This window comes from Paenibacillus allorhizosphaerae (genome assembly GCF_042659105.1).
GTDB lineage: Bacteria > Bacillota > Bacilli > Paenibacillales > NBRC-103111 > Paenibacillus_G > Paenibacillus_G allorhizosphaerae.
The window spans coordinates 230,686-288,356 of record NZ_JBHSRV010000001.1 but is presented as its reverse complement, the minus strand read 5'-3'; the positions used below and the strand labels follow the sequence as shown (position 1 = coordinate 288,356).

The following is a 57,671-nucleotide window of genomic DNA, read 5'->3' as shown; positions in this document are numbered from 1 at the left end:
GATTAGGCTGGGGCATTAGCGGATCGAAGCAGGATTATACCGGAACGCTTCGTTCGGCAGCAACTTTCTCGCATACCGGCAGGGGAAATACGCTTTTCATGGTTGACCCAGAGAATGAACTGATTACGCTAAACTTTCAGGTGACGATGAAAAGAGTGAACAATCGGCCGTATCATTATTTTGAGTACTTTAACAACGCAGCATTGGCCAGCATACTGGATTAACGGGCCATGCGGACGTATTCTCGATGAACATGGATGAAAACTATTAAAACATTATTTTGAACTGAAAAGTCCAGAAGCCTGGGAATGGAACACGTCACCGCGAAATAGGTTAAACTTTAAAATTTACATAACATATATTATGTAAACAAAATAGTGGATTGAAACTGATTTTCAAAAAAATGTTCATGGGTGAACTCCATGTCGCACAGCATTTGAAGATGCCAACCTGTTGATATTTTTTGCGCAATAATTATGCGCTTTTCGATAAATACGAGCTTCCGCAGATTTGATAGTCTGGACTTGTTCGGTACAAGGATAGCCAAATGGAGTGGAGGAACTTGCGATGAAGGTGCAAATCGGAAGCCGGGAATATGATACGGGGAGTGCCGGTCTAGCGGAGCTTAGAAGCTCCAACGATATGATCAACGATACGGAAGCGTTAAGGGCGCGTTTAGAACAGGACGGTTATTTGCTGCTTCGCGGATTTCACGACCGCGAGCAGGTGCTGGAGGCAAGAATGGAATTTGTTCGCAATCTTCATTCCATGGGGAGACTCGATTCCGGCGCGCCGCTCGAAGAAGGCAGAATCGGTCCGGATAACAAAGGCGGGATTTGGGGCTCCGGAGCGGAACAATTGAAGGAACGATTTCCGACGTTTGTGCAGCTGGTCAGCGGTCCTTCCGTTATGGCTTTTTTTGATCGGCTGCTGGACGGTCCATCGATGACCTATGATTATAAATGGCCGCGTGCGGTAGGACGGGGAGGGAACACGGGAGCTCACTACGATATTGTGTATATGGGCCGTGGAACCCCGAATGTATACACGATGTGGACACCACTCGGCGATACGCCGATCGAGATGGGAACCCTCACGTTATTGCTCGGATCGCAGCACTTCGACAAAATCAAAGAAACATACGGAAGGCTGGATGTAGACCGTGATAATGTAGCCAAAGGTTGGTTCTCCGAAGATCCGGTCGAAATCGTCGAAAAATACGGCGGTCAGTGGGCGACGACGTCGTTTGAAGCGGGAGACGCAATTATATTCGGCATGTTTATGATGCATGCGTCTACGAATAACATGACGGATCGGTACCGGCTCAGCGCGGATACGCGTTATCAGCTGGCATCGGAGCCCGTAGACGAACGATGGATCGGGGCCAAACCGAAAGGACACTACGCATGGCAGAAAACACCGACGAAGTCTATGGAGGATGCCCGTAAAGAATGGGGCGTGTAAATTTTGGGGGGCCTAGTTGCACGGAGCTTCTTACACGCAAAAGGATCACAGCGTGCATTGCAGGTCTTGGCTGGAAGCAGCAGTTATCGTACGGATTGTCGGCGATGGCTGCTTTTTCGTCGTTGTATTGCCCCAACATCCAGCGGCTTCACATTTAGGAAAGAGAATAAATCCAAATTGTTGTGATAGCGCTTACCTGTTAAAATTATATATAAGGTATACATGGTAATGCGAAACGGGAAGCGAGGTGGTTTTGTGGGAAACACAAAGCATAGCGGTCGAATCCGTCTGCCAAGAAAACCGGACCCGAAGCTGTGGGTGAGCATGATGCCTTTTGGTTTCAGTAAACTGAAACCGCGGCATCTTCGCGAAACGCTGAAGGTGGCTTGGGAAAATCGGGATGCGCTCCCATATGCGTATCGTATTTTGACGCAGGGTGTGTGTGACGGATGCGCCCTGGGTGTAGCTGGTTTGCAAGATCAGACGTTGGAAGGGCCTCATTTGTGCACAACCCGGTTGAACTTGTTGAAGCTCAATACGATGCCCGCCATGTCCGAAGCCGTGTTCGAAACGGATATTACGCGGTTGCGGCAAATGAACGGGACGGAATTAAGGAACTTAGGCCGTATTCCGTACCCGCTAATCCGCGAAAAGGGAGATCCCAGGTTCAGACGCTTGACGTGGGATGAAGCGCTCGACCGCATTTCCACGAAAATTAAAAACATCGACCCGAAGCAGCTTGCTTTCTATATGACTGCCCGGGGCATTACGAACGAATCGTATTATGTAGGAGCTAAAGTCGCCCGATTTCTTGGCACCAACCATATCGATAATGCTTCGAGGATTTGTCACGCCCCATCCAAAACCGCACTGAAGCGGTCGGTAGGCATTGCCGCATCCAGCTGCAGCTACAAGGACTGGATCGGAACCGATGTGCTCGTGTTCTGGGGCAGCGTAGCGGCGGCCAATCAGCCGGTATCGACCAAATACATGTATGCCGCCAAGCGTCAAGGTACCAAAATTATCGTGATCAATCCGTATTACGAACCGGCTATGGATGAATATTGGATTCCATCCATTCCGGAATCCGCTTTGTTCGGAACTAGGCTGGCCGATGCGTTTTATCCGGTGCAAATCGGCGGCGACATCGCATTCATGCATGGCGTCATGAAGATTTGGTTTGAAATGGAGGAACAGGAGCCGGGTTCAGCGATTGATCGTCATTTTGTCAATGAGCATACGCAAGGGATGGAGGAACTGAAGGCTCATGTGATGAACCAGGAATGGAGTTTGCTCGAGCAATCGTCGGGACTTTCCAAGCAAAACATGCGTGAATTCGCTCACACGTTGGCGAAGGCGAAATCCGGCGTGTTCGTATGGAGCATGGGACTGACGCAGCATCGTTTCGGCACCGACAACATATCGCAGGTGGCGAATCTGGCGCTGCTCCGCGGTTTTTTGGGGAGAGCGCATTGCGGACTGATGCCAATACGCGGACACAGCGGTGTGCAGGCCGCCGGGGAGATGGGGGCGGACCCGTACAGTTTGCCCGGAGGCGATTTCAATGCAGAGCATGCCCGGCGGCTCGAGCGGCTATGGGGCTTTTCGATCCCGGAATGGCAAGGCGATCCCGTAGGGCAATCGCTTCAGAACGCCTTGCTGCCTGAAGGACATGAGCGGAAACTAAGGCTCTTCTATATGTCCGGCGGCAATTTTCTGGAGACGATGCCCGATCCCGTTTATTCCAAGCAATGCTTGGAAAGTGTGGAATTAAGGGTACATCAGGACATTATATTCAACACCTCGACGCTTGCCGATGCCAGTGAAGCTGTCATTGTACTGCCGGCAATGACCCGGTATGAGCAGCCGGGAGGAGGAACTTCCACTTCGACGGAGCGAATGGTATATTTTTCGCCGGAGATCGAAGGTCCGAGAATCGATCAGGCCCGTCCGGAGTGGGCCATTTATATCGATTTGGCGGCAAGGGTCAAGCCGGAGAGCAAAGAACTTGTTTGGTTCGAGGATGCGCAAGTCATACGTCAAGAAATTGCGGCGGCAGCGCCGAATTATGACGGCATCCAGCATTTGGAAAAGGCCGGGGATGTGTTTCAATGGGGCGGAGCTTGGTTGTGCGAAGGCGGGATTTGCCCCACTTCCGACGGACGAGGCCGCTTGATTCCGGTCGAAGTTCCCGATCTAAACAGGCCGGAAGGGCACTTCCATGTGACGACCCGCCGTGGAAAGCAGTTTAATTCGATGATTTACGGGGAAAAAGATTCTTTCAACGGTGCGGGACGCCGTGACGTGCTGATGAATGCGGAAGACGGGAGGACGCTTGGGCTCTCGGAAGGCGATTCCGTCGTAGTACGCAACGACCATGGCGAGTTTCATGGGACAACGAAATTCGGGCGCATGCAGGCAGGCAACATCGCGCTATTTTGGCCGGAAGGCAATTGCTTGATGCCCAAAGGCGTTTATGAGCCATACTCGAACATCCCGGAATATAACACAACTGCGGTGGTGGAGAAGTCGCGGGACGATCAAAATCATCTAGGAACCTTAAAGCTATGAAACGATCTGTCACGGGTATATGGGATATCGTCAAATACGATGGAGATACCTTTTTCCGGCAGGAAGATGAGATCGTCACGGAAGCCCCTTTGACGATCGAAATCGACGGGGAGGAGTTTGCAACGATCGTCTGCTCGCCTGACGACTTGACGGATATGGTAGTCGGGTTTCTTGCGGCGGAAGGTTTTATTCGTTCTATGGAAGATGTTAATGACATTAATATTATGGAAGATCAAGGCTTTGCCTACATAGAGTTAAAGCGTACATCGTCCATTTTTAAAAACAGTTATGGAAAAAGGTTTATCGGCTCTTGCTGCGGTAAAAGCAGACCGTTTTATTTTTACAATGATTTGAGAACGGCGCAAGCTTCAAAAAGCGACACTGCTCTTACTGCAGAACAGTGTCTGTACCTTATAAGACAGCTACAGGAGCAATCCGCCGAGTTTCAGCGTACGGGGGGATTGCATAATGCCGGTTTATGCAGCACGCAAGAGCTGCTGTTCACGCGTTCGGATATCGGAAGACATAACGCATTGGACAAAATTTATGGTCATTGCATTCGGAACGGCGTTTCTACGGCGGATAAGGTGATCGCCTTCAGCGGGCGGATTTCTTCGGAGGTGATCCTGAAAGTCGCCAAAATAGGGGCAGGCATTCTTCTTTCCAAATCCGCGCCGACGGACTTGGCTTTACAGCTCGCGACGGAATTGAACATCACGGCTATCGGTTTTGCGAGGAACGGTAAGCTTAACGTGTATACGCATCCGCAGCGGATCTTCGGTATTGATCGGACAGACGATGCAGAAGAAAGTTAGGTTCGCAGGCGTGGAACCGAAAGCGGTGTGAACGGAAGGAGGCGAGGCCGGAATCGGTTAGCTTCCGGTTGAAAAAAGAGCAGCGAAGCATCTTGGTCATCGACCCTTGCGGCTTGATCGATTAGTCATAAAACAAGCCCGGCGACCGATGCGGTCTTGGCCGGGCTGAATGTTGATCAAAGCAATTACTCCAATAAATAAGGCAGTTTGAACGTCCACAATTCCGTGCCGTTTTCCGTTGAGTTGCTGCCTATGCCGAAATCGTTGTCGTTGACGATGACGATCGTATCGCCGTTTACGAGCGATAACCCTTCCACCTTCTCGTACGGATACTCGAAAGCGACCAGATCCAGAACGGTGCGCTTGGACGGAGGCATGATGCCGTTTGCTTTCAATTCATCGATACTCATTTGCTCCAGCGTCTTCCGGGCAGCCATTTGATCATCGTACTTGCCGAGTATATTGGTCGCGTTCGACAAATCAATGGAGAAGATGCGTTTCAGTTGGGCGTCGCTTCCTGCGTTTTTGTCACGCTCGTCGATGAGCAGCACATTCTCGTTTACGGCGACCAAGTCGGAGATCACAATATCGGCTTGCTTCAGCCCTTTGAATTGCTTCGCGTCTTCCGCAATATAAGCGAACTCGGCTACCGGCGCCAAAGCGGCCAAATCGAACTTGATGATGCGCAATTGCCGCGATTGGTCGGTATCCTTGTTCGGATTACGCAGCGGGCTTTGCATCGCCATGAACATGTATTTACCGTCCGGTGTAATGCCTACAGCCTCGGCGCCGCGGTTTTGCCGCAGCTTATTGTATACGGCGGGCAGCATTTCACGGGCGGGCACTAAGGGGGTGTCTACCTGAGCCGCCCAGCCCTTCGGTACGATGCGCTCGATCAGCGTACCGTCACGCTTCACGTGAACAATGGACGGACCGTATTCGTCGGAGATCCAGAACGAATCGTCGTTCGGGTTATACGCGATCCCTTCCACATCAAGACCGTAGGGATCATACGCTAGTTCTTTTTCCCCCTTTGCGTCATAAGGCGCTTCGTCCCGGCCTTTACTATTCGGCAGACCGGTAATGTTGGCATTGCCGGTAGCAGGGTTAATTCCGTTTACTTTCAAAGGAAACTGATCGATTATTTTTATTTTACCTTCCGCAAGCTCGATTTTATAAATGGTCGGATTGTAATTAACGAGTGGAAACGTACGGATGGTCGTTCCGTTCACGTCGAGCTCCCCGTTAGGGCCGCGGTCAGCCGTCGAATAAAAGACATTGTCCGGATCGCCAGGCAAGTGAATGAGTGAGGAACCGACGCCCATCTTAATCCCTTCCGCCAAGTCCGGAGCGTCGAGTTTATACTTGCCTGTAAGCTTCGGGATGTCGGTCAACGCTGCGCTGCTTCGGAATTCGTCCCAATTCACATATTTGCCGGTTGCTTCGCCCAATGCGCGAATGGGCAAATACAGACTGCCGTCAATATTGACGGCAGGAGAGGAGGGGGAGACGGCTTGTCCGTTATTCGTGTACTTGATCGTTTCCGCCGTATTGCCTGTCACCACTGCTGCATTTACGCTTGCAGTCGCGGCCGTAAGCGTGAGTGCCGCCAAAGCGGCGATCAGCCATGTTTTCTTCATTTGCCGTATTTCCCCTTTCGATGGTATTCTTGTCACAGACTGATCATATCAGCATATTGTTAACGTCGTTTTAATGCACTTTAAATGTTTTGTAAATCGATTGCAGGGATGGAGGATATCCTTTGACGAACACATTGCTGCGCACCGCTGTCATCTTGCTGATGCTGCTGACAGCCATCGCTTGCAGCAAAGGACAGACGAATCCTCCGAACAGCGGCGCCGCCTCTACCGCCGAGAACCCTCAGCGTGTGCAGGCTGCTTACCGGCCGGATTTGTTTCCGGAACAGGCGGTCATTCCTTTCGCTGAAAGTGTAGAGCAACCGCTCGAGCCGGGCACGCCTTCCGGCGATGCGAAGCTTGTTCGCAGCTTTACCCTCCCGAACTGTGAGGCGGAGATTGTGGTGTATTCAGGCGATGGCGATACCCCGTTCACGAACCTCACCGGGTATCTTAAAGGTGCGAAATCGGAATGGAAGCGTTTGGGGCGGTTGTCCGCCAGCAACGGGGATGAGGAGGATTGGATCACTCCTTTACATTTCATTAACGGAGAAATGTCCGGTGCCGTTATAAACATCCCATTCGGCAACATCGGTGCAAAGAAGGGGTTAGTGGTTTACCACCACGATACGGACTCGTGGAACATCATCGATTTTCAGGGGCACAACGCCATTTCGACAGATCTTGACGACGACGGGTTCCCCGAGTGGGTCGGCAATCAGAAGGACTGGGTGCCGCCGGCACTCGAGATCCACCGTTGGGTTCCGGAACAAGGTCGCTTCGAATCCGCAGTCCTTCAATGGGAATCGAGCCTATTCCCCGACACCGTCAACGAAACACCTTCTTACTCATCCCTTTTTATGGAGGATGGAATACGCTTCATTGAAATCGGCAACGATGATGCATATGCCTTTTTTATATTCGATCAAGGGCTCCTGAAACAGTACAAGCCATCCGATACTCGAAGCCGCGTCTTGGAAATGCAATGGGCTCGACGGCATTGATTTTGAATGGATACGCTTGATGCGCTACAAGAGATACAGGATGTGTTCTCAAGCGCGTGCGATTGAGAAGCTGCTCATCGCACGGCGGATGACATATTTAATGGAATTAATTATTAATAATATTTAATATTTGCAATCATGTTGTCATCGCAGTATTATGTCCGTCTATCTGCACTGCCGACATCATGGCGATTCGTTCAGCAAGCCTAAATACAACGGTTATCCATTGCGAGTTATTTAGGAGGGTTCCCATGTACAGCATCCTGATTGTTGACGATGAGAAGATTGAACGCGAAGGCGTAAAATTTTTGATCGCGCAGTACGGGCTTCCCTTGCGGGTAACGGAGGCGGAGAACGGCGCGAAGGCTCTGGAGTACGTGCAAGAGAACGCAATCGATATTTTGTTGACCGATATCAAAATGCCTTTCATGGACGGCATGCAGCTGGCTGCGGAAGCAAGGAAGCTGGACGATGACCTGCAAATCATTTTCTTCAGCGCTTTCAGCGAGTTCGAATACGCCAAGCAAGCGATGCACCTGAAAGCGGCCAATTATTTGCTCAAGCCGATCGAAGTCGATGAATTCTCCAAAGTGATGAACGAAGTGATCGGCTGGTGCGAGAAGAATAGGAAAGAGAAGGAATGGAATCGGGTCGTTCTGGAAGGATATTCTGCCGGAATGAAGCACGCGAAGGAAAAGCGGCTGCTGGATCTGATTCACGGATCGCCTCCCGGTCAGAGCTTGCCGGTCGACAGCGGCACTAACGAGGGGTGGAGCGCAGGTCATTATTCCCGAATGCTGCTCCTGGATTGCAAAAGGAAATTTTTTGATCGATGCGCATTGGAACTTACAACTGTGAGCCAAGCCGTGCCGGATCAACCGTTCGACTACATGAATTTGAACGAATATCAGAGTTTGCTATTTTTTAAAATAAAACCCGGTCGGGACGGCACTAAAGAGGAACTGAAACAGCTCGGAGCCCGTCTTCAGAACCGCTTGAAACAGCAATATGGGGAAGATTTTCACCTCATCTTCAGCAATGTTTTAACATCCGAGGGGAGCTTTCATACCGAATTCAATGAGATGGAAAAAAAAGCGGAGTATAAATTTTTCATGGATACTCCATTCATTATGTTTACAGAAGACACGGGGAGCGGCACTCACGAGGAAACGGATACGATCGAGCAGCGGATGGAACGGGTAGCCGGGCAGATTGAGAATAAGCAATATACATACGCCAGAGAAGGGATCGGGCGTCTATTCGAAGCTTTGGAGGGAAGCACTTCGTTTTCCACCGTATATGTCAAATATTTGTGCACGCAGCTGGTAAAGCAGATGGTAGACCATTTTGGCGCGTACGGACGGAAGACCATCCAGCAGGCGGCGATGGACATTTATCAATGCAGGAATCTTCGTGAGTTGAAGGACGTTTTGTTTGTTTTTTTGGAGGAAGGGGTCCAAATCCATAACGGCGCTTACGGTAAACCGGGCAGGAGGGACATGAAGCAGATCCTCGATATGATCCATCAAGAATACGGTAGGGACATCAGTCTTGAGGAAATCGCCGACCGGGTGTTTCTTTCTCCAAGCTATTTGAGCTATTTGTTCAAAAAAGAAACCGGAGTCAGCCTCATCAAATATTTGACGCAATACCGCCTCGAGAAAGCAAAACAATACTTGCGCGACACGAATATGAAAATCGTCGATGTAGGCTCTCTGGTGGGGTACGGTAACCTTTCGTATTTCGGTGCACTGTTCAAAAACTACGTCGGTGTGACGCCGGCCCAATACAGGGAGGAGCTCGAATGATCAACCGGCTCCTCAGTCTTTTTATCAATCTGCGTTTTAAGCAGAAGCTGATTTTGTCGTACATCGTTATCACGATCATCCCGATTATCGTCCTCGGCGGCTATTCTTACGAGCAGTCCAAGCGGTTCATCCAGAAGCAGGTAATGTCGGGGATGAAAGATACGGTGAACACGATGGCCGACAGCATGAACGACAAAATCGGGAAATACAACAATATGACCGATCTCATCGTATTTAATTCTTCCATACAGCGAATTTTCACTAACCTTTACTCGGATTTGGCCAACTTATCGTATGATTTGCGGGATCATTTGGAGCCTTTGTTTCAAACCATATTGTATTTGAATAAAGAGATCACCAACCTGACCGTTTACACGCAAACGATGCCGGAATACGGATCGATGATTCAATCCTACGAAAGGGTCAAAGATACCTCGTGGTATAAAGCTTCGCATGACAGCTTGATTCCGGTGTGGGCTTACGATCAAGGGGAATTGTTTTTGACTCGGAGATTCTCCGATTACTATGTAAACCATAATTTCGTACTGCTGACCATGAAGTTCAATTATGTCGGCTTGTTCGGTCATTTGGATTCGGATATGCCGGAATACGGGATCGTCGTAGCGGACGAACAGGGCGATATATTGTTTAGCCAAAAAACAAGCCATGCTGATGAACCGGAGCTTCGGGCTATCGATGCGCAGGTCGCCAAAGAAGGAGTCGCGAAATGGAACGGGGCTGAATCGTTCGTCGTGAAACGCGAAGTTCCACAGTCGGGATGGACGATCTATTACTATGCGCCGGTGCCGTACGTCTCTCCCGGGGCCGGAACGATTGTCGGCGCAACGGTGGTCATCGTCTTGCTGTGTATCGCCGTTCTTATGCTTTTGATATGGCTGTTTTCGCGCACGTTTCTGAAGCAGATTGTAGCGCTCAACCGGAATATGCGGCTCGTCGCGCAAGGTAATTTTACGATCGATATCCGCAGCAGCTCCAGAGACGAAATCGGCGAGTTGACCAACCGGTTCGGCATCATGGTGAAGCAAATTAACGAGTTGATCCAGGAGGCATACCATAATAAGCTGCTCCAGAAAGAAGCGGAGCTGAGCATATTGCAATCGCAGATTAACCCACACTTTTTGTATAATACGCTCTCGGTTATTAACTGGAAGGCGCTGCATCTCGGCGCTGCGGATATAAGCCATGTCGTAACGACGTTATCCCGGTTTTACCGCACCGCCCTGAATAAAGGGGAGCGGATGACCCCGATCCGAAGCGAGCTTGAAAATACGAAATGTTATGTGGAAATTCAGCTGGTCATGCACGACCGTAATTTTGATGTGGACTATGCGATCGACGAACGGCTGTACGATTATTGGACGTTGAATTTTATTTTGCAGCCGATTGTGGAGAACGCGATACTGCATGGAATCGATCATAAAGCGGAGGGGAGGGGGAGTTTGACGATCAAAGGACTTCTTATGGAGAAGCACGTTGAATTTGCAGTAGAGGATAATGGCCCCGGCATCGGCGAGGAAATAAGCAGCCGGCTGCTTACCGCCGCCTCCAATGGGTACGGGCTTAAAAACGTCAATGACCGAATCAAGCTTGCGTTCGGCGACGCATACGGCATTGATATCGACAGTGAGGAAGGCCGAGGAACGATTATTACACTCCGGCTGCCTGTCGAGAAGCGCAATTCGTAGAGCGAACATGCCCCCGATCGCCCGAATCCGCACATATCGTAAAATCGCGAGATGTTTCCAAAAAATCTGATAATTTAATTTAGCCCCGAATCCAATATGATGAAGTAAATAATGAAAGCGCAAACATTGAAGAAATGATGCCGACAACGGGGAGGCGGTATTTTGAAAAACGCAGCGGTGCTAAGCAGGCAAATGAGCGTGTCGGCCAGATCGAGTCTGATGAAGCGTTTGAGATCGCATAAAGTGCTGCTGTTGATGATGGTGCCGGGCATCGCCTATTTCATTATATTTCACTACATCCCGATGGCCGGCGTCGTCATCGCTTTTAAAGACTTCCGAATATTGCAGGGCATTGCCGCCAGCCCGTGGGTCGGCATGAAGCATTTCGACAAAGCGTTCTCCGATCCGTACTTTTACACCGTGCTCAAAAATTCCATCATCATCAGCATGCTTAAGCTGCTCTTCGGATTTCCCGCACCGGTGCTGTTCGCGCTCCTCATGAATGAAATACGCCATATGATCTTTAAAAAAGTGGCGCAAACCGTCTCCTATCTTCCTCACTTCATCTCATGGGTCGTCCTGTCCGGTATATTCATCAGTCTTTTTTCCCTGGAAGGCGCCGTGAACGGTTTTATGAGAATGTTTCATCTTACTCCCGTTATGTATATGGCGGAGCAGAGCTACTTTCGGTGGATTCTGGTCATCACGGACATTTACCAAAGTTTCGGATGGGATTCGATCATTTATTTTGCCGCCATTGCCGGCATCTCCCAGGAATTATACGATTCCGCGCTCATCGACGGGGCCGGCCGGTTCAAACGCATCCTGTACATTACGTTCCCCATGCTTCTGCCGACGATCTGCATCCTGCTCATTTTGCGGATGGCCTATATATTGGACGCCGGTTTTAACCAAATTTTCAATATGTATAATCCGACCGTGTACGAAGTATCGGATATTATCGACACTTACGTATACCGCAAAGGTCTCATCGAAGCGAATTACAGCTATTCTACGGCTGTGGGCCTCTTCAAATCCGTCATAGCTTTAATTTTGATCGTGACCGTCAATAAGGCGGTGAAAGCGATGGGGGGGAAGGATCACTCGTTATGGTGAGAACTGCCTATTTCCGAAGAACGCCGCTGGGGGAAATGCTGGTCGACGCCGTTCTTTATTTGATCGTACTGCTCATCATGTTCATCACCTTGTTTCCGTTCTGGAACCAGGTTGTGATCTCGTTAAGCTCAGGAAGTGCACTTTATTCAACGGAGGTGTTGCTGTTTCCGAAACAATGGACATTCGGCAGTTATTTGGTCGCGCTGAAGTACAAATCGTTATGGTGGGGGTTTTACAATTCGGTCGTTCGCGCAGCCGTCGGCGTGGTGCTAAGCCTGGTTTTTACGTCCATGTTCGCCTATGCGCTGTCCAAGAAGGAGCTGCCTTTCAACAGCTTGTTTACCGCGATGATTCTGTTCACCATGCTGTTCAGCGGCGGGCTCATTCCGCACTACTTGCTGATCAAAAACTTGGGGCTGTACAACTCGGTTTGGGCGCTCATATTGCCGTCGCTTATCAGCGCGTTCAATGTGCTGATCATGCGGAACTTTTTCAGGTCGATTCCGGAAGGCCTCGAAGAATCCGCGAAGGTGGACGGCGCGGGATACTTTCTCATCTACTGGAAAATCGTTATCCCGTTATCGAAACCGGTGCTCGCGACGGTCGCTTTATGGGTGGCCGTCACCCACTGGAACGCGTGGTTCGACAGCCTGATTTACATCTCCGATCCGCATAAGCAGGTGCTTCAGGTTGTGCTGCGCAAAATCATCGTCGACAACAACATGGATGAATTCAATGCGATGCTGAACCAGGTGGATCAGCGAAACATGTTTTCGGGCAGGCAGCTGCAGGCGACGGTCATTATGTTATCCATGATTCCGATGCTGGTCGTTTATCCTTTTGTGCAAAAATATTTTGTCAAAGGCATCATGTTAGGCTCCGTGAAAGGATAGTTTCCATTGAAGGAGGCTTTCTTATGAAAAAAAGAGTCGTAACGGCATTCACGAGCGCTGCGCTGCTTGCGGGCCTGATTGCCGGCTGCACCGCACCCGGTGACGGCGGCAAAGGTTCGTCTCCCGGCGGAACCGCGCCGAGCCCGGACGAAGGCTCGCTTGCCAAGAAGCTGAGAATGGTCAATTACAGCTCGAACTTCGACAAAATGAACGTTAACGGGTTCGCATACAACCTGATCAAGCAAAAATTCAATGTAGACATCGAGCTACTGCCGATTCCAAACGATGTTAACGCAAGAAAAGACGCGATTTTTCTCAAAATCGCTTCAGGCGAAATTCCGAATACATGGAGCGATTTGCGCTTTCCCGATTATAACAAGCTGGTCAGAGAAGGCGCGGTTGCGGAAATACCCGAAGAACTGCTGCAAAAATATGCGCCGAAGTATATGGCATGGCTAAAGAAGCACCTGGGCGACGATCCGTTCAAGTATACCCGGCGCGACGGCAAAAACTACTCTATGCCGATTATTTGGACGCTGGGACCGACGCAGCGCGTTCTCGGAATACGTCAGGATTGGCTGGACAAAGTCGGCATCACGAAGAAACCGGAAACGCTCGATGAGCTGGAGAACGCGCTGCGCAAATTCCGCAACGACGATCCGGACGGCAACGGCAAGAAGGATACGTATGGGCTAACGGGCAGAAGCGACTCCCTGGAGCAAATCTTCACTTCCGTATTTGGAGCTTTCGGCGTCTATCCGGGCGCATTCTATGAGGAAAACGGCAAAATCGTCAGGGGTGACGTTCAGCCGGGAGCGAAACAGGCGCTTACCGTCTTGAATAAGTGGTACACCGAGGATCTGCTCGACCCCGAGTTTGTGCTCAACAAGTCAACGAACGTCGAAGATAAAGTCGTTTCCGGGAAAGTGGGCATGGTGCAGGATTCGTGGTGGAGGTTTTTGCCGAGGGAAGCTTTCTTCTCGGGACTGCTCCATGACAAAACGAAAGAGAACAATCCGAATGCCAAATGGACTTTACTTGCAGGTCCGAAAGGACCGGACGGAAAACAGGGCATGACGCAGGGCAATCCGATTATAAGCTCGGGCGTACAGTTCGGCAAGCCGCTGGAGAAAAACCGCGAGCTGATGATCCGGTATATCCAGATTGCCGAGGAAAGGTCGTTTAACCCGCAATTTTATGAATCGCTTGTCTACGGAGAAAAGGGAAAAACATATCGTGTAACGGAAAGCGGCGATTTCGAATATATTCCGCCTTACGATAAAGAAGAGGAACGAATTAAATTCGGCATCGGCGAAGCATACGGCACCTCCTTCAACGATTACGACATGCAGGCGCCTTACGCGACGAAGAGCAATTTGAGACAGATGCGCAAAGATGCGGAAGCCGTCGCCAAGGGGAAATACGACATTCTCGCTGCGGTCGATATGCCGGAGTACTTCGAGGTGAAGGACAGACTGGATCAGATGACGCTCAAAAACTACGTCGATTTCATTATCGGCAAGCGTCCGGTCGGCCAGTTCGACCAGTTTGTGGATGAATGGAAAAAAGCAGGCGGCGCAAAAACGATGGAAGTGGCGCAGCGGGAATATGACAAGACGATGAAAAAATAAATAAAGGAAAGGCAGGTAACGACATGGGCGAAAGAACGAATACCGATTGGTTCAAGGAAGCCGGGTGGGGCGTATTCTGCCACTACTTGCCTACTCCCCCGAGCACGAACGAAGGCAGGCATCTGACGGCAGAGGAATGGAACCGTCGTGTCGACAGCTTCGATGTGGGACGACTCGCGTCACAATTGGAGAGCGTGGGAGCCCCATACTTCTTCATCACGATCGGCCAAAATACGGGACATTACTGCGCGCCGAACGCAACGTACGACTCGATCGTCGGTATCGATCCGAGCAAATGCTCCAGACGGGATCTGATCGGCGAGCTGTCCGACGCTTTGGCCGGCCGGGGCATCAGGCTGCTTGTTTATCTTCCGAGCGGCGCGCCGGCTGCGGACCGTACCGCCATGGAGAGACTGGGCTGGGAGTGGGGTTTCGAAGGCGGATGGGGAAAGCCCCGGAGCCCGGAAGCAAAGCAGCTCGTTGTCGTCACTACCGAGAAAGGCACCCGGAATGCCGTGCCTCAGAGCAAGCTTGAGCGCGTAAGGACGGGCAAAAGGCTGGCGGAATTCCAGAATAACTGGGAAGCCGTCATCACGGAATGGTCCTTGCGATGGGGGAACAAGGTGAGCGGCTGGTGGATCGACGGCTGTTATTTTGCCGACGAGATGTACCGCCACCCGGATGCGCCGAACTTCCAAAGCTTCACGGCTGCGCTGAAAGCCGGCAATCCCGACAGCATTGTAGCCTTCAATCCCGGTGTCCTTACGCCGGTCATCTCCCATACGGAGCATGAAGATTACACGGCTGGAGAAATCTCGAAGGTGCTGCCGGTTCCATTCGGCCAAGACCAGGGACGTTATGTGGACGGCGCGCAGTACCACGTCTTAAGCTATCTCGGATTGTCGTGGGGGGAAGGAAATCCCCGGTTTGGAAACGAGCTTGTGATCGGTTATACGAAGCTGGTCCGGCAGCGTGAAGGCGTCATAACGTGGGATGTACCGATTACATACGACGGATGTATACCGGAATCGTTCATCCAACAGCTGCAGGCATTGAATCAAGGTTTGTCGGTGTCTGGCAGTTAATAGAGTTTTCTCGACGCATGCAGTATTCTAAGATCCGCCGGAAAGGAAGGGTGGCATGGAAACGAGGAGAAGTGTCGACTGGTTTAAAGAAGCGAAATGGGGGGTGTTTTGCCACTACTTGCCCAAACCCCCGAAGGATGCCGCGGCAGGAAGCACGTTGTCTGCCGGGCAGTGGAACGAACGGGTGGATCGCTTCGATGTGGAAGGGCTCGCTTCCCAGCTGGACAGCGTTGGGGCCAAGTACTTTTATCTCACTCTCGGCCAAAATACAGGCCACTACTGCGCTCCTAACGAAACGTATGATTCCATCGTCGGCATAGAGCCAAGCAAATGCTCCAAAAGGGATTTGGTCAACGATTTGGCGGACGCATTAGCCGTTAAGGGCATCAGGCTGCTTGTCTATTTGCCGAGCGGTGCGCCGGACCGGGACCCGATTGCGATGGAAAAGCTGGAGTGGGAGAACGGCTACATTCCCGGTACGGGAAACCGTCACAATCGGCAGCGTACGGGCAAAAGGCTTGCGGAATTTCAGCGGAGATGGGAGGCCGTCATTGCCGAATGGTCGTTGCGCTGGGGAAACAAGGTGAACGGGTGGTGGATCGACGGCTGCTACTTCGCCGACGAGATGTACCGGTTCCCGGACGCACCGAATTTCGAAAGCTTCGCGGCAGCCATGAGAGCCGGCAATCCGGACAGCATCGTCGCTTTCAATCCGGGGGTCATCGTGCCGGTCATCTCGCACCGCACGGAGCATGAAGATTATATCGGAGGGGAAGTCATCCGGTCATTCCCCGTCGGGCAGCAGGAGCGGTGGCTCGAGGGCAGGCAGTATCACATATTAAGCTTCCTCGGATCCGATTGGGGGCAGGGCGAACCGAGCCTTCCGGACGAGTTCGTCATCGGCTACACGAAACATGTCAACGACAGCGAGGGTGTCGTCACCTGGGATGTGCCCATATCGCATGACGGGCTGATCGAGCAGCCGTTTATGGAGCAATTAAAGGCTTTACATGCAGGGCTGTCGTCGGCAGCCGTACGATAACAACGAATGGAGGGTTTCAAATGAATAGCAAAGAAAAATATTTGTTCGACATTCAAGGTTATCTTCTCGTGGAGAACGTCTTAAGCAAGGAAGAACTCGCTGCAATGAACCGGGCGATCGACGAAAAACAGGCGGCCGGCGAGCCGATCCGGAACTTCCTGATGTGGGAGGAACCCGGATTCCGGAGTTTGATAAATCATCCGAATACCAAACCGTATCTGAAGGCCATGTTCGGACGACACTACCGGCTCGATCACGAGTACGCGATTATCCATAATAAGGGCGACAAGCCGCTGCAGCTTCATGGCGGGAACAACCCGTTCGATCCCGGACAATTTTATTATGTTCAGAATGACCGCGTATACAGCGGGCTGACGGTGTATTCGTTCGCTCTATCGGATATCGGGCCGGAAGACGGTGGTTTCTGCTGCGTACCCGGAAGCCATAAAGCGAGCTTTAAGCTGCCGGAGGAATACAGGCATTATGATGAAATCGGACCGACGATTCATGTGCCGCAGAAGGCAGGGGATCTGCTGATCTTCACGGAGGCGCTGACGCACGGCACCTTCCCGTGGCAGGGGCAACAGCAAAGACGATCGTTCCTGTATAAGTACGCTCCGCTCATGATCGCATGGAGGAAATATGACCGTACGCCGGAATTGCTTGAGATGCTCACGCAGGAGCAAAAGGAAATTCTGGATCCTACGTATCATCCTTATTTGCGCGATCAGTACGTTTACGTAGAATAGATTTTTAATAAAGCAGGCATCTCCCTGAATGGGCTGGGCGATTTGGGGAGGTGTTTGCGATTTGAATACGAATGAGGAAGCGACCGATGACGACGAAGAAACACACCAAGTTGTCCCTCTGGGTGCTTGCCTGGCCCATCATGATTGAGATGCTGCTGCAATTCATGATCGGAACCGCCGATACGCTTATGGTGAGCCGAATTTCCGACCATGCCGTAGCGGTTGTTGGGATCAGCAATCAATTTTTCATGTCGGCTATCATTTTGTTTATGATGATCACGAGCGGTGCAGGGGTACTCATTGCACAGAAAATAGGGGCCGGACAGGAACAAGACGCCAGGACCGTAGCGGTCATGACGCTGCAGATCACTTTCGGGCTCGGCATTATCGTGAGCGCGTTTCTTTATTTCGGTGCGCACCTGGTTTCGGCATGGCTGCAAATCCCGATGGAGCTTCAACCCTTGGCCGTTACTTATATATCGGTTGTCGGAAGCGGCACGATGTTTACGAGCCTGATGCTAGCTTTAAGCACGATCATCCGCAATACCGGCAATACCAAAAGCCCTATGTATATTTCAATCGGAATGAATATCGTCCATGTCTTTTTTAATTACTTGTTTATTTTCGGTGCGCTCGGATTTCCGCAATGGGGACTGTATGGGGTTGCGCTGTCTACAGTCATGAGCCGCGGACTTGCCGTGATCGTCTTGCTGTATGTACTGCGCAGCGCCTTCTCGGAGCCCATCAAGCGGCGCGATTACAATTTGTTCCGGTGGCCGCTGCTCAAGGAAGTGCTGCGCATCGGCTGGCCGATGTCGATTAACGGAGCTTCGTGGACGTTCTCGCAAATTACGATATTCGCGCTCATCGCCTCGATTGGTGCAACGGAATTAGCTGCCAGAACTTATTTGAATACATTGGAATCGTTTTGTTTTTTGCTGGGGATGTCATTATCGATGGCCGGACAAATTCAAATCGCCCAGCTTTACGGTGCTGCACGGCTATCCGAGACATATGAAACGGCTTGGCGGGTGCTGAGAACGGGGCTCGCCGTCGTCATGGTCAACACCGTATTGCTGGTCGCTTTCGGAAGGGTGATTTTGCAATGGTTCACATCGGACAACGACATCCTCGTATTAGGGGTTTCCGTCTTACTCATGAACTTGATCCTGCAGCCCGCCAAAATGGTGTGCAACACGTTCATCAGCTCGCTTAGCGCGATCGGCGATACCCGTTTTATCGCGGTGGTCGGCGTTTCGTCCATGTGGGCCGTTTCGGTCGGACTGACGTACGTATTCGGCATCTCGCTGCATTGGGGGCTGCTTGGTATTTACGCGGCCATGACGCTGGACGAATATGTCCGGGGAGCGCTTTATATTATGCGTTGGCGGCAAAAGAGGGCGATGTGGGGATTCGGACCATGGAACGGGCAGAACAATGCGACAACAAGCGTACGCTCGGAGATCGAAACGTAAGGAAAGGGGTATGCGGCGATGTCTAAGAAAATACAAGTGACGGTTTGGAACGAGTTTTGGCACGAGCAGCACCAGGATAACATTAAGGCAGTGTATCCGGAAGGCATTCACCAGGTCATCGCGAACCATTTGCAAAAGCAGCCGGACATGGAGGTTCGGACAGCGACGCTGTATGATCCGGAGCACGGACTACCGGACGAGGTCATCGAACGGACGGACGTGCTGATTTGGTGGTCGCACTTGAAGCATGGCGAGGTGCCCGACGATCTGGTCGACAAGATGTATAGGCGCGTGATCGCCGGAATGGGGACGATTTTTCTGCACTCCTCCGCTGGCTCGAAATTGTTCAAAAGACTCATGGGTACGGCCGGCGGCCACAAATGGCGGGAAGCGCATGAGAAGGAACGGCTGTGGGTACTTAAGACGGGGCATCCCATTGTCGACGGCGTTCCTGAGTATTTCGAGCTGCCAGAGGAGGAAATGTACGGCGAATATTGGGATATTCCGGAGCCCGACGAGCTTATTCTAGCAAGCTGGTTTGAAGGCGGCGAAATTTTCCGTAGCGGGATTACGTATACGCGGGGCAGGGGGAGGCTGTTCTATTTCCGGCCCGGCCACGAGGAATACCCTTCGTACTATAACGGCAACGTGCTCAAAATTATCGAGAACGCGACGCGCTGGACAGCGCCTCTGGCGTCTCCGCCGGATGTGACGAGCGGAAATGTACGTTCGATCGAGCCGATTGACGGATTTGTCCGCGACGGCCGCGGCAACCGGGTCGAGTAAATGGGTTATGACATGAAATCCGTAAGGAGAACCGGGCTTTATGCCGACTGAACGTAACCCGAACCCGACGGTTTATCCGATTCTGCTCGTCATTAGCATCGCTCATTTGATCAACGATTCCTTGCAAGCCGTTATCCCGGCTTCTTACCCGATCCTGCGGGATTCGCTGCATTTGTCCTACACGCAGCTCGGCTTGATCACGTTCATTCTTTATTTCTCTTCCTCCGTGATGCAGCCCTTTGTCGGCGCATTCGCGGATACGCGGCCGACGCCGTACATTTTGCCATCCGGCATGCTGCTTTCCTTGTTCGGCATGCTGGGGCTCGCTTATGCACCAGGTTATGTTGCGGTACTCTGTTCCGTTATACTCGTAGGCACGGCTTCGGCTATGTTTCATCCGGAAGGTGCAAGGATCGCTTACCTCGCCGCCGGTTCGAAGAGAGGCTTCGCGCAATCGCTATTTCAAGTCGGCGGCAATGCGGGCAGCGCGATGGCTCCGCTGATGACGGCGCTTATCTTTTATCCGTTCGGGCAAAAGGGAGCGGTTTGGTTCACCTTGGTCGCTGCGGCCGGGGCGGCACTCCAAATGTGGGTAGCCCGCTGGTATAAGGACCGCTTGCTGCTTTCTTCGAGAGGAACGAAAAGCAAGTCCGACGCCGAGGGAGTGAATGTTCAGCAGCAGCGAGTTGTCGGAGCGATCGTTGTCATCATCTTGATCGCGTTTGCCAGATCGCTCTTCGGGTCCAGTGTAGGGACGTATTTCGTCTTTTATTTGATGGAGCAATTCCGGATGTCCGTCCCGGAGGCGCAGATGTATATTTTCCTCTACGCGGGAGCGGGCATTGTGGGGACGTTTCTTGGCGGTCCGCTGTCGGACCGCATCGGGCGGAAAGCCGTTATGCTGTTATCCGTGCTGGGAGCTGCGCCGTTCGGCATTCTGCTTCCATACGCCGGCGAGCTGTGGCTGTATCCGCTGCTTATGATGCTAGGACTTATTAATCATAGCAGCTTCTCGGTTACGGTAGTATACGTTCAAGAGCTGGTGCCTGGAAAGATTGGCATGGTATCCGGTCTCATTACCGGTCTTGCCTTCGGAATGGGTGCCATCGGCACGGTTGTTGTCGGCGCGATGATCGATTTGACGAGTCTTTCCGCCGTCATCGTCGCTTGTACATTTATGCCGCTGTTCGGCGTCATCGGCTTCCTGCTCCCATCCGATCGCAAATTTCGCAACCGGCCGGAAGGAATGGAGAGTAAGGCGTAGATAGCGGGCAAGTACCGAATGCTTTGTACGCCGAAATTCACAACTTATTTTCATGTGACAAGTCCGTTCAAGGAGGAATGCAAATGGAACGAATGAGAGTGATTCAGGTTGGCGTGGGCGGATTCGGGACCTATTGGCTCAAGCACATCCAGGCCGTCCAATCGATAGAGCTCGTTGCCATCGCAGAGGTACAGCAAGAAAAGCTCGCGGAAGGGGTGAGGCTGCTCGCGGACCGGAGCGTACCGGCTTTCACGTCGCATGAAGAAGCATTCCGTGCGGTCAAAGCCGATCTCGCACTTCTGATTACGCCGCCGCCGACCCGCCACCGGTTAACCCGGGACGCCCTGGAGGCCGGTATGCACGTAATCGTGGAAAAGCCGATGGCGTCGAATTTCCGGGAAGCCCTTGCGCTGCTTGACATTGCAAGGAAATATGACAAGGTCGTATCCGTCAACCAAAACTACCGCTGGACGCCGGAAATGAAAGCAATTCGAACGGCTTTGGCATTGGGGCTGATCGGCAAGCCCGAGGTCGTGGAATGGCAGTTTGCGCGGGACGGCTCCCGGAACCGAGGCCCGCAGGCCGAATGGAGAAGAAATCGTGAAGAGCCGCTGCTGACGGAGCTGAGCATCCACCACTTCGATTTGATGCGGTATTTGCTGAATGCGGAGCCGGTGTACCTGTTTGCAAGCAGCTTCTCACCGACCTGGAACGATCGGGGCGGGAACAGCTCGGCATCCGTGATCCTCAAGTTCGCAGGCGGGATTCACGTCAATTATTTTGCCAGCAGCGCCAATAAAGGCAAGGACTCGACCTGGACGGGCAACTTCCGGATTGTAGGGAACGCAGGAGCGCTGGAGTTTGCGGACGGCATGGCGTACCACGTAACGGAAGCAGAGGAGCGCCGTCCTCTGGAACTGCAGGAGCTGGAATACCACAACGTAGCGTACACGGTGAACGATTTCGTGGAAGCGGTGCGTGCAGGCCGCAGACCGGCCACTTCAATCGAAGACAATCTCATCAGCTTCTCCATGGTGGGCGCGGCGGTGGAATCATCGAAAACGGGCAAGGTTGTGCGGCTGGATACGGGGTTTTACCAAGCATATTAAGCGGAGGAAGCGATAGACGGCGAGCTGCGGCCATCCGCGGGATCCGCCGTGTGCCCGAAGCCGAAATGAATACGGCTCCCGATTCAGACCGGTCAACGCATGACGCGGCAGACGCGCTTCAATGTACTAAGCCTTGTAGCCGAGAAAGGGGTACATGTATAATGGCGGGAAAAATTCGGATTACGATATGGAACGAGTTTTACCATGAGCAGCGTCTGGCTGTTGTCAAAGAAATTTACCCGGAAGGAATTCACAGAGCGCTGGCGGACTATCTGGAAAATGCGCCTGACCTTGAGATCGCTACCGCCACGCTGTACGATCCGCATCAAGGGCTGCCGGACGACGTGATAGAGAAGACGGACGTTCTCATCTGGTGGTCGCACCTCAAACACGAAGAGGTGTCCGACGCTATCGTCGACAAGTTGCACCGCCGTATCATCGAAGGGGCGATGGGGGCGATTTTTCTCCATTCGGCTTCGGGCTCCAAGCTGTTCAAACGACTGATGGGCACGACCGGCGGCGGCAAGTGGAGGGAAGCGCATGAGAAGGAACGGCTCTGGGTGCTTAAGCCTGGCCATCCGATCGTGGACGGCATAGGCGAGTACATTGAGCTGCCTCACGAAGAAATGTACGGCGAGCCCTCGAACATTCCGGAGCCGGACGAACTGATCTTTATGAGCTGGTTCGAAGGCGGCGAAGTGATGCGGAGCGGCAATGCTTATACGAGAGGGAAAGGCAAAGTGTTCTATTTCCGGCCCGGCCACGAGGAATATCCGACGTATTATAACAAGGATGTGCTGAAGGTGATTGAGAATGCGGCGCGATGGGTCGCTCCGCTGAACGCTCCGCCTTCGATTACGACGGGCAACGTGCCGTCGCTAGAGAAGATTAAAGGATTCCACCGCGACGGCCACGGGAATCGGATCGAATCGGTTTGACCGGCATAACACGAAAAAACGGCTCCTTTTGCAGTTGCGGGGAGCCGTTTTTTGATATACACAGGACGAACGAACTTGCAATGATTCATCGCCGTTTATGAATACCCGACGCTTTTAGGATAAGCTTCGGTTGACCGCAGCCTGCAAATAACGGTGCAGCAGAGCGAAGTCCAGCTCATTGCTGCGCACCGATTTGCGGAATTTGGCCGGCGTAATGTTCATCAAGTCGGCGAACACTTTGCTGAAATAATGCACCGTCTCGAAGCCGACTTCGGACGATATGTCCTCGATGTTAATGTCGGTATACACAAGAAGATAGGCGGCTCGCTTTATGCGTTCATTGCGAACCCAGGAAGGAAAAGTCAGCCCGAGCTGCTCTGAGAGCAGGCGGGAGAGCTGTCTCTCCGACAAGTGAATCTCCTGAGCCAGCTCCTTGAGCGTCAATTTGTTCGACAGATGGTTCATGATATAGTCTTTGGCTTCTTTCAGCGCTCCCGAGTACACGGGCTCAGTTGCGTGCTCCGCAGTGAAGGATTCGCTATACCGGGAAAACATCGAGAGCGACGTCAGCAGCAGCGAATGGGCAAGCTTCTCCGCAGCCATAGGATAATCGATCGCCTCTCCCGAACAATAGGCAATGAGCGCTTTCCAAGTGAGCACTGCCGCGGATTGTTCCGCATCGGCGATAAACATATGATGAAACCGTTTTAATCTTTCGAACGTTTGTACGACTTGTGGGTCAGCAGCTTCCTGGATAAGGTCAAAGGCGACAAACAGCAGAAGCATACCGTCCTCGCTCTCGATATGGTGGGAGCTGTTAGGCTTGGAGCAATAAAGCGTGCCTTGGCGAAGCGGATACGTTATGCCGTTATGAACATAAGTTCCTACCCCTTCAGCCACATAACATATCTCAAAAAAAGAATGCGCATGAGGCATGTTGCCGCGATGCCGCGGCTTGCCTCCCCAATAATGAATGAAGAAGGAGGCCGGAGGCCCCTGAAGGCTCGTTACATGCTCATTTAGGTACAAGCTGCTTTTTTGGCATGCCGCTATAGTGGGGACCACGTACTTTCCTCCTTTGATCTTCTGAATTAGATCGGGATGGTTTCAAGACGAGGCTGATTGAGGGAAGCGGCAGCTCCTTGTTAGAGTATCGGTGCTGCCATTTTCTCTTAACGGCCCCATTATAGCATGAAAATTGCAAAAATAAGGCGTGAATTTGAAAAGACAGCCCAGGCTGCACACTCTATACTGAAAAAGAAGCAGAAGAAATCAACATATGCGGCGGTTTTCTCTATACGCCTGCGCGGTGCAGCGTCACACAATACGCAGTCCCCAAAAAGCCGATCACTTGCCGCTGCAATACGCACTCGATCAACAGCCTGCGCAGAACAACGGTCAAACGGATCATTTGGAAAACGCTTACCAACGTCATGCTGAAGGACTTATTATGAAAACGAATGCGAAAGGCGGTCAAACGGATGACTACGATAACCGGCGCAAGAACTGCGCCTGCCGGCATACTGGGGTTTCCGGTAGCGCCGATGGATCGAAACGGCCAGCTGGATGTGCAGGCTTTTGAACGAAATGTAGGGTTTCTTATTGATGAAGGATTGTCGGCCATCTTCGTCGCTTGCGGTTCCGGCGAATTTCATGCGCTGTCGCATCAAGATTATCGGCTCATGGTCGAAACGGCGATGTCGGTAGCCCAGGACAAGGTTCCCGTCTATACCGGCGTTGGAGGCAACATTACCCATGCGCTGGAACTTGCCAAGCTATCGGAGGTACTGGGTGCGGACGGCTATTTGATCCTCCCGCCTTATCTGATCGAAGCGGAGCAGGAAGGGCTGTACCGGTATTTGAACGCCATAGTCTCAAGTACGGATTTGAATGCCATTGTGTATCAGCGGGATAATTGCGTTCTAACGCTAAATACGCTGCAGCGGCTGCTCGTGCATCCTCAGCTTGTCGGATTGAAGGATGGACTAGGGAATATGGACTTGAATATCGAACTGACGCAAACGATCGGCAGCAGGCTCCGCTGGCTGAACGGCATGCCAATGGCCGAAGTGACGATGCCGGCTTATGTCCAGTTAGGTTTCAGCGCGTATTCATCGGCCATTTCCAATTATATTCCACACATCTCGCGGTTGTTTTATGACGCGCTGCTCGGCGGCGATCAAGCGCTGCTAAGCGAGCTGTACCGGCATGTCATTTTACCGATCAATGCGATCCGCCGCCAACGAAAAGGCTATGCCGTAGCGTTGATCAAGGCAGGCATGCAAATCGTCGGCCAGCCGGTTGGCACGGATGTGCGTCCGCCGATCGTTCCGGTGGAAGAGGAGCATTACCGGAAGCTCGAGCAGATTATTAAGGTTGCGTTCGACCGGTTTCCCAAGCCGGGCGTTTCAACGAAGGAGGAGAACGTTCCATCATGACGGCAATGAACGGTAGTTCGACATATTTGAATTATATCGGGGGAACCTGGGTTCCGTCTCGCACAGGGGAAAGGGAAGCAAGCATCAATCCGGCGAATAAGCAGGAAGTCGTAGGTTATGTGCAGCAATCGGCGCTGCCGGATTTGGATGACGCCGTGCAGGCAGCTGCCGAAGCCCAAAAAGGATGGAAGCGTCTGGCTGGAAGCGCGAGAGGCGACTACCTGTACAAAGCTGCGGCCATCCTGGAGCGAAGGCTGGATGAGGTCGCGACGGCGATGACGAAAGAAATGGGTAAAACGCTCCAGGAAGCCAAAGGCGAGACGGCTCGCGGCGTTGCGATCCTGCGCTACTATGCCGGGGAAGGGATGCGCTCCGTTGGTGAAGTGATCCCTTCGACGGACAGCGAGGCGCTTATGTTCACGACCCGAGTCCCTCTAGGCGTCGTCGGCGTCATTACGCCGTGGAATTTCCCGGTGGCGATTCCGCTATGGAAGATCGCGCCGGCGCTTGTGTACGGCAACTCTGTCGTGATCAAGCCGGCATCGGAGACGGGCGTCACCTGCGCCAAGCTGATGGAATGCTTCGAAGAAGCGGGATTGCCTCCGGGCGTTATTAATATGGTCTTTGGTTCGGGCAGCGTCATAGGCCGCGGGATTGCGGAGCATCCCGGCATTCATGCCTTGTCGTTCACCGGCTCCAACGCGGTCGGCAAAACGATCGGTCAGGCGGCGCTTGCGCGCGGCGCCAAATATCAGCTGGAGATGGGCGGCAAAAACCCCGTCGTCGTCGCACCAGATGCCGATCTGGATTTGGCGGTGGAGGCGACCGTCAGCGGGGGGCTGCGTTCGACAGGGCAAAAATGCACGGCAACCAGCCGCGTCATCATTCATCAAGACATCTATGAACCGTTCAAGGAACGGCTGCTGCAGCGGATCGCGCAAATCAAGATCGGCAACGGTATGCAGGACGGCGTATGGATGGGCCCTTGCGCAAGCGAACGGCAGTTCAACACGGTGCAGGCCTATATCCGCAAGGGAGTCGAGGAAGGCGCCCGACTTCTGTACGGAGGCAGCATCCCCGAGGGAATCGGTTACACGGAAGGATATTTTATCGAGCCGACGGTGTTCGAGAATGTGACCTCGGACATGACCATTGCCCGGGAGGAAATTTTCGGTCCCGTGCTTGTATTGATGAAGGCCGAATCCGTAGAAGAAGCGCTGCGTTTGGCTAATGACACGGAATTCGGACTGAGCGCCTCTATTTTCACCTCGAATATCGGGGCGATGCTCGGTTTCATACAAGGGATGGACGCAGGGCTTGTGCGCATCAATGCGGAGAGTGCCGGGGTGGAGCTTCAGGCACCGTTCGGCGGCATGAAACAATCCAGCTCCCATTCCCGTGAGCAGGGACGCGCAGCGATCGAGTTTTTTACCGCTATCAAAACCGTGTTCGTCAAATCGTAACGGGGAGGACTTGGTTATGACGTTTGAATCATCGAGTTCAAAAGGTTATGCTTCGCCGGTCGTTACCGAAATGCTGGTCATTCCGGTGGCCGGGCGGGACAGCATGCTGCTTAATCTGAGCGGGGCCCACGGCCCGTTTTTTACCCGCAACGTAGTGATTCTCAAGGATAACGCCGGTCATACGGGCGTGGGCGAGGTGCCCGGTGGAGAACGCATTCGCCAAACGCTGGAGGACGCCAAGCCGCTCGTGATCGGGCACTCCATCGGGAGCTACAACAATTTGCTCCGAGAGGTAAAACGGCAGTTTGCCGACCGCGATGCCGGGGGGAGAGGGCTGCAAACGTACGATTTGCGCATCGCCATTCACGCCGTAACGGCGCTCGAAGCTGCGCTGCTGGATTTGCTCGGCCAGTTTCTCGGCGTCCCGGTGGCCGCATTGCTCGGGGACGGACAGCAGCGGGAAGCGGTGGAGATGCTGGGCTATTTGTTCTACATCGGGGATCGCCGCAAGACCGATTTGCCTTATCCGAGCGAGCCTGACGCCAAGGACGATTGGTTTCGGCTGCGCCATGAGGAAGCGCTTACGGGCGAAGCGGTGGTTCGGCTCGCGGAGGCGGCCCATGACCGTTACGGCTTCAACGATTTCAAGCTCAAGGGAGGCGTTCTACGCGGCGAGGAAGAGATGGATGCCGTATCGCTTCTGGCCCAGCGGTTCCCGCAGGCTCGGATTACGCTGGACCCGAACGGCGCGTGGTCGCTGGATGAAGCGATCCGGCTGTGCCGTGGCAAGCGGGACGTTCTCGCCTACGCCGAAGATCCTTGCGGAGCGGAGAAGGGCTACAGCGGGCGCGAGGTGCTCGCCGAGTTCCGGCGCGCGACCGGGCTGCCGACCGCGACGAACATGATCGCTTGCGACTGGCGCGAGATGGGGCATGCCGTACAGCTGCGCTCCGTCGATATACCGCTGGCCGACCCGCACTTCTGGACGATGCAGGGCTCGGTTCGCGTCGCGCAAATGTGCAGCGATTGGGGGCTGACCTGGGGCTCGCATTCGAACAACCACTTCGACATCTCCCTTGCGATGTTTACGCATGTGGCCGCGGCCGCGCCGGGAGAGATCACGGCGATCGATACGCATTGGATATGGCAGGACGGCCAGCATTTGACGAAAGAGCCGCTGCAAATCGCCGGCGGACGGGTGCAGGTCCCGGATAAGCCGGGGCTTGGCATAGAGCCGGATATGGGGCAACTTGAACAGGCCCACAAGCTGTACGGGCAAATGGGGCTCGGGGCGCGTGACGATGCCGTAGCGATGCAGTACATGATCCCCGGCTGGACCTTCGACCCGAAGCGTCCCTGCCTCGTGCGCTGAGCCGCTCCATGCAGCGGACGATCCGGCTGCATTCATTGCGCAGCCCGTAGAGCTGGACTCGAACAATAAACAAATTGCCGGAGCCCCTACCTTGAGGCTTCGGCAGTTGTTATTTGAACGATGCTGCTTGGCGGAGGCTCATTCATCCGACGGCAGATTGAGCCGATACGCATTCGGGGACATGCCGTAATGTTTCTTGAACGACTTGGAGAAGGAGAACAAGTCCGGATAACCGACCGAAAGCGCAATTTCCGTAAGCTTATAGTCGGTTCGCTCCAGCATGTATTTCGCTTTATCCAGCTTCAGCTTTTGCAAGTACTTGATAGGGGGAACGCCATACGCTTCCTGAAATTTTTTGCTGAAATAACCCCTGTCTACACCGACGAACGAGGCTACTTTCTCGATGCCGATGCCTTCGGTATAGTGCATTTCCAAATAATCCAACCCTTTTTGCAGCCATGAGCTTGTCGGCTCGTGAACCGCTCCGGCCCGCCGATCGAATGCAGGCGTCAGCGAGTCAAATAGGCTGTAAAGAAAGCCGAGTCGGGCAAGATCGCTCTGCGTACGCTCCGTGTCGTTCACGAGGTCGAAGAAGGCGTCGAGCAAATCGGTAACCTCGGGCCGAAGTACGGCTGTACGATAAGGCGAAGCGGAGGTAAGGCCGATGCGTTCCAGTACGTGCGCGGCTCTTTTGCCGTCAAACGCAATCCACGCCATATGCAGCGGATTCACTTTGGAGGTGTAGTACTCGTGCGCGATGTTCGGAAACAAGCAGAAGGCGTCGCCCTGACGCAGCGGATAAGACTGGTTTGCCTGCACAAATTCGCCTTCGCCCTGCAAAATAAAATGCAAGCTGTAGTAAGCCGTAACTTTCGGGCCGGCGTGATAACTCGGCTTGGCCATATTCCGACCCAGTCGTACGGGCCAGATCGGGCCTGACTTTTCGATAGAAGTAGGGGTAAAAAAATGACGCTCCGTATATTCCAGCGGTTCCTCCTGCATTTTGTGCGTCAAACCTCCTTTTTTCTCAGTGTAAGAAAAAAGATACCCAATGGCAAGAAGGCTTTACAGAATGGACAGTACACAAAATGACAAATAAACGAACACACATAATGACATTGACGATGCCGCGGATAGGCTGATATGATCCTAGTAACAGTTGGTATAGTGAACTATTCCCATTATTTATGTCGGAATATGGTTTCATAATGCGACTGAGGGAAGTCATTGAAGCGGGGGTTGGCACTTTCAAGGGGTGAGAAAGTGAATGAAGTTTTTATTTTCGCTCGGATTGTCGACCGGCAAGGAAGCGGAAACCGTACTACCCTTGATCAAGGCAGCGGGTTTTGACGGCGTAGAGCCCACGCTGCTGCCTGAAGGGTTTCCGTCGGTAGAGCGCTGTCTCGCGGACGCGGAGCAACTGAAACGGATCGCGGACAGGTACCAGCTCCGGATTCCGAGCATGCGAGGCGGACCGTTATTTTGGTCGTGCTTTAGCTCTTCCGATCCGGAGCTGCAGAAACAAGCTGTCGCATTGCTCGAAATCGCCGCTCAAACGCTGGTTCATATGGGTGGGAGCGTGCTGCTCGTCGTACCGGGGAGATATGAGTCCCACCGTAAGTACGATGAAGTATATGCACACGCAGTGGCGATGGCCAGGCGTGCAGCGGATATTGCGCAGCGATACCGGATCACGATCGGACTTGAAAATGTGCATAATCAATTTCTGCTCGGTGCTTCCGAATGGCGACAATTTATGGAAGAGGTCGGCCGGCCTGAAATTCGATGCTATTATGACATCGGCAATACGGTATACTCCGGACTGGGTAATCCTGCCGACTGGATTCGGGAGCTGGGAAGCGAATGGATTTGCCGCATTCATGTCAAAGACGTGAACGGCGAAGGGGAGATCGTCCCCCTGCTTGCCGGGAATATCGATTGGCCGGCAACGACGGGCTGCCTCGCTCGTATCGGCTATGACGATTGGGTCGGGGTGGAGCTCCCGCTTCCGAATGAGGATCCGCTTTCTTTTCTGCAATCGGCTGTAACGTCTTTGCATGAAATATGGCCTCCTTCGTCTAACAATTAAATCACGCTCATGAGTCGACCAAACGAATTGGAGACGTAGGACCGAAGATGCCTATGTCTTTTTGCTTTTTGTAACCAACCGAACTTCAGGAGGTTATCCGATGAGTCATTCCACGGCACGGCGCGTGATGCATCTGGGCGTTTTTCTCGACGTCTCCGGTCATTATGCGAGCGCATGGCGCCATCCCTCTACGCAAGCCGACCGTTTTTTCGATCTCGGCTATTACAAGCAATTGGCAGGCAAAGCGGAGCAGGGGAAGCTGGATATGGTGTTTTTGTCGGATCGTTACGGCATACCGGACCGGTACGGCAACCGATTCGACACGACCGTTCGCTCGATCTCGTCCGCGCGGCTGGACCCCGTTACTTTAATTACGGCGATCGCCGCCATTACGGAGAGAATCGGCGTCGCGGCGACTTCCTCCACCAGCTTCACCGAACCGTTCCTTACGGCAAGGCAATTCGCATCCATCGACCATCTGAGCGGAGGACGCGTCGGTTGGAATGTAGTTACTTCTACGAGCGACAACGAAGCCCGCAATTTCAGCAAGGAGGGCATTTTGGAGCATCAGGCCCGTTACGAACGCGCCCGAGAATTTTTGGAGGCGGCGAACGGACTATGGGATAGCTGGGAAGACGGAGCGCTCCGGTTCGATAAAGCAGGCGGTGTGTTTGCCGATGCGGGTAAAATTCACTATTTGCATTACCAGGGGGAGCATTTTCAGGTACGCGGACCGCTCGACGTGCCGCGTTCGCCGCAAGGACGTCCCGTCATTATTCAAGCCGGCTCCTCGGAAGCCGGGAGAGACTTTGCCGCCCGGTTTGCGGAAGTGATCTTCACGGCGCAGCCGACGATCGATGCGGCACAATCGTTTTATGCCGATATGAAACGGCGGGCAGCCGTCACGGGTCGTTCGCCGGAACATTTGAAGATCATGCCGGGCGTCATGCCGATCGTCGCCGAATCGGAAGTTGAAGCCCGCCGGATCGAAGCATCGCTGTCGGACCTTGTGGATCCGCTGGCAGGCCTGGCGCTGTTGTCGGATCAAATTAACTACGATCTATCGGTTCATCCGCTCGACGAGCCGCTGCCCGAACTGCAGGAAGTGTCGGGCATGCAAAGCCGCCTGCAACTGGTGGCCAAGATGCTGCAGTCGGAGCGCTTGACGCTGCGCGAGCTCGGACGTTTTTACGCCGGCAGCCGGATGCACCGGAAAGTTGTCGGTTCGCCGGAACAGGTCGCCGATTTCATGGAGGAATGGTTCACCGGAGGGGCTTGCGACGGATTCAATCTGATGTTTCCGTTCGTACCCGACAGTATGGAGCAATTTATCGATTTGGTCGTGCCCGAGCTGCAGCGAAGAGGTTTGTTTCGAACCGAATATACGGGACGGACGCTCCGCGATCATCTCGGCTTGCCGCGTCCTTGACTCCGGTGCGGGGACAGGTGGACGACCCACTATATCGTAATGGAGGAGACGGCTGTGAAAAAAATGACAACGGCATTCAGTGCGTCTTTAGTCATCCTTTCCTTGATATCCGGATGCGGCGGTAATACTCCTGCATCCGGTGTCCCTGGCAAATCGGAAACTTCGGCGCCCACACCCGAATCGAAGCCGGAACCGGTTACGATTCGAGTGCTGCAATACAGCGCGGATATTACGGACAACGATTTTACCAACTTGGTTGCAGGCCCGGTTCACGCGAAATATCCCCATATCACCTTAGAACTCGTACGAATGCCCAAAGGGTTGACGCTGCAAGATTTGGTCACGTCAGGCGACATTCCGGATCTCATTTATACGGGATCTCGGCAGATTGAAAACTTTAAAGCTTTGGCCATTCCGGCCGATATGAACGAGCTGGTTAAAAAGCACAAAATGGACCTCGGCGTCTTTGACGCAAACGTCATGGACATTATTAAGCAGCGCGGCGACAAAGGCGAGTTGTATGCGCTCCCATGGTCGATGAACTTTTCGGCATTGTATTACAACAAAGACATCTTCGACAAATTCGGAGTGCCATATCCGAAAGACGGCATGTCGTGGGAGGAAGTGATCGCGCTCGGAAGAAACGTGGCGCGTACGGACGGACCGGTGACTTACAAGCCGCTGAACGCCGGTTTCTTCAATAATTTCGCTGCGCCGTACCAAGTCAACTACGTCAAGGCTGGAACCGAAACGCCCCAGATTAACAACGATAACGTGAAAAAGGCGTTAGCACTCTACAAGCAGATTACCGATTTGCCGGGCAACAAGGAGTCCGTCAACAACGGCAGGCCTGTGTTTGAGAAAGACCGGACGATGGCAATGCTGCCGGATTTCGGAGAAGTGCTGGGCGAGCTCGCCGATCTGGAGAAGGCCGGCAATCCGATGAACTGGGACGTCGCCTCGTATCCGAACATGCCGGATGCACCCGGGCGCGGCTACGAAACGGTAGGCTTTCTGCTCATGCTTTCTTCGAAAAGCAAGGTTCCGGATGAGGCGTTTCGCGTCATTAGCGCGTTGACATCGGAAGAAATCCAGATGAAGCTGGCACGCGGGGGCAAGGTATCCCCGCTCAAAGATCTGAAATACCGCGAGGCTTTCGGCGATGACGTAGCGGCTTTCAAAGGAAAAAATGTGAAGGGGATCTTCAAAAGCAGCTCCTCACCGAGCCCCACACGGGCCAAGTACGAGGATATCGGCAGGTCTGTCCTGGGCACGTACGTCACCAAAGCGGTCAAAGATGAACTGGATATCAACACCGCCCTTCGGATGGCCGAAGAGGAAGCCGCCAATAAAATCAACACCGAAAAAAATAAATAGACGCCGCCATCCGCGGACAAATGTAAACGGGAGGTTGTTCCATGAAACAATCGTTTAAGATTACGGTTATCGGCACGGGCTCAATGGGAAAACAGCATGTGGAGGGCTGGCAGCTGGCGGGGCACAATGTCGTCTCCGTCGTAGATCTCAATCTCGATGCGGCAAGGGAGGTGGCTTCGAAGTTCGGCGTCGGCACTGTACTTGCAGACTACAAGGAGGCGATTAACGATCCCGATATCGATATCGCATCGATCTGTCTGCCGCTGAAATTCCATGCCCCTGTGACGATCTACGCCGCGCAGCAGGGCAAGCACGTCTTCTGCGAGAAGCCGCTGACGAGTTCGACGGAGCATGCCCGCGCGATGGAGGAAGCGGTACGTGAAGCAGGCGTCCAGTTCGGTGTCGGTTTTCAGCGGACGTACGCCCAGGACACCGCTTTATTCAGACGGCTTGCAAATGACGGCGAACTTGGCCGGCCGTTGTTTTTCAATTCGGAGAACCTCGCCGAGGTGAGGCCGAAAATCGCCATGCACGATGCATTCGGCAATATGGGTCCGGTCATGGACGTATGCTGCCACTCGTTCTTCTTATGGCGGACGGTGTTTGGTTCGAGGGCCAAAACCGCTTACGCGAGCGGACGCGTCTTTGCCAAGGATCGTCCCGAACTGGATTCGCTGCAACAAAGAGCGGTCGATACGGCTTCCATTGTCGTCGAATACGAGTCCGGCGATACCGGCGCGATGACCGTTTCGTGGGGGCTGCCAAAGAAAACAAAAATCCGTACACGCTGCGCTGATCGCATCATCGGACCGAAGGGAGCCGTCGAAGCGATCGGCGGCGGCAAATGGAACGTATATATCGGCGATCAGATCGAATCGCTGGAGCTGCAGCACGGACATCTGCACGAGAAGCAGTTCCGCGCCTTTGCCCAATGTCTGCAGGAAGGCACGCCATACCCTGTCGGTCTTCGGGAGGGGAAAGAAATATTGGCGTTAACGGAGGCGGTTTTCCGGTCGATCGATTCAGGCCGGACTGAACCGGTTATTTACGATGCGGACTAACATGCGCTGCGGAAAGCGAGGGGTTCTTTCATGAAAACGGCACTATTCACCGGCGTCCTGCGGGACGCCGCTTTCGGAGATGTAGTCAGGCTGGCTGCGGAAATCGGATACGACGGTCTGGAAATTAGAGCGCTGTCTCATTTGAAGCCGGACAGTACCGTCGAAGAGGTCAAAGAAATGAGGCGAATTGCCGATCATTACGGCCTTGCGATTCCGGTCATTTATTCCAACATTAGCGGCCAGTATGCGAAGGCTACGGAAGCGGAAGCCATGCAGAAGCTTGAGCTGCTGAAGCGGTATACCGAATGGGCGGCCGAGCTTGGGGCAACCATGGTATGCCACGGTCCCGGCGGACCGGCACCCGGTAAAGCGACCGGGGAGGACTTTGACCGGGCTGCCTACTGGCTGCGGCAGGCGGCGGATATTTTATGGCAGGGCGATATTCGGCTCATCATGGAGATTCACCATAACGGTTTGGTCGAAACGATTGATTCTACGTTAAAGCTGCTGAACGCGATCGACCTGTCTCACGTAGGCGCCATACTAGATCCTGGCAATATGGCGATCGCTGGGGAGGAATACGGTGCGGGCGCCGTAGCAAGGCTCGGTACCCATTTGCTTCATGTCCACGCCAAGGATGTCCGGTTTTACGAGGAGCCGCCTGTGACCCGAAAAGCCGGGACATACGGCGACAAGATCTTTACGGTCGAGCTCATGGGCACCGGGCATGTGGATCATCAGCCTGCATATCGCGCGCTGCTCGCTTCCGGCTATGAAGGCTATGTCAGCTTGGAAGCGCAGGTGGCGGATGTCCGGCCGGAAGACATTGCCCGGCACGAATTCAGGGAATTGGAACTTGCGATGTTGAAAAGTAAATCCGAAATCGACAGCAGCAAGTAAACGGGGGTGAACGAATGAGCGTTAGATACGGCTTGATCGGATATGGAGCGTGGGGAGGCTTTCATGCGAAAGCGATCGAAGCGTCTCCATCCGCTCAGCTCGTCGCGATTGCCGCATCATCGCATTCGACTGCACAGAGGGCGAAGAATGAGCATCAAGCGGACGTATATACGGACTATACGGAGCTGCTGATGCGGGACGATATCGATGTCGTGGACATCGTCGTACCCAATCATCTTCACCATGAGGTAGCGCTTCGGGCTTTGCAAGCGGGAAAGCATATTTTGCTGGAAAAGCCGATGGCTTTGACGGTGGAAGCGTGTGAAGAGCTGAACGAAGAAGCGCTCCGTAAAGGGCTGACGATCCAGATCGGGTTCGAGCTTCATTATTCGCCGCTTTGGGGTACCGTGAAGCGAATGATAGACGAAGGCAAGCTCGGCACGTTAAAGACGGCTTCGATCCATTTGTCCCGCTTTCCGTACCGGAGCGGAGCGGCCGGCTGGCGGAAGGATGCAAATCGCGTGGGCAACTGGATTCTGGAGGAGCCCATCCACTTCTACGATTTGGTCAGATGGTACTTCGGCGGGCAGGAACAACCGGTAAGCGTATATGCGCTCGGCAACTCGCGTGAAGCAGCAGATGAAGCAAACGGTTTGTTCGAAAATATCAGCACAAGCATCTTGTTCTCGAAAGGCGGGTTCGCCACAGTGAATCAGACATTGGCCGCGTACGGACATTACTTGTCCGGTGAATTCGTTGGCACAAACGGCGTGCTCAAAGCGAGGTGGTCCGGCGCTTCCGACCGGATTCGCGACCCGGAATATCGCCTGGACTATTTTGACGGGCAAGCACATCACGAAGTCGAGATCGGCCGAACGCCGGGCGAATTATTTGAGTTGGAGCACCAGCTTGCGCAATTTACGCAGCGAATTGCAGACGGTAATCAACCTGACGTAAGCGGCGAAGACGGACAATGGGCTGTGAAGCTGAGCCTCGCCGCACAAGACTCTATCGTTCGCAGACAGATCGTTGCCTTAAGCGCAACATAGATCATTAGCTATAAACTAATACCCCCAAATCAAAGCCATGGCGGACGGTAGCCATGGCTTTTTTTATTAATACGATAAGTGAGCGGCCATACTTATTTCCGCGTTACGGAACGGATCGTTGCAATGGATGATCCCGCGCTTCTATGATCGCTATTTTTTGACGAGCGCAAACATAAAATGAACTAGATTGGAATAAAGTAGAAAAAATATTTCATATTGGCGTAGGCTCAATGATATTTTATATCAGAACACTCCCAAGGGGGCGGGCAAGGTGGCAAGCATCTTCCGAAATCAGCCGACTACACTGTTTTGGCGTTTGTTTGTCAGCTATTTCGCGCTCATTCTCATTCCGGTCATCGTCGCGAGCTTACTCACGAACCTGTTTGTCGTGCGGTTAATCGAGCGGGATGCGGAGAAAGCGGGCAGCATCGTCATGAAACATTTCTCGGAGGAGACGGACTCCACGTTCAGGAGCCTTGAGACCGATATGGTGAATATGCTGAGCGTCTCGCAGATCAAAAGCTTTCTCAAGACGAGCAGCGATATGCTTGATCCGACCCAGCGGCTCGAGCTCATTCATTCGTTAATGCAGCAGCTCGGCAGCCTGCAATCGCATCCTCTGGTTTACAACGCCTTCCTATATTTTGCTAACGATAATCTTGTGGTATCCAGCAGCACTTATACCGGTAAGGAACAATTTTTCGCCGAGCAATATCCGATTCAGCCTCAAGATTTGCAAATGTTCCTTTCGCATTTTTCCGATAAGAAGACGATGGTTTTCACGGCACCCTACACTGTCGACGAGAGGCCGCCGTTTACGGAAAATATCATCGCATCCCATTCCAATTTAACCGCCTTGATGAGCTATCCGTTCAACAGCAGCTCGCCCGACGTATATTTAGCGGTCAACGTGGACCGGGATCAAATCCGCGAGCAGCTCGGCATGCAGGAACAATGGGTGACGGATACGGTTTTGGCCGATTCGTCCGGCTCGATTCTGATTCGGAACGGTACAAGCGACATAGCCTCGGGCAAGATTGCGTCCATGCTCAGCTCCATCCCCGAGCAAGCTTTGTACAAATATGATGGAAACAAAGTATTATCCTACCAAAAATCACGATTCCACGATTCCTGGTATTACGTCAGCATGATTGATTTGGAAACGCTGCTTAAGCCGGCTCGGTTGATCCGTGTGTGTACCATCGTCTTTGTCGGTTTGTTTGTTTTGATCGGAAGCTTTGTCTCCTATTATTTGAGCGGGAGGCTGTACAACCCGATTCGGGACATTCGAAGCGGCTTGGAATCACATCCGATCGCAGGCGATGCGCCGAATCTGCGAGAAGGCAGCGAGTTCGACGTGATCAAGCGTTTTTCCGGCATGCTCATCTCACGGAACAAGGAGCTTTCACAGATGGTCAGCGGCATGTATCCGATCGTTCATGAGTACTTTATGGTCAAAACGTTGTTCGGCGAATATCGGGACGGCTTGTCCATCGCCTATTACGCCAAGGAGATTGATTTCCCGTACGATTCGAAGGCGGCGGCGACGGTAATTTGCATTGAAATTCAATATTATTCGCAAGTCGCGGCCCCGTTATCGGAAACAACCAAATCTTTCATTGTTGCCGAGCTAAAGGAAAAAATTCGAAGACTGGCGCCGGACTCGATTCGGGTATGCCAAACCCGTTCCGACCGGTTGGCGGCCGTGCTTTTTCACGATCCGGGCATGCAGCCGGACCCAATGCAAATGGCGAAAGCCATCAAACAGCTCCTGCAGCAGCCGCATTACAAAGCTTCCGTCGGCATCGGCGGCACCGTTCCTTCCATCGATCGGCTTCATGCCTCGTATGATCACGCGGTCGCCATGCTCAAGTATAAAAGCCTGGATGCCGGAGCGGAAATTTGCGTCGAAGACGGCGCGTGGCAAGAGCGGGAGCGGGCGTCCGGCGACAGCTTTCTGACCGTTCAGGAAGTCGGTCGTATTTTCAACCGGTTCAAGGCCGGCGAGTACGACGGCCTGCTACAATCCGTGTACGACATGCTGGACGAAGGGATCCGAACAAATGCAACCGCGGGCCAAATGAAAAATGTTTGCCTCGACGTATTGAACGCCTGGATTCGCGCCGCCGAGAGCGAGCGGAACGATTTTAACATTTCGTTCTATTCGGACCTGTTCGCCTCGATCAACCGCTGCGTGACATGGGAAGAACTGAGGCTGGCGTTCACGGATATTCGCGCCGCCTTGTTCCGTACGATCGAGCCGTCCGACCGGCAGCTGCAGTTTGCGGAAATATTGTCGTATATTCACGACCACTACCACGAAGAGCTCTCTATCGAGCATTTCGCCCAGCAAATGAATATGTCGGTCGGCCATTTCAGCCGTACGTTCAAGGAGGAAGTAGGGGAGAAGTATGTAGAGTACATCGCCAAATACCGCATGTGCAGGGCGAAGCAGTTTCTGCTGGAAACGAATATGAAGATCGACGACATCGCCGAGCAAGTCGGATATTGGGGCCGAAATTCATTTATCCGCAATTTCCGAAAGTATGAAGGGACGACGCCTGCCAAGTTCCGAAGCGTTCATCAAAGCTGAGACTTCTTTTTTGCGGAGTCTCGATTTTTTCGCAAACGACCTTGATTCGAAGCGGGAGTAGGCTGCATGCAAAATAGGCGACACGGTAAAAAGATGATGCTTTACCAACCGGCAAAGAACCCCGTATAGTGGGTCGTACAAAATGCTTGCGGAAGGGGTGGAACGATTGACGAGCAGGAGCAGAAGCAGACTTTCCAGCCTTTGGTTCATGATGAAAAAACACAAAGCGTTATATTTGTTAATGCTGCCCGGCATTTTGTATTATGTCATCTTCAAATATGTGCCGATGTATGGAGTCATCATCGCTTTTCAAAACTTCTCGATCGGGAGGGGCATTACGGGCAGCAAATTCGTGGGCCTCAAGCATTTCGTCGAGTTTTTTGTCAATACCCCCGATGCCTGGAAGCTGATCCGCAACACCGTGCTGCTGAATGTGTACGATTTGCTGTTTCGTTTTCCGGCTCCCATTCTACTTGCCCTGCTGTTTCATGAGATTCGCGGCCGAAGGTTCAAGCGCTTCGTGCAAAGCGTCAGCTACATGCCGCACTTCTTGTCTACGGTCGTCATAGCCGGCATAATGGTGACCTTTTTGTCGCAGCAGACCGGAATCGTCAATCACTTGCTCGGCTGGTTCGGAATCGAACCGATCCTGTTTCTCGGACTGCCCGAGTGGTTTCGTACCATTTATATCAGCTCGGAAATATGGCAAACCGTCGGTTGGGGCACCATCCTGTACTTGGCGGCCATTGCCGGTGTGGACCCGACTTTGTATGAGGCGGCAAAAATCGACGGCGCGAACCGGTTTCAACAAACGCGCCACGTCACATTGGTCGGGATGTACCCGGTCATGATCGTGCTGTTCGTGCTGACGCTCGGCCATTTTATGGAGACCGGCTTCCAAAAAATCATTCTCCTCTACAACCCGATGACCTACGAGACCGCAGACGTCCTGAATACGTTTGTCTACCGTCGAGGCATCCTGTCCGCGGACTTCAGCTTTGCCACGGCCGTAGGACTGTTCCAGGCGGCGATCGGCTTCATTCTTGTCGTGTCCGCTAACCGGGTCGTCAAAAAGTTTTCGGACACCAGTTTATGGTAAAGGAGGGCGACGAAACATGAAGATCAGGGAAAGCTTCGGCTCGAAGCTGTTCGATGCGATCAACATGGTGCTAATGATCGTACTGATCATCGTCATGGTGTACCCGCTCGTGTACGTATTCTCCGCATCCGTCAGCGACAACGCGATGGTCATCAGCGGTCAGGTCATCCTGTGGCCGAAGTCGGTGACCTTGGTCGCTTACGAAAGGCTCGTCACCAATCCCGACTTATGGATCAGCTATTGGAATACGATCCGTTATACCGTCATCCATACGTTCTTAACCTTGGTGGTGACGTCGGCCATGGCGTATCCACTGGCGAAGAAATGGCTGCCCGGACGCAGGACAGTTCTGTTAATGGCTGCTTTCACCCTTCTGTTCAGCGGAGGGATTATTCCGACCTTTCTCGTCGTACAAAAATTGGGACTGCTCAATACGATGTGGGCGATCGTCCTGCCGTCGCTCGTCAGCACCTGGTATTTATTCATCATGCGAACTTTCTTCGAGGCGCTGCCGGAAGAGCTGGAGGACGCCGCCACTATCGACGGCTGCGGTTCGCTGCAGGTGCTCATACGGATCGTGCTGCCGCTCTCCATCCCGGTGCTCGTATCGATCGGGTTGTTCACCGCGGTGGGGCAATGGAACGCTTTCTTCGACGCGCTGCTTTATTTGAACGAGCGCGGCATGTACCCGCTGCAGATCATGCTCCGCAACATTATCATTTCAAGCTCCAACGTGCAGGGAGAAGGCAATACGGCTTATATCGAGACGTTGAAATACGCGATGATCATGATCGCGACGCTGCCGATTTTGTGCGTATATCCGTTCGTTCAAAAATATTTCGTGCAAGGCAGCATGATCGGCGGCATTAAGGGTTAGCGTCGGATTCCACTGGAATCTGTCTCTATAGGGAATATTGATCATTTCCACATTCGTATTGAAGGGGGAGGGCATACCTATGAACAGAAGAACGATAGCCGCATCGCTGGCGGCTGTCATGCTGGGCGGGCTCGTGGCAGGCTGCAACGACAATGCGTCGCCGGGCGGGGAGGCAAAGGGGACAGGAGGGGATGCGAAGAAGCCGATCACGTTCACATGGCTTGTATACGACCGACCGGAGGGCAAGGTAAAGAACGATTGGGAAATATTCAAGGAAATCGAAGCGAAAACGGGCGTTAAGGTGGACTGGCAGATCGTAAGTCAGGAAGGACTTCTGGAAAAACGGCAAATTATGATCGCCACCAATTCGGTCACCGATTTTATTCAGCCGACGAATCAGGAGGCGCGGGAGAACGGGCCGGAGAAAGTGTTCCTGAACTTGAAGGATTATTTGAATATCGCGCCCAATCTTAAAAAATTTTACGACTCATATCCTGAAGCGAAAGCGGTGGCGACGGGCGCGGACGGCGGACTATACGACGTCCCCGTGCTGGAAGGCGATGCGCAGGGCAAAGGCTTTAATTACATATGGATGGCCCGCAAAGATGTGATGAACAAATACAATCTGAAGACTCCGGCCAACCTCGACGAGTTTTACCAGTTCTTGAAGACACTCAAGGACAAGGAGCCCGACAGCTATCCGCTTAGCTTGAACGCTCCGACGACGGGAGAATCCGGGTTGTACACGGTGTTCGGCAAGATTTTCACGGGGATCTCCGGCTTTTACAATCAGAGCCCGGCATCCGACAAATACGAATTCGCGCCGTACCAGAAAGGCTACAAAGACGCCCTTGTCTATATGAATAAACTGTACAGCGAGAAGCTGCTGGATCCCGAATTTTATTTGCTGACCGGAGCGCAGTGGGAGGAGCGGTTCCTGAAAGGGAAGTCTTCGGTCACGTACTGGTGGAAGGCGGAAGTCAATCCGCTGATCGAGAAAGCGAAAAAAGCCGGCGCACCGGCCGAATTCGATCTCGATTCCATTCCCGAGCTTGGCGCAACCGGTGTCAAGCCGTACCAATTCTCGCGCCCGGTCGTCGGCTCCGTGGGCCGCGCCATCTCAGCTAAGGTGAAAGACAAGGAAAGAGCCGTCAAATTCCTCGACTACCTGGTCAGCGAAGAAGGCACCAATTATTTGTCGCTCGGCATTCAAGGGAAATCGTATACGCTTGAGAACGGCAAGCCCGTTTATATGAAAGAGTTCGGTGCCAGTCCCTACGTGCCGCTTCGCCGCGATTTCGGCGTATGGTACGACAACGTGACCCTGAACAACGCGTTATCCCGGGAAACGTGGGAGAGAGGCTTGGATGAGAAAAGCAAAGCGATCAACAAGAGCTACGAATCGTTCATTATCCCTGCGCCCAAGGCGATCGTAAAGACGACGGAAGAGCTCGATTTGGAAAAATCGAAGCTCACGCCGCTCACCAAATTTTTGGAGCAGCGCATTACGGAATTCGTCACCGGCAAAGCGCCGATCAACGACACGACGTACCAGCAGTTCCTCGATCAGGCGAAAAAGCTGGGCGCGGATGAGCTTCTGAACATGTATAACACGGCATATAAGCGCACATACGGTTCGAAGTAAAACAAATCTGTACAGATGCGGAAGGGGGGCATACCCATGCCATCCGAGACGTTTATCGTCGATACGGACATCCACAATTCGCTTGGCAAGATGCAAGATTTGCTGCCGTACTTGCCGAAAGTATGGCATCAGCAGTGGCTCGAATCCGGGGTCGGCGTGCACGGGCAGTATTATTCGCCGGTCGGCGTGCTGCGCCGGGACGCCGCTCCCGAGAACGGAGGCGCGCCGGGCAGCGATCCGCATTTTACGCTGCGGCACTACATCGAGCCTTGCGGTATCGATTACGCGGTGTTGACCGGCGGCGCCGAGCAGGGCCTATCGCTCCATGCCGACCCGGATTACGCCACGGCCGTTGCCGCCGCTTACAACGATTGGCTTGCAGAGCATTGGCTCACCGTCAGTCCGAAATTCAAAGGCTCGATCCAGATCAGCCATTCGGATCCGGCGGAAGCCGCCAAAGAGATCGACCGGATGGCGGCGCATCCGGACATGGTGCAGGTCGTGATGGGAAGCGGAGCGAGAATGCCGTACGGCAACCGCTTCTTCCATCCGATCTACGAAGCGGCCGAGCGCAACGGATTGCCGGTTGCCATCCATCCGGGCACCGAAGGCAAAGGCATTGCCGGCGCGCCCACGCCGTCCGGCTATCCGACGCGCTACATGGAATGGCATAACATTTTGCCGGCGAACTTTATGACCCATGTGAACAGCCTTGTGTGCGAAGGCGTCTTCGAGAAATATCCGAAGCTGCGGTTCGTCGCGATCGAAGGCGGGATCGGCTGGCTGCCGCATCTGATGTGGCGGATGGACAAAAACTATAAAGCGCTCCGAGACACGGCGCCTTGGCTGAAGAGACTGCCGTCGGAGTATATATTGGAGCACGTTCGCGTCACGACTCAGCCGATCGAAGAGCCGGAAAAACCGGAGCAGCTCGATCAAATATTCCAGATGATGCACGCGGACCGCATCGCCATGTTCTCGTCCGACTATCCGCATTGGGACTTTGACAATCCGAACGTCGTCCTAAACAGTCTTCCCCGGGAGATGAAGCGGCGCATTCTGGGAGTTAACGCGGCGGAGCTATACGGATTACCGCTGCCTGAGGAGCGGAAGGGAGCGAATCCCGCATGAGATACAAGGTGCTGGAAGCTGGTGAACTAGCCGACGGAGGCAAGCGGATCGTTAAGGTGAAGGAGATGGAAATCGGCATCTTCCGGATCGACGGCCGCTATTACGCCTGGCGCAACCTGTGTCCTCACGCCGCTGCGCCGATATGCGCCGGGACTTTAAGAGGAACGCGGCTTCCGTCTGGCGTGTACGATTATCAGTTCGGCCTGGAAAATCAGGTGCTGCGCTGCCCGTGGCACGGCTGGGAATTCGACCTCACAAGCGGCCGGCATTTGGCGCAGGGCAGCAAGGCGAAATTGCGCGGGTATCCGGTAGAGGCGGATGAAACGGGTATCTATGTCGTGATAGGGGATTAACTATAATACGTCCAAAGAAATCGGATTGGAACCTATTCTTGGATGCTCAAAAAGCTTGAGAAATCAAGCTTTTTTGTTTTTTTGCAAGCTTTCATCGTGATGCATAGGCGGTTGAATAGGATTATTCAATTATGATTAATTATTCCAAGGTTATTTTTCGATGGTTTTGATACGCTTGATTGGAGGACAAACAACGAATACAGCTACTGGATAGGGGATGGGATCAAAGCATGAGCCATTGGAAAGAAAGTGTGTTATCCGCCAGAGAGCTGATGGGGCTGCATGTAGAGGCCATGTTTACGCATGACGAGAACATGCGGCTTCGTACGGTAAACGAGCCATGGCCGGGAGAGGCACTGGCTCCTCGTTTTTTCCTGGGACGGACGACGGAAGGCAAAGCTATTTGTCGGTTTCGTTATGACGTCCCGGCAACGCTTGTCGAGCCATTGGAACAATTATGCGCCGACGAACCGAGCGTTAAGGATTTCCAAACGAAACCGAAACATTTTGATGCATATATGAAGCTTCTTCAGAGCGAACGGTTCACGATGGGGCCTTGTTTTGTTATTCCAGTCGTCGAAACCGTGTCGACAATGCAGGTGGTCAGCATCACTCGGGACAATATAGCGGAATATTTGCTGGACGGCTTCGAATGGCTAGCTTCCGAAATCGACTACGGGCAGCCTTGTATAGCGCGAGTAGACGAAAGCCGGGTTGTCTCGAACTGCCGCAGCGTACGCATCACATCCAATGCGCACGAAGCGGGACTGGAGACATTGGAACCGTTTCGCGGCAGGGGATATGCCGCTGCTGTAGTTGCCGAATGGGCAAAAGCGGTGCGGAAGGCAGGAAGCGTCCCGTTATACAGTACTTCGTGGGACAATTTTGCCTCTCAAAGGGTGGCAACAAAATTAGATTTATCATTTTATGGCGTCAATTTTACAGTCACTTGAATAGTTCACAATGTAACCTGGATGAAGGCTGCCGACTTGGATCGGCAGCCTTCGTTACGTAAGGGGGAAAAATATACATACATGACTGGTAAAATCATATTAATGTTCCTAGTGGGAAGGGGTAGCCAGGAGAACCGGATTATCAATATGGAACGAAATGGAAGGATTGGAATGGACGCTGTCGAATAGATATGGATGATTACATTTATAATCCGAGGTGATACATCGTGCTTACATCGCTGGAACATGTGCAAATTCCGGTGCGTCAAATGGACCGGGCTATCTCCTGGTATACCGAACAGTTAGGGTATCGATTAAGCAGCCGGGATGGAGACCGCATCGCTTTTCTCCACTTGCAGGAAGGTCCGCTCCTGATGTTATGGCATACGAATGACGATGCCTCACATGCCCATTACACGGTGAACGGTACGGATTTTCCGGTATTGTTATACCGAACGACTCGCATTCACGAACTGCATGAACGCCTGAGGGGCTTGGGAACGCAAATCCAACTATACGAGGACGGCGGGTTCGCTTGGGTTCTCAAATTTTATGATCCGGAAGGTAATTTATGGGGCGTCCTGCAGTTTAATGATAAAGTGGATCGCGGGGATGTTCGCCAGCTAAAATGATTTTCATATGACGAATCGGGGGGAGCAAAAAGGTTGACTTCGTTAAATGCCGATTTTCCAGAGCAACATGGCCTTTCTTCAAATGCGTTGTCGCGATTCTTTGATCGGATCGAGCAGCTTCAATTGCAGGTGAACAGCTTCATGCTGCTTCAGGATGGATTTATAACCGCTCAGATGTGGCGCTCGCCTTATCGGCCGGATCGTCCGCAATTGCTGTATTCGCTGAGTAAAAGCTTTACCTCGATTGCAATCGGCATGGCAGTAGATAGCGGATATTTTCGTCTCGACGATCCGGTGGTTCGGTTTTTCCCTGATCGTTGTCCCGAGCGGATATCGAATAACCTTTCGAAGATGAAGGTTCATCATCTTTTGTCGATGAATACGGGGCATCGTGCCAATATTTATAGCGACGTCATAGGAGCAAATGATTGGGTGCAGGCCTTTTTGTCATTGGAGGTGGAATGCGAACCCGGGAGTCATTATTCGTATAATACGCCTGCCACTTACATGCTGTCCGCGATTATTCGGCAAGCAACCGGTCAACATTTGGTCGATTTTCTGATGCCACGTCTGTTCGAACCTTTGGGAATCGAACGACCGGTGTGGGAAACTTGCCCGATGGGCACTGCCGCAGGAGGCATGGGCTTAAGTCTGACTACGGAGGACGTGGCCAAGTTTGGTCAGATGCTGCTGGACAGGGGTGAATACAACGGCAGAACCATTGTATCCGAAGCTTACATCGCGCTGGCAACTCGGGAACAAAACGATAACCGCCAAGGCGCAAAGGATATCGATTCGGCACAAGGCTACGGATACCAATTTCATTTAGGACGCAGAGGCTGCTTTCGAGGCGCCGGCGCATTCGGCCAGCTTTGCTTTGTGGCGCCTGAGCAGCGCATCGTAATAGCGGCAACGGCCGCTTTTACCAAAGGGGAAACCCAGACATTGCTCGATTTGATCTACGAGCATATCATTGATGAACTTGATATAATCAATACCGTTCAGCCGTTTATGGAAGATTGTGTAGTGCTTCAAAAGCGTCTAGCTAGCATGGCGTATCCGGCACCGACAGTGCGTCCGATCCCGGAAGACATTGCGGAATTCGACGGTCGGTGGTACAGGATGGAGGAAAATCCGGAGAAGCTCCGTAAGCTCGGTTTCGTCCGTAAAGGGGGGCGGCTGGAAGTTCAACTTTGTCACGAGGACCGTGAACAGCGGATACTTGAATTTGACTTTCATGCCCCAGTCCATCTACATGACGAGTTTGTCAAAGATTTGTCATTACACCGGCAAGAAGCTGTCACCTATGCGGTCTGGCAAGATAGCGCGACGTTGAAGTTGACATTGCTATATATTGAAACCCCCTATTGTGCAGCGTATACGATACGATTCCAAGAAACAGGCGTTGAAGTTCGTTTTGAGATGAATGTATCGATGACGTCAATGAATTACAAGGCTTCGGGACATCTTGTAGAGGCAGCTCAAGAATCGGCCCAAGACTCATTAGCTCATTGATAGGTTGGGGCTATTGCCTTTATTGATCACGATTGCGGGGTGAGCGAATTGAAGGAATCGGTTGCAGATTTTTATGATGACCTTGCTAAAGCTTACCATTTAATTTTCGCTGACTGGAATCATGCTATTACATGGCAAGGAGAAGTGTTGAGCAGATGCATACAGTCAAAACTCGCGATGCGGCGTAAGCACGATATCTCACTACTGGATTGTTCTTGCGGGATCGGCACGCAAACCATTGGACTGGCTAAACATGGATACAAAGTAACAGCTACGGATTTAAGTCCGGCATCCATAGAAAGAGCCGCCAATGAGGCTATATCTTACGGGGTGGAAGTGAATTTCGGAGTCGCGGATTTTCGCTCGCTGGAAAAAGATGTATCCGGAGTTTTTGACGTCGTTCTTTCGGCGGACAATGCCATCCCGCACCTGCTAACGGATGAAGATTTATATGTTGCAGCGACCAACATGTATTCGAAGGTTCAAAATGACGGCATTGTTCTCATTACCATGAGGGATTACGATGACATTGTTAAAGAAAAGCCGAGAGCTTCGGAGCCGCGCGTTTTCGATAACGGCAAGCGCATTGTCTTTCAAGTTTGGGATTGGGACGATGACGGGAAAACCTATGTCACCCATCATTTTATAGTGCAGGAAATCGCAGGGGAATGGGTAACAAAGCATAATAAGACGAGATACAGAGCTTTATTGCGAGAGGAACTTAGTGAAATTTTGATATCTGTCGGGTTTTCGGACATCGAGTGGCACATGCCGGCACAATCAGGTTATTACCAGCCCCTTGTAGTCGCGCGTAAGAAAATCAATGGCTAAAAATATAGGCAAAGCCAAAATGCTGCGGCACTTTGACTTTGCCTATTTTCATTGCGATGCTGCGCCTACCGGTGCTTCCGTCCGCCACAAGTGGGGCGGCTCTTATCGGTAGTTAGCCCTGTACTTCGCTAATGTTGACGACGCCGGTTTCATCGATTTGCGTCTTCAGCTTCAATATATCGCTAAAAAAGGTAAGCGGCACATACGTAACCTCATCCTTCAACTCCGGTGCGGCTCCCAATTGGACCGGAGCCATTTTTCCGAACGAATAGTTATCTTTGCCAATAAATACTCCGCTCCAAACGGCTCCCTTGGTTACATCAACGCTATATGTATCCGCGTTCCAAGTGACTTTATAACCGAGGGCTTCGCTAATTTCCCGCAGCGGAACGAGCAACCGCTCATTTTTCAAGTAGGCGGATCTGCTACCGGCCTCAAGCGCCTTGCCGCCGACCACGATGACATAATGGAGTCCGCCGAAAGAATCTTGAGGTTTAGCGTCGCGCGTTTGGCCAATCACATTGCCGTTTGCGTCATGAACGTCTTGTATAGGCAGCGGGGGGACGTCCCCGATCGGCGCGCTTAAGGTTTGAATGATGATATTTCCGTCGGCGTCTTTTACCTGATTCGGTGATGGCGTACCGTCTAATCTGTACTCAGCAAATGCCCCCGTTGCGGACATCGACAAGCTAAGAATGACTGTTGCGGCGATGAATGATTTTTTCAAGATGGTCATATCTCCTCTATGGTTAGATTGTCTGGTTGTTTCCTTCGAAGGAAATGTTGTCAACATCGTCATAGACGGGACTGGATTGAAAATTGTTGCAATCGCGAAAATGCGTACATATGTTTGCAATTCTGCATATATTATATTATAATTAACAAATATAACCTTAAAATTACAAAACATGTATAATGATGCATGTTTATTCCTCTCACATTCTACAACTACTACCATGGTGAAGAAATACGCAATCACGCATCTGATCTTCCTAAAAAAGAAACTGTTAGTTTTTTTCACGCTCCGGCATCTTCATTTAAGGAGGTGAGCAGAATCATCATATTGCCTAAAGGGACCACAATTAGAAATGATGTAATACTTAAAAAATCGTAGATTATAGGGAGGCTTTATCTCATGCATGAATTTAAAAGCAATCTTGAAATGCTTGAAGCGCGCGGCAATATCCAAATGACAGAAGCAAATGAAGGCATCTCCATCACCTGTCCTCGTGACGATGGGTTTGTAGCTGTACCTGGAAAGTACGCCATCCCTGTAAAAATTGATCTGGTCGCTAAAACGGATTCAACGAATATTCGTCTAAAATACGGCAAAGGCGTAGCGATTTTAAATTGGGAATGCAACGATAATGAACTTCGCGTTCATGATCCGGTGAATGAAAAATATAATAACGGGGTTGTCGGCAAGGGGAAAATCCCGGTTAACGAATTCGTTCATATCCGTTGGATTCTGGACCACGACTATATGCTTCTATTAGTGGATGGAGAAGTGCGGTTATTCCGGGAAAATGAACCTTATATGAAGTTAAAGGCCGAAGGCATCCCTTTTCCGGAGCTAGAAGTGGGCGTTGCTTCAGCGATGGGGTCTGTCGTGACGATCAAAGCGCTGAACGTTACGCAATGGAACCACGCGGATCATAGCAGTGAACCGTTAGCGTTAATCATCCCCAATAAGGTTTACGTAAAAGAAAACGAAAGCATCACACTTGAAAGTCATATATTTCCCGATACCGCAGAGAACAAAAATGTAACATGGGTTTCGGATAATAAACATCTTGCTATCACTGAACAGGGCGGCGGGAAAATAACGATTAAAGGCGTAGAAAAAGGATTGGTCCAATTAAAAGGGATAACGGAAACGGGGAATGTATCGGCCGTTTGCCAAGTCATGATTCTGGATCCTGCGATTACGTATGTCATTGACAAAAGGGAACCAAAACAAAAAATCGTCGTATTAAACTCGAATATATCCGGTTCGGAGTTTAATGATTGTTTTGCTAGCGATTTGGTATTAAAGGATATTTCATTACCAAATATCAAGATTGTATATGCGGACTTAAAAAATTGTTTCTTTAACGATATGAATATGAGAAACGGATTGATTTCCGATGCTAACCTGAAAGGCCTGGAGATCAATGGAGCGAATATTAGCGATCTGAAAATCCGCAATGCCAGTGCGAAGGAAGCTCCCGTAACTTTTGAAAATATAAAAATTCAGAACAGCAAAATCATTGACTCCGATTTATCGAATGTAGATATATCCAACTGTAAAATTGAAGGTCTCAGAATCAATGGAATTCTGATTGAGGAGTTAATGAAGAGCGTCCAAAAGTAACGGTTACGATTACGAAGGTGGAGGTGCTTCCTATGCGGAAGCACCTCTTTCGTGGGAGTAATGAAGTGATGGGGTTTTTGTAATAATCGAGGGGATTTTGCTCTACTACAAAGTGCCTGACTCCACGGCATTGCGTAATGCGGGATAAATAGGTTTGAAACCTAGCTGTTCCCGAATTTTTTTCGTAGCTACGATTTGCAGCCAAGAAGAATCGACTGGACGATTTCTCGAATCTCCCGCTATCGGTTCATTGTAAATACTCATAATGTCCCCGACCGGGACAGGTTCATCATCGGCAACATTAAAAATATGTCCAACGCTGCGCTCGTTCTCTGCTGCAAGGATGATTGCTTGAGCCACATCCGCATGATGTACCATATGGATTGGCTGCGCTGGATTCCAGTTGCGGAACCATCGCAGCCCTTCTTCCAGATGCGGATCTCCCTCACCGTATACAAAAGCCAAACGAAGAATCGTTAACCCTAATCCATCGGTGCGTTGCAGCTCTAGCAGCTTCTGTTCAGCCGCCGCTTTCGATTTCGGATAGGGAGCAGCAGGATAGGGGAGATCGTCTTCTACAAATGGCTGCAACCGGCCAGGGCCGTAAACAAGATTGGTGCTTGCAAAAATAAACCGGGAAACGCCTGCTTGCAAAGCGGCGCGAGCTAGTGCAACCGTTCCTTCCAAGTTAACGGAATGCGTTTCTTCCGCCGTTGCGCCGCGAAAAAAAGCGGCCAAATGAATAATAACATCCTGATTAGCTGCGGCGTGTATGAGCGACTCCGGCTGAAGCAAGTCCCCTTGAATAATCTCGGCACCCAGATTTTTTAACGCTTGCACGCGTTCGGGCTGCCGGACCAGCATGCTGACGGAATATCCTTTTTGTAACAAACGCTGTACAAGCCGACTTCCTATGCGACCCGTGGCTCCTGTAATCAAGACTTTCATAAGATTTTTCCTCCATTGCGTTTTTTACTTTTCCCCTAGGGTGGTACAATGCCATTATTGTAGATTTTTTATCGTAGTACCAGATTTAGTTTATCGTAGGATTGAAAGTATCAGGATACGGAGGCGGCGCAATGGATGATCGGGAAAGGCGGCAAGCATTGGCCGAATTTTTAAGAACAAGAAGAGCCCGTCTGTCCCCGTCGGATGTGAACCTTCCCGTGGGAACCCGTCGGCGGACACCGGGGCTCAGACGCGAGGAAATAGCGCAGTTAGCCAATATCGGCACATCATGGTATATCGCATTGGAACAAGGAAGAGACGTTCAACCTTCTGAGCAAGTATTGGATAGTTTGGCTCAGGCGCTGCGTCTGACTTTCGCCGAACGGCGGCATCTGTATTTGTTGGCACAGCCGCAGTCATCGACAGATCGGTACACACCACCGGAGGAGACCGTCAGCCAATCGTTAGCGCAAGCCGTAAAAGCGCTGAATCCACATCCTACCTATGTCATCGGCAGACGATGGGATTTATTGATGTGGAACAAAGCGGCGGAGCTTGTGTTTTCCTTTTCAGATATTGCACCTCCGCACTCGCAAAATATGATATGGCGAAGCTTCACGAATCCCGTGCTGCGTTCACATCGGAATTGGGAGAAGTATGCGCAAATGCAGATCGCCCAGTTTCGTGCAAGTTATGCGCGTTACCCGGGCGATCCATGGTTCGGGGAATTGATCGAGGACCTGCATCAGAGCAGCGAACAATTTCGCTTCTGGTGGCCGCAGCATGATGTGAATGGAATTTCGGATGGACATAAAATGATGGATCACCACATCCTGGGGATCCTCGAATTCGATCACGTTACTTTGGAAGTTCCTACGGATGCCGACCAGAAGGTGATCATTTATACTTGTTCGCCGGACACGTCCGCCAAGCTGACCAAGCTTTTGTCCGCGAATTAGCATTGGATACCACAAGTATTCGCATACTGGCAGGCTGCTCGGAGAGCGCTATGAAGGGGAGCGAGCCGTCGCCATCTCTAATATATGGTTTGAGATTGAAGGCTGGGGATCGAGTAGATCCGCCAGCCAATTTCATTTGCGCATGTGAGCCCGCACCATACCTTTATTTCGAAAGCAAAAATTCAGTTACAACGCTTAAAAAGTCGGCGGGACGCTCGATATTGGACAAATGGACTACGGGTAACTTGACCAGCTTGGCGTTAGGGACCGTTGCCGCGATTAATTCGCTATGACTTGGGAGCGTCACCGCATCGTACTGACCCGCGATCACCAATGTCGGGCTGCTGATTAGTAACGCCGTCCGGCGCATATCCAAGTCGCGGATCGCAGCGAAGACTCCGGCAAACCCTTGCGGGCGAGTGGAGAGAACCATGGAGCGGAACGACGTTACGACGGCACTCTCCGTTTCCAACATATGTGGAGGGAACCAATTGCCGATGAACATGTCGGCAAGTTCCGATAGATTATCGGCTTGCAGCACGGAAGCGATCATGCGATCCCATTGGTCGGCCGGTCCCAAATAGGATGAAGTATTGCTTAGAACCAGACGGTCGATTCTCTCCGGAGCATGGATGCCGAGCCATTGTCCAACGGCACCGCCGAACGATAATCCGATGAAATGCACCCGGTTAATATGCAACGCGTCGAGCAATTCGATCACATCCCGTCCCAGCCTGTCAATCGAATACGCTCCAGCAGGGGTGTCCGAGGCGCCATGCCCCCGAAAGTCGTAGCGGAGAACACGGAAATGCTTCGTCAGCTCCGGAATTTGTCCATCCCACATGTTGAGCGTGGTGCCGATGGAGTTCGCGAGAACCAGCACCGGCCTATGGTCCGCTCCATCGATTCGATAGGCGATACGGTTGCCGTCACCCGCCGTATAAAATCTTAACGCTTCCGCCGATACAGTCTCGTTTAGTGTCATTGTCATTTTTCTCATTCCCCTTTATAGTTCGTTAGTGACATTTTATTAAAGTTAACGTACAATTTGAATAAGAATGTTAAGGAGTATCGTTCGTAAAAACTTATTTTATTATTTATTACAGGACACTAACTTTTAAAAATGAGGTGTTGCAATGATGGATCAAATCGATTATAAAATTTTGTCGGTGCTGCACGATAACGCACGGATTCCCATTTCCGAGATGAGCCGTATGATCGCGATGTCGCAGCCGGCCGTAACGGAACGAGTTCGGAAGCTGGAGGAGCAAGGGGTCATCAAGGGCTATCGGGCGGAGCTCTCTCCGCAAAAATTGGGGAAGCATACAACCGCATTCGTTTTGTTTAAAACCAACAACTGCAAGGACTTCCTTGCTTTCAGCGAAACGGCTCCCGAGGTTATCGATCTTTATAGAATTAGCGGCGAGTATAATTATTTGATGAAAGTGACGACAGAAACGAGCGAAACGCTAGCCAAGTTCCTCGATTCCTGCAATCCATTCGGGTTTACAACACCTTTAATTGTTCTCTCGACGGCATTTGAAGATAAGAGTCTTGTTGCTAATAATGCAGCATCGAACGGAATTTCACTGGTTCAACCATAACAACAGCAATAAACTCGCGATGATGCATAAAATCGGTTGACCGCAAATGGCGTGAGTGGTATGATGAACAACGTTAATTCATACCATTCCAATTGGAATTGAAATTTCGACCGGACCGCCGGAGACACCTTTATTTTGAGCGAACAGCTCACGGTAAAGGTGTCTCTTTTTTTTGCGTTCGGCAATATCAAAGGAAAAGCACTTTGCAAACCGTAAGGGGAGGAACTGTAAAATGAAGACACCTTGGAGATTCGGAATCATGTTGACGAGCTTATCGATATTCATTGTGGGAGGCTGTACTGGGGTCAAAGACGAAGCGAAGCCTGAAGTTCTTAAAGCAAAGACGGCGGCAGCGGAACCGCTCACGTTGTCTTTTCTGCAAACTTCGGCCAAGATGACGGATGACGAATTCAATCAATGGGTGGTCGATTCGGTCAAGAAAAAATATCCAAATATAACGTTGACGCTTGTTCGTGAGGATAATCCGGAAAAGTTAGCCCAGCTCATAGCGATTGATAAACTGCCGGACATTATTTATGCAGGCCCGGTAACCGTAGCAAAAGTGGTGGAATTACAGGCGGCACAAGATTTGACCTCACTGATCAAGCAAAATAATGTTAATCTTGGAGCTCCCGAGACTGCTGGAATCGATATCGTAAAACAGCTTTCGGATAGCGGCAAGCTGTTTGCGCTTCCGCTCGCGTTCAACTTTTCCGGCAATCAGGTCGCTAAGGATAGCGGCGCAGATGTAAACACGGTTGTTCGACAAACCGACGAAAAAATCAACAAAGCGATCGAGGCGCTAAAGAAACAATAACCATAGCGTCCAGCGCCTGATTCATTCCTCGTGAATTGACGCAGCCGTATTGGTGGGGCGCTTGTCATCCGGGGAAGATCGGCCGTGAATATCGATAATACCGAAGGGGCCTCCAGGTGGGGGCTCTTTCTTCATTTGCCTTTTCTAAGAAAACATTAAGAAAGAACCTGCATTTTCCGTAAGATCAGCCCGTTAGGGGTGCTCAAAGGCACCACACCGTTATCGATCGTGGCTGTGATCGGTCTTTGTATCGCTCTTATCCCGTTAGGAATCAAAGTGTTGCGGGACGGCCCGAAACCCGGCTTGCGCATTGCCATGAGCTGGTTTTTAGGCGTAGCGGCGGTAGTGGGTGTTTTCTTCTTTATCGGTCAGCAAGGGTAGATGCGATTGAATATGTTTTGAATTCTGTAAGGCGAGGCATTATTATGATATATGGGAAAATAATAGGTGTAGGAAGAGAATGGGAAGCGGGCACGGTGCTTAAGCTTTTCGTTCGAGTTTTTTTATACAAATTAACGAGATTTTAAGTGCTGTGTGTCACTGGCATAATAATATTATCTTAAAACAGGGAGTGATATCATAGTGCCAACGACAGAACCGATTATACGACAAATTACGCCTCATGAAGATTTTGAACAGATACGCACGTTGTTAACGGAAAAGGAAAATGACAAGATCCCGTATCGAACCGCTGCTCATATACAGGAATGGTTTTTTCCAAGCACGGAGTCACAGCCGCAGGCGAGGATTGGATTTATTGCAGAAGCAGGCCCCAAAATTATTGCTTTCATGGGTCTTGATCTAAGGGGAAAAGACGGTGTAATGATCTACGCGATACAACCGTCCGATTCCGACAACATGCGTATCCTTTCTGATCTATTGGAAAAATGCGAAGATGTCATCACCGAAAGGGGGGGAACACACATAGGTTACTTTGCTTTTACGGAATTTGGACAGCTTCGTAATCGTGAAATATTCACTTTAGAACGTCTAGGCTTTCGCACGACCGATGAATACATGCGGATTTCCACCCGTCTTTCTTTAACGGACTGGGATATTCCCGAAGGCTTGAACACCGACAATATTACCGTCGAATCCATAGAGTTAGACCGCGTCTGTCAAATATTGATTGATGACGGCAACAAGCAGAACGCGGCGATTTTCAGGCATCAGTTTAAGGCGAAAGACCCCAGCCTTGTTTTTTTATCGCTGCGCAGCGATCAGGAACCATTCATCGCACTTGCTTATTACAAAGTAAAAAGAGTGAATCCGACCAGCGACGTTCTTTCGGCAACAGCATTCAATCTTCATTTCCGCCCGCAATTCGCTCTGTCTCGACAAGAAAAAAAACAGTTTTTGCAAGGCGTGCTATACTCCATGAAGCAGCTTGATTTGCACGTCGTTCATTCGTTAATGTCGTTAAAGCATGCGGACATCTTTACGCTTATGGTAAGGGAAGGCTTCGATGACATCCGCAGCAATTTCTTCGCATTAACCAAAACTATTGGGGAGCGAAAATGAAAAGGTACAAAAATGCGCGCGACGTGCTGCCTGAAAGCTTGATTCAAGAAATTCAGAAATACGTAAGAGGCGAGCACTTGTATATTCCTCAGACCGAACGCAAAGCATGGGGAGAGAAGAGCGGGACGCGCGATGAAATGGAGCGAAGAAACAAAGAAATTTATCAGAGATACATGGATGGGATCGGAATAACGGAGTTAGCTGAAATGTATCATTTGAGCGAAGAACGAATCAGAGGCATTTTGTATGAGACCCATACGGATTAAGCGGACAGGTACGGTAACGAGGAGCTTCCTTCACGGAGGCTCCTTCGTCTTTTAAAGCTGACTATTTCAAAACTGAACTTGAAAGGAACGGACAAAATGCAAATTACTTTATGACGGCATAATAAATTAACATAATAAATATTATGTAAACATATTTTTTTTAAAAAAAATCATCTTCAGGCGGCCGATCGGGCGCTTCGGCGAGTTTTGAGCAATCGCAGCTCGTGCAGATTCGTAACAATAATGCCAGACAGTATCAGAGCCGTGCCGACAACGGAGTAGGCGGATACGGATTCGCCATACACGATCGCGCCTAATCCCATCGCGATGACGGGAGAAATGTAAAGCCAAGTGGAGGGGAATACCGCATTCGTTGCTTTCAGCAGCCATGCATACAAGCTGTGTCCAAGCATGGAGCCTACGATAATCAAGTACATTAACGAGCCCAGCGCGGGGAAAGATTGCAGCGGGAATTCGTTCATATGCTCAGTAAAAAGCGACAGTACAACTAGAGCCATTCCGCCGTATAACATCTGCACAGAATTAATCGCCACCGACGAGGTGTCCTTGATGCGAAGCATCACTTTGCGCGTGTACAGGCTGCCTGCGGCATAACCGAGTTCTCCGAGCAATACAACGATGCAGCTCCACACCCAGATGGCATTGCTGCCAAGAACTAGTTTCGGCAAAATGAGAAGTAGGACCCCAGCAAAACCGATACCGCACCCGATAAAATCACTGCAATTGGCGGGTTTACGCATCACAACGGTTTGCAGCATCAAAATCATCATTGGGCCGGTAGCGGACAGGATTGCCGCGATACCGGAATCGATGTGCTGTTCCGCCCAGTACAGCGCAGCGAATGTCATAAAAGTGCTCGCTAGTCCAATCAGCATGAACTCTTTGTGCAGCAATAGCGATAGCTTGACCTTCTTTTTCCACAGCATCCATAAGAAAATAAGCAATCCGGCAAGCAAAAACCGGATTCCGGCGGAAAAAAACGGCGGCAGCCCCGCTTCTACGCCGATTTTGATCGACAGAAACGTCGTACCAAATATGGCACACATGAGCAAATAATTAAAAATAATCATAGTACATCCTCCTTTTTGTATACTATAATGGTTACGAGATAGAACAGATGCTCTAAAATAGAACAGATATACGGATCAGCTGCAAAAAGGAGTAAAACATGATGACCTCAGGGAAGACGGAAACGGCGGAAATTGGAAAACGAGTGAAAACCGTGTATGACGTTGTGCTGGAAGGAATACAGCGGGGAGAATGGACAACTCGCGACAAGCTG

Annotated in this window: 52 protein-coding genes (2 of these 52 only partly in view); 44 read left to right on the top strand and 8 right to left on the bottom strand. The window is 51.7% G+C overall.

The window, feature by feature from the left end:
• From ACFQI7_RS01140 to fdhD, 4 genes are all read left to right on the top strand, one after another.
• Positions 1-224 carry the end of a serine hydrolase domain-containing protein gene (locus tag ACFQI7_RS01140; protein WP_218096570.1) on the top strand. It extends 931 nt beyond the left edge of the window, so only the last 224 of its 1,155 coding nucleotides appear in the window; its start codon lies beyond the left edge, outside the window; it ends in the stop codon at positions 222-224.
• Positions 225-567: 343 nt separating this feature from the next.
• A complete protein-coding gene (locus ACFQI7_RS01135) occupies positions 568-1,464 on the top strand; it encodes a phytanoyl-CoA dioxygenase family protein (RefSeq protein ID WP_218096569.1) in 897 nt (298 codons plus the stop codon).
• Between the two features lie 255 nt (positions 1,465-1,719).
• On the top strand, positions 1,720-4,035 hold the full coding sequence (locus tag ACFQI7_RS01130; protein WP_218096568.1) for an FdhF/YdeP family oxidoreductase: 2,316 nt from the start codon (positions 1,720-1,722) through the stop codon (positions 4,033-4,035).
• On the top strand, positions 4,032-4,850 hold the full coding sequence (gene fdhD, locus ACFQI7_RS01125) for a formate dehydrogenase accessory sulfurtransferase FdhD (RefSeq protein WP_218096567.1): 819 nt from the start codon (positions 4,032-4,034) through the stop codon (positions 4,848-4,850). The genes ACFQI7_RS01130 and fdhD overlap by 4 nt, the downstream gene beginning before the upstream one ends.
• A 185-nt stretch (positions 4,851-5,035) precedes the next feature.
• Here the strand turns inward: fdhD and ACFQI7_RS01120 are convergent, their stop codons facing one another.
• Positions 5,036-6,490 carry an esterase-like activity of phytase family protein gene (locus ACFQI7_RS01120; protein ID WP_218096566.1) on the bottom strand — a complete coding sequence of 485 codons (1,455 nt, stop codon included), beginning with the start codon at positions 6,488-6,490 and terminating at the stop codon, positions 5,036-5,038.
• A 122-nt stretch (positions 6,491-6,612) separates the two neighbouring features.
• Between ACFQI7_RS01120 and ACFQI7_RS01115 the strand changes: the two genes are divergently transcribed.
• The 14 genes from ACFQI7_RS01115 (at position 6,613) to ACFQI7_RS01050 (ending at position 23,093) form a co-directional block, all read left to right on the top strand.
• Positions 6,613-7,491 carry a hypothetical protein gene (locus tag ACFQI7_RS01115; RefSeq protein WP_218096565.1) on the top strand — a complete coding sequence of 293 codons (879 nt, stop codon included), beginning with the start codon at positions 6,613-6,615 and terminating at the stop codon, positions 7,489-7,491.
• Positions 7,492-7,742: 251 nt separating this feature from the next.
• Positions 7,743-9,299: a response regulator transcription factor gene (locus ACFQI7_RS01110; RefSeq protein WP_218096564.1), complete on the top strand. Its 1,557-nt coding sequence runs from the start codon at positions 7,743-7,745 to the stop codon at positions 9,297-9,299.
• Positions 9,296-11,005, top strand: coding sequence for a sensor histidine kinase (locus ACFQI7_RS01105; protein WP_218096563.1), 1,710 nt, complete (start codon positions 9,296-9,298; stop codon positions 11,003-11,005). The genes ACFQI7_RS01110 and ACFQI7_RS01105 overlap by 4 nt, the downstream gene beginning before the upstream one ends.
• 162 nt (positions 11,006-11,167) lie before the next feature.
• Positions 11,168-12,121, top strand: coding sequence for an ABC transporter permease (locus tag ACFQI7_RS01100; RefSeq protein WP_230414574.1), 954 nt, complete (start codon positions 11,168-11,170; stop codon positions 12,119-12,121).
• Entirely contained in the window at positions 12,115-13,014 is a 900-nt protein-coding gene (locus ACFQI7_RS01095) for a carbohydrate ABC transporter permease (protein WP_218096562.1), read from the top strand. The genes ACFQI7_RS01100 and ACFQI7_RS01095 overlap by 7 nt, the downstream gene beginning before the upstream one ends.
• A gap of 23 nt (positions 13,015-13,037) precedes the next feature.
• Positions 13,038-14,645: a type 2 periplasmic-binding domain-containing protein gene (locus ACFQI7_RS01090; RefSeq protein WP_218096561.1), complete on the top strand. Its 1,608-nt coding sequence runs from the start codon at positions 13,038-13,040 to the stop codon at positions 14,643-14,645.
• Positions 14,646-14,668: 23 nt separating this feature from the next.
• Positions 14,669-15,730 carry an alpha-L-fucosidase gene (locus tag ACFQI7_RS01085; RefSeq protein ID WP_218096560.1) on the top strand — a complete coding sequence of 354 codons (1,062 nt, stop codon included), beginning with the start codon at positions 14,669-14,671 and terminating at the stop codon, positions 15,728-15,730.
• 55 nt (positions 15,731-15,785) lie between these two features.
• The gene (locus ACFQI7_RS01080) at positions 15,786-16,772 is read left to right on the top strand and encodes an alpha-L-fucosidase (RefSeq protein ID WP_218096559.1); all 987 of its coding nucleotides are present in this window, start codon (positions 15,786-15,788) and stop codon (positions 16,770-16,772) included.
• A gap of 20 nt (positions 16,773-16,792) precedes the next feature.
• Complete coding sequence (locus ACFQI7_RS01075; protein WP_218096558.1) at positions 16,793-17,521, top strand: phytanoyl-CoA dioxygenase family protein; 729 nt, start codon at positions 16,793-16,795, stop codon at positions 17,519-17,521.
• 86 nt (positions 17,522-17,607) lie between these two features.
• Positions 17,608-18,996, top strand: a complete 1,389-nt coding sequence (locus ACFQI7_RS01070) for an MATE family efflux transporter (protein ID WP_218096557.1) — start codon at positions 17,608-17,610, stop codon at positions 18,994-18,996.
• A gap of 18 nt (positions 18,997-19,014) precedes the next feature.
• Positions 19,015-19,782 carry a ThuA domain-containing protein gene (locus ACFQI7_RS01065; protein ID WP_218096556.1) on the top strand — a complete coding sequence of 256 codons (768 nt, stop codon included), beginning with the start codon at positions 19,015-19,017 and terminating at the stop codon, positions 19,780-19,782.
• 40 nt (positions 19,783-19,822) lie between these two features.
• Positions 19,823-21,046, top strand: a complete 1,224-nt coding sequence (locus tag ACFQI7_RS01060; protein WP_218096555.1) for an MFS transporter — start codon at positions 19,823-19,825, stop codon at positions 21,044-21,046.
• An 83-nt stretch (positions 21,047-21,129) separates the two neighbouring features.
• Entirely contained in the window at positions 21,130-22,155 is a 1,026-nt protein-coding gene (locus tag ACFQI7_RS01055; RefSeq protein WP_218096554.1) for a Gfo/Idh/MocA family protein, read from the top strand.
• 161 nt (positions 22,156-22,316) lie between these two features.
• Positions 22,317-23,093, top strand: a complete 777-nt coding sequence (locus ACFQI7_RS01050) for a ThuA domain-containing protein (protein WP_218096553.1) — start codon at positions 22,317-22,319, stop codon at positions 23,091-23,093.
• A gap of 114 nt (positions 23,094-23,207) precedes the next feature.
• On the opposite strand, the gene ACFQI7_RS01045 is transcribed toward ACFQI7_RS01050, so the two are convergent.
• A complete protein-coding gene (locus ACFQI7_RS01045; protein ID WP_218096552.1) occupies positions 23,208-24,158 on the bottom strand; it encodes an AraC family transcriptional regulator in 951 nt (316 codons plus the stop codon).
• A gap of 229 nt (positions 24,159-24,387) precedes the next feature.
• Positions 24,388-24,528, bottom strand: a complete 141-nt coding sequence (locus tag ACFQI7_RS01040) for a hypothetical protein (protein ID WP_218096551.1) — start codon at positions 24,526-24,528, stop codon at positions 24,388-24,390.
• Positions 24,529-24,574: 46 nt separating this feature from the next.
• Here ACFQI7_RS01040 and kdgD point away from each other — a divergent pair, with 46 nt between their 5' ends.
• The 3 genes from kdgD to gudD are packed head-to-tail and all read left to right on the top strand — an operon-like array spanning position 24,575 to position 28,366.
• Positions 24,575-25,531 (top strand): 5-dehydro-4-deoxyglucarate dehydratase, encoded by a 957-nt coding sequence (kdgD, locus tag ACFQI7_RS01035; protein WP_377516540.1) that lies wholly within the window; start codon positions 24,575-24,577, stop codon positions 25,529-25,531.
• Positions 25,528-26,994 carry an alpha-ketoglutaric semialdehyde dehydrogenase GucD gene (gene gucD, locus ACFQI7_RS01030; protein ID WP_218096550.1) on the top strand — a complete coding sequence of 489 codons (1,467 nt, stop codon included), beginning with the start codon at positions 25,528-25,530 and terminating at the stop codon, positions 26,992-26,994. Before kdgD ends, gucD begins: the two co-directional genes overlap by 4 nt.
• Positions 26,995-27,010: 16 nt before the next feature.
• Positions 27,011-28,366: a glucarate dehydratase gene (gudD, locus tag ACFQI7_RS01025; RefSeq protein ID WP_218096549.1), complete on the top strand. Its 1,356-nt coding sequence runs from the start codon at positions 27,011-27,013 to the stop codon at positions 28,364-28,366.
• A gap of 138 nt (positions 28,367-28,504) precedes the next feature.
• On the opposite strand, the gene ACFQI7_RS01020 is transcribed toward gudD, so the two are convergent.
• The gene (locus tag ACFQI7_RS01020) at positions 28,505-29,368 is read right to left on the bottom strand and encodes a helix-turn-helix transcriptional regulator (RefSeq protein WP_218096548.1); all 864 of its coding nucleotides are present in this window, start codon (positions 29,366-29,368) and stop codon (positions 28,505-28,507) included.
• 265 nt (positions 29,369-29,633) lie between these two features.
• Here ACFQI7_RS01020 and ACFQI7_RS01015 point away from each other — a divergent pair, with 265 nt between their 5' ends.
• The 16 genes from ACFQI7_RS01015 (at position 29,634) to ACFQI7_RS00940 (ending at position 47,900) form a co-directional block, all read left to right on the top strand.
• A complete protein-coding gene (locus ACFQI7_RS01015; protein WP_218096547.1) occupies positions 29,634-30,455 on the top strand; it encodes a sugar phosphate isomerase/epimerase family protein in 822 nt (273 codons plus the stop codon).
• Between the two features lie 100 nt (positions 30,456-30,555).
• Positions 30,556-31,884, top strand: a complete 1,329-nt coding sequence (locus tag ACFQI7_RS01010; RefSeq protein ID WP_230414573.1) for an LLM class flavin-dependent oxidoreductase — start codon at positions 30,556-30,558, stop codon at positions 31,882-31,884.
• Between the two features lie 63 nt (positions 31,885-31,947).
• Complete coding sequence (locus tag ACFQI7_RS01005; protein ID WP_230414610.1) at positions 31,948-33,261, top strand: ABC transporter substrate-binding protein; 1,314 nt, start codon at positions 31,948-31,950, stop codon at positions 33,259-33,261.
• A gap of 41 nt (positions 33,262-33,302) precedes the next feature.
• On the top strand, positions 33,303-34,322 hold the full coding sequence (locus tag ACFQI7_RS01000) for a Gfo/Idh/MocA family protein (protein ID WP_218096545.1): 1,020 nt from the start codon (positions 33,303-33,305) through the stop codon (positions 34,320-34,322).
• Between the two features lie 30 nt (positions 34,323-34,352).
• On the top strand, positions 34,353-35,222 hold the full coding sequence (locus ACFQI7_RS00995; RefSeq protein WP_218096544.1) for a sugar phosphate isomerase/epimerase family protein: 870 nt from the start codon (positions 34,353-34,355) through the stop codon (positions 35,220-35,222).
• Positions 35,223-35,236: 14 nt separating this feature from the next.
• Positions 35,237-36,271, top strand: coding sequence for a Gfo/Idh/MocA family protein (locus tag ACFQI7_RS00990; RefSeq protein WP_218096543.1), 1,035 nt, complete (start codon positions 35,237-35,239; stop codon positions 36,269-36,271).
• A 271-nt stretch (positions 36,272-36,542) separates the two neighbouring features.
• Positions 36,543-38,864, top strand: coding sequence for a helix-turn-helix domain-containing protein (locus ACFQI7_RS00985; protein ID WP_230414572.1), 2,322 nt, complete (start codon positions 36,543-36,545; stop codon positions 38,862-38,864).
• Positions 38,865-39,072: 208 nt separating this feature from the next.
• Entirely contained in the window at positions 39,073-39,963 is an 891-nt protein-coding gene (locus tag ACFQI7_RS00980; protein WP_230414609.1) for an ABC transporter permease, read from the top strand.
• A 16-nt stretch (positions 39,964-39,979) separates the two neighbouring features.
• Entirely contained in the window at positions 39,980-40,840 is an 861-nt protein-coding gene (locus tag ACFQI7_RS00975; RefSeq protein WP_218096541.1) for a carbohydrate ABC transporter permease, read from the top strand.
• Positions 40,841-40,919: 79 nt separating this feature from the next.
• Positions 40,920-42,485 carry an extracellular solute-binding protein gene (locus ACFQI7_RS00970; RefSeq protein ID WP_218096540.1) on the top strand — a complete coding sequence of 522 codons (1,566 nt, stop codon included), beginning with the start codon at positions 40,920-40,922 and terminating at the stop codon, positions 42,483-42,485.
• Positions 42,486-42,521: 36 nt separating this feature from the next.
• Positions 42,522-43,616, top strand: a complete 1,095-nt coding sequence (locus ACFQI7_RS00965) for an amidohydrolase family protein (RefSeq protein ID WP_218096539.1) — start codon at positions 42,522-42,524, stop codon at positions 43,614-43,616.
• A complete protein-coding gene (locus ACFQI7_RS00960) occupies positions 43,613-43,969 on the top strand; it encodes a Rieske (2Fe-2S) protein (protein WP_218096538.1) in 357 nt (118 codons plus the stop codon). The genes ACFQI7_RS00965 and ACFQI7_RS00960 overlap by 4 nt, the downstream gene beginning before the upstream one ends.
• Positions 43,970-44,199: 230 nt before the next feature.
• Positions 44,200-44,922 carry a kasugamycin N-acetyltransferase AAC(2')-IIb gene (aac(2')-IIb, locus tag ACFQI7_RS00955; protein ID WP_218096537.1) on the top strand — a complete coding sequence of 241 codons (723 nt, stop codon included), beginning with the start codon at positions 44,200-44,202 and terminating at the stop codon, positions 44,920-44,922.
• A 227-nt stretch (positions 44,923-45,149) separates the two neighbouring features.
• Positions 45,150-45,554, top strand: coding sequence for a VOC family protein (locus tag ACFQI7_RS00950; protein WP_218096536.1), 405 nt, complete (start codon positions 45,150-45,152; stop codon positions 45,552-45,554).
• A 33-nt stretch (positions 45,555-45,587) separates the two neighbouring features.
• Positions 45,588-47,069 (top strand): serine hydrolase domain-containing protein, encoded by a 1,482-nt coding sequence (locus ACFQI7_RS00945; protein WP_218096535.1) that lies wholly within the window; start codon positions 45,588-45,590, stop codon positions 47,067-47,069.
• Between the two features lie 48 nt (positions 47,070-47,117).
• Complete coding sequence (locus ACFQI7_RS00940) at positions 47,118-47,900, top strand: class I SAM-dependent DNA methyltransferase (RefSeq protein ID WP_218096534.1); 783 nt, start codon at positions 47,118-47,120, stop codon at positions 47,898-47,900.
• A gap of 112 nt (positions 47,901-48,012) precedes the next feature.
• Here the strand turns inward: ACFQI7_RS00940 and ACFQI7_RS00935 are convergent, their stop codons facing one another.
• Positions 48,013-48,627: a copper amine oxidase N-terminal domain-containing protein gene (locus ACFQI7_RS00935; RefSeq protein WP_218096533.1), complete on the bottom strand. Its 615-nt coding sequence runs from the start codon at positions 48,625-48,627 to the stop codon at positions 48,013-48,015.
• A gap of 408 nt (positions 48,628-49,035) precedes the next feature.
• Here ACFQI7_RS00935 and ACFQI7_RS00930 point away from each other — a divergent pair, with 408 nt between their 5' ends.
• Positions 49,036-50,253, top strand: coding sequence for an Ig-like domain-containing protein (locus tag ACFQI7_RS00930; RefSeq protein ID WP_218096532.1), 1,218 nt, complete (start codon positions 49,036-49,038; stop codon positions 50,251-50,253).
• A gap of 105 nt (positions 50,254-50,358) precedes the next feature.
• Here ACFQI7_RS00930 and ACFQI7_RS00925 read toward each other — a convergent pair whose 3' ends face one another.
• Positions 50,359-51,201 carry an NAD-dependent epimerase/dehydratase family protein gene (locus ACFQI7_RS00925; protein WP_218096531.1) on the bottom strand — a complete coding sequence of 281 codons (843 nt, stop codon included), beginning with the start codon at positions 51,199-51,201 and terminating at the stop codon, positions 50,359-50,361.
• A gap of 131 nt (positions 51,202-51,332) precedes the next feature.
• Between ACFQI7_RS00925 and ACFQI7_RS00920 the strand changes: the two genes are divergently transcribed.
• Positions 51,333-52,160: a helix-turn-helix transcriptional regulator gene (locus tag ACFQI7_RS00920; protein ID WP_218096530.1), complete on the top strand. Its 828-nt coding sequence runs from the start codon at positions 51,333-51,335 to the stop codon at positions 52,158-52,160.
• A gap of 163 nt (positions 52,161-52,323) precedes the next feature.
• Here the strand turns inward: ACFQI7_RS00920 and pcaD are convergent, their stop codons facing one another.
• Positions 52,324-53,151: a 3-oxoadipate enol-lactonase gene (gene pcaD / locus ACFQI7_RS00915; protein ID WP_218096529.1), complete on the bottom strand. Its 828-nt coding sequence runs from the start codon at positions 53,149-53,151 to the stop codon at positions 52,324-52,326.
• Positions 53,152-53,299: 148 nt separating this feature from the next.
• Here pcaD and ACFQI7_RS00910 point away from each other — a divergent pair, with 148 nt between their 5' ends.
• The 4 genes from ACFQI7_RS00910 to ACFQI7_RS00895 all read left to right on the top strand — a co-directional run bounded on the left by ACFQI7_RS00910 (position 53,300) and on the right by ACFQI7_RS00895 (position 56,368).
• Positions 53,300-53,764: an Lrp/AsnC family transcriptional regulator gene (locus ACFQI7_RS00910; protein ID WP_218096977.1), complete on the top strand. Its 465-nt coding sequence runs from the start codon at positions 53,300-53,302 to the stop codon at positions 53,762-53,764.
• Between the two features lie 232 nt (positions 53,765-53,996).
• Positions 53,997-54,581: a hypothetical protein gene (locus ACFQI7_RS00905; protein WP_218096528.1), complete on the top strand. Its 585-nt coding sequence runs from the start codon at positions 53,997-53,999 to the stop codon at positions 54,579-54,581.
• A 582-nt stretch (positions 54,582-55,163) separates the two neighbouring features.
• Positions 55,164-56,102: a hypothetical protein gene (locus tag ACFQI7_RS00900; protein ID WP_218096527.1), complete on the top strand. Its 939-nt coding sequence runs from the start codon at positions 55,164-55,166 to the stop codon at positions 56,100-56,102.
• Positions 56,099-56,368, top strand: coding sequence for a CD3324 family protein (locus ACFQI7_RS00895; protein WP_218096526.1), 270 nt, complete (start codon positions 56,099-56,101; stop codon positions 56,366-56,368). Before ACFQI7_RS00900 ends, ACFQI7_RS00895 begins: the two co-directional genes overlap by 4 nt.
• Before the next feature lie 176 nt (positions 56,369-56,544).
• Here the strand turns inward: ACFQI7_RS00895 and ACFQI7_RS00890 are convergent, their stop codons facing one another.
• Positions 56,545-57,459: a DMT family transporter gene (locus ACFQI7_RS00890; protein ID WP_218096525.1), complete on the bottom strand. Its 915-nt coding sequence runs from the start codon at positions 57,457-57,459 to the stop codon at positions 56,545-56,547.
• Between the two features lie 98 nt (positions 57,460-57,557).
• Between ACFQI7_RS00890 and ACFQI7_RS00885 the strand changes: the two genes are divergently transcribed.
• A protein-coding gene (locus ACFQI7_RS00885; RefSeq protein WP_218096524.1) for an aminotransferase-like domain-containing protein crosses the window boundary here: on the top strand, positions 57,558-57,671 show its 5' end (the start). It continues 1,335 nt past the right edge of the window; 114 of the gene's 1,449 nt are visible here — the first part of the coding sequence; its start codon is at positions 57,558-57,560; its stop codon lies beyond the right edge, outside the window.

What these genes read in the sequence shown, in the direction of transcription:
- ACFQI7_RS01135 (WP_218096569.1), top strand. Translation starts at nt 568, where the DNA reads ATGAAGGTGCAAATCGGAAGCCGGGAATATGATACGGGGAGTGCCGGT.
- fdhD (WP_218096567.1), top strand. Translation starts at nt 4,032, where the DNA reads ATGAAACGATCTGTCACGGGTATATGGGATATCGTCAAATACGATGGA.
- ACFQI7_RS01120 (WP_218096566.1), bottom strand. Translation starts at nt 6,490, where the DNA reads ATGAAGAAAACATGGCTGATCGCCGCTTTGGCGGCACTCACGCTTACG.
- ACFQI7_RS01110 (WP_218096564.1), top strand. Translation starts at nt 7,743, where the DNA reads ATGTACAGCATCCTGATTGTTGACGATGAGAAGATTGAACGCGAAGGC.
- ACFQI7_RS01105 (WP_218096563.1), top strand. Translation starts at nt 9,296, where the DNA reads ATGATCAACCGGCTCCTCAGTCTTTTTATCAATCTGCGTTTTAAGCAG.
- ACFQI7_RS01095 (WP_218096562.1), top strand. Translation starts at nt 12,115, where the DNA reads ATGGTGAGAACTGCCTATTTCCGAAGAACGCCGCTGGGGGAAATGCTG.
- ACFQI7_RS01090 (WP_218096561.1), top strand. Translation starts at nt 13,038, where the DNA reads ATGAAAAAAAGAGTCGTAACGGCATTCACGAGCGCTGCGCTGCTTGCG.
- ACFQI7_RS01085 (WP_218096560.1), top strand. Translation starts at nt 14,669, where the DNA reads ATGGGCGAAAGAACGAATACCGATTGGTTCAAGGAAGCCGGGTGGGGC.
- ACFQI7_RS01080 (WP_218096559.1), top strand. Translation starts at nt 15,786, where the DNA reads ATGGAAACGAGGAGAAGTGTCGACTGGTTTAAAGAAGCGAAATGGGGG.
- ACFQI7_RS01075 (WP_218096558.1), top strand. Translation starts at nt 16,793, where the DNA reads ATGAATAGCAAAGAAAAATATTTGTTCGACATTCAAGGTTATCTTCTC.
- ACFQI7_RS01070 (WP_218096557.1), top strand. Translation starts at nt 17,608, where the DNA reads ATGACGACGAAGAAACACACCAAGTTGTCCCTCTGGGTGCTTGCCTGG.
- ACFQI7_RS01065 (WP_218096556.1), top strand. Translation starts at nt 19,015, where the DNA reads ATGTCTAAGAAAATACAAGTGACGGTTTGGAACGAGTTTTGGCACGAG.
- ACFQI7_RS01060 (WP_218096555.1), top strand. Translation starts at nt 19,823, where the DNA reads ATGCCGACTGAACGTAACCCGAACCCGACGGTTTATCCGATTCTGCTC.
- ACFQI7_RS01055 (WP_218096554.1), top strand. Translation starts at nt 21,130, where the DNA reads ATGGAACGAATGAGAGTGATTCAGGTTGGCGTGGGCGGATTCGGGACC.
- ACFQI7_RS01050 (WP_218096553.1), top strand. Translation starts at nt 22,317, where the DNA reads ATGGCGGGAAAAATTCGGATTACGATATGGAACGAGTTTTACCATGAG.
- ACFQI7_RS01040 (WP_218096551.1), bottom strand. Translation starts at nt 24,528, where the DNA reads ATGACGTTGGTAAGCGTTTTCCAAATGATCCGTTTGACCGTTGTTCTG.
- kdgD (WP_377516540.1), top strand. Translation starts at nt 24,575, where the DNA reads ATGACTACGATAACCGGCGCAAGAACTGCGCCTGCCGGCATACTGGGG.
- gucD (WP_218096550.1), top strand. Translation starts at nt 25,528, where the DNA reads ATGACGGCAATGAACGGTAGTTCGACATATTTGAATTATATCGGGGGA.
- gudD (WP_218096549.1), top strand. Translation starts at nt 27,011, where the DNA reads ATGACGTTTGAATCATCGAGTTCAAAAGGTTATGCTTCGCCGGTCGTT.
- ACFQI7_RS01020 (WP_218096548.1), bottom strand. Translation starts at nt 29,368, where the DNA reads ATGCAGGAGGAACCGCTGGAATATACGGAGCGTCATTTTTTTACCCCT.
- ACFQI7_RS01015 (WP_218096547.1), top strand. Translation starts at nt 29,634, where the DNA reads ATGAAGTTTTTATTTTCGCTCGGATTGTCGACCGGCAAGGAAGCGGAA.
- ACFQI7_RS01010 (WP_230414573.1), top strand. Translation starts at nt 30,556, where the DNA reads ATGAGTCATTCCACGGCACGGCGCGTGATGCATCTGGGCGTTTTTCTC.
- ACFQI7_RS01005 (WP_230414610.1), top strand. Translation starts at nt 31,948, where the DNA reads ATGACAACGGCATTCAGTGCGTCTTTAGTCATCCTTTCCTTGATATCC.
- ACFQI7_RS01000 (WP_218096545.1), top strand. Translation starts at nt 33,303, where the DNA reads ATGAAACAATCGTTTAAGATTACGGTTATCGGCACGGGCTCAATGGGA.
- ACFQI7_RS00995 (WP_218096544.1), top strand. Translation starts at nt 34,353, where the DNA reads ATGAAAACGGCACTATTCACCGGCGTCCTGCGGGACGCCGCTTTCGGA.
- ACFQI7_RS00990 (WP_218096543.1), top strand. Translation starts at nt 35,237, where the DNA reads ATGAGCGTTAGATACGGCTTGATCGGATATGGAGCGTGGGGAGGCTTT.
- ACFQI7_RS00980 (WP_230414609.1), top strand. Translation starts at nt 39,073, where the DNA reads ATGATGAAAAAACACAAAGCGTTATATTTGTTAATGCTGCCCGGCATT.
- ACFQI7_RS00975 (WP_218096541.1), top strand. Translation starts at nt 39,980, where the DNA reads ATGAAGATCAGGGAAAGCTTCGGCTCGAAGCTGTTCGATGCGATCAAC.
- ACFQI7_RS00970 (WP_218096540.1), top strand. Translation starts at nt 40,920, where the DNA reads ATGAACAGAAGAACGATAGCCGCATCGCTGGCGGCTGTCATGCTGGGC.
- ACFQI7_RS00965 (WP_218096539.1), top strand. Translation starts at nt 42,522, where the DNA reads ATGCCATCCGAGACGTTTATCGTCGATACGGACATCCACAATTCGCTT.
- ACFQI7_RS00960 (WP_218096538.1), top strand. Translation starts at nt 43,613, where the DNA reads ATGAGATACAAGGTGCTGGAAGCTGGTGAACTAGCCGACGGAGGCAAG.
- ACFQI7_RS00930 (WP_218096532.1), top strand. Translation starts at nt 49,036, where the DNA reads ATGCATGAATTTAAAAGCAATCTTGAAATGCTTGAAGCGCGCGGCAAT.
- ACFQI7_RS00925 (WP_218096531.1), bottom strand. Translation starts at nt 51,201, where the DNA reads ATGAAAGTCTTGATTACAGGAGCCACGGGTCGCATAGGAAGTCGGCTT.
- ACFQI7_RS00920 (WP_218096530.1), top strand. Translation starts at nt 51,333, where the DNA reads ATGGATGATCGGGAAAGGCGGCAAGCATTGGCCGAATTTTTAAGAACA.
- pcaD (WP_218096529.1), bottom strand. Translation starts at nt 53,151, where the DNA reads ATGACAATGACACTAAACGAGACTGTATCGGCGGAAGCGTTAAGATTT.
- ACFQI7_RS00910 (WP_218096977.1), top strand. Translation starts at nt 53,300, where the DNA reads ATGGATCAAATCGATTATAAAATTTTGTCGGTGCTGCACGATAACGCA.
- ACFQI7_RS00905 (WP_218096528.1), top strand. Translation starts at nt 53,997, where the DNA reads ATGAAGACACCTTGGAGATTCGGAATCATGTTGACGAGCTTATCGATA.
- ACFQI7_RS00895 (WP_218096526.1), top strand. Translation starts at nt 56,099, where the DNA reads ATGAAAAGGTACAAAAATGCGCGCGACGTGCTGCCTGAAAGCTTGATT.
- ACFQI7_RS00890 (WP_218096525.1), bottom strand. Translation starts at nt 57,459, where the DNA reads ATGATTATTTTTAATTATTTGCTCATGTGTGCCATATTTGGTACGACG.